The organism is Thalassovita litoralis (assembly GCF_900182725.1).
GTDB lineage: Bacteria > Pseudomonadota > Alphaproteobacteria > Rhodobacterales > Rhodobacteraceae > Thalassobius > Thalassobius litoralis.
Window position 1 is genome coordinate 113,928 of record NZ_FXTO01000002.1, and the last position, 57,671, is coordinate 171,598.

The following is a 57,671-nucleotide window of genomic DNA, read 5'->3' on the forward strand; positions in this document are numbered from 1 at the left end:
TGAATATGCCAGCGATCTGGACGGCGTGGTGTTGGATCTGGGTGTTAGCTCGATGCAGTTGGATATGGCCGAACGTGGCTTTTCCTTTATGAAAGACGGCCCGCTGGATATGCGGATGAGCCAGTCCGGCCCGTCGGCGGCTGATCTGGTGAATACCGCCAGCGAATCCGATCTGGCCGACATCCTGTTTGCCTATGGCGAAGAACGCGCCAGCCGCAAAATCGCCCGTGCCATCGTGAAGGATCGTGAAACCCAGCCCTTTACCACCACGTTGCAACTGGCCGGGTTGATTGAGCGTATCCTGCCGCGTGTCAAACCGGGGCAATCCCATCCGGCGACCCGCAGCTTTCAGGCGTTGCGCATTGCGGTGAACGATGAATATGGCGAATTGGTCGGTGGGCTGGAAGCGGCCGAACGGGCGCTGAAACCCGGCGGAAAACTGGCGGTTGTGACCTTCCATTCCATCGAAGATCGGATGGTGAAACGGTTTTTTCAGTCCCGCGCGGGGAAATCCGGCGGCAACCGTTATGCGCCCGAAGCGCACGATACACCCGCCCAGTTCGAACAGACCACGCGCAAGGCCATCGGTCCCGACGATCAGGAACTGGCCGAAAACCCGCGTGCCCGCAGCGCGAAGCTGCGCGTGGCAATCCGCACCGCCGCAGCGCCGGGGGAAACGGATCGTAAACAGCTTGGTATGCCGATGCTGAGCAAGGGGAAACGATAATGCGTAGCGTTTTTTATGTTCTGACTGCCCTTGGTGTGATTGGTCTGGCCTTCTGGGCGTATCGCGAAAATTACCAGACACAGGCGGCATTGGATCATGCCAGCAAGTTGCACCGGCAGATTGCGGAATCGCGCGCCCGTCTGGGTATGCTGCGGGCGGAATGGGCCTATCTGAACCGGCCTGAACGGCTGCGAGAACTGGCTGCGCTGAATTACGATCGGCTGGGTTTGATGCCCTTTGCCCCAGAACAGTTCGGGCGCGTTGATCAGGTGGCGTACCCGCCGCAACCGGGCCTGCCGGTCCTGACCGAAGGTGTCGAAGTGTCCTCGGCTGCGGGGGCGCGGCCATGATCCGCACCCCGCTGCGCCCGCTGGCCCGTATCCTTGAGGCCCGCAATAAGGGCGAAAACCCCGACGCAATCGAACGTGAAAATATCCGCCTGCGCCACGAAGCCATGCGTGACCGCGCCCGCCAACGCGCCGAAAGTCGCCTGTTGTTGCTGGCCGCTGTTTTTTGCGTGGCCTATGCGGTGATCGGGTTTCGCATGGGGGTTCTGGCCTCGACCGACCCGGCAGAACCACAGGTCTATGCGGCGGGGGCTTCGATCCGCGCGCAGCGCGCTGACATTGTGGATCGGCAGAACCGTATTTTGGCGACGAATATTGAAACTTATTCGCTATATGCCAAGCCGCCGATTATGATTGATCCGGCCCGCGCGGCCCGTGAATTGGCGGCGATGTTCCCTGAACTAAACGAAGACCGCCTGTTGCGCGACTTTACCGGCAAGCGCAAATTTATCTGGCTGCGCCGCAAGCTTAGCCCGGAACAAAAACAGGCTGTGCATGACATCGGCGAACCGGGTCTGCTGTTTGGGCCGCGCGAAATGCGGCTGTATCCGAATGGCCGATTGGCGGCGCATGTGCTGGGCGGGGCCAGCTTTGGTGTCGAGGATGTCAGCGCAGCCGAAGTTATCGGCGTTGCAGGGATCGAACGTATGTTTGACGAGCGGCTGCGCGATCCCGCCCGTGCAGATAAACCGCTGATGCTTTCGTTGGATTTGGCGGTGCAGGACGCGACCGAACAGGTGTTGGAAGGCGGAATGCGCCTGATGAACGCCAAGGGGGCCGCTGCTGTATTGATGGATGTCCACACCGGCGAGGTGATTTCGCTGGTGTCCCTGCCTGATTTCGACCCCAACGACCGCCCCCGTCCGGCTGTGCAGGGTCATGCTTCGGACAGTCCGTTGTTTAATCGGGCCGTGCAGGGCGTGTATGAACTGGGGTCCACCTTCAAGATCTTTGCCACGGCGCAGGCGATCGAACTGGGGCTTGTGAACGCTGAAACCGAAATTGACACGCGTGGCCCGCTGCGCTGGGGCAAATTCCGCATCCGCGATTTCCACAATTACGGCAATAAGCTGACCGTGACCAAGGTGATCGTGAAATCCTCGAATATCGGGACGGCCCGCATCGCCCAGATGATCGGCACGGTACGCCAGCAGGAGTTCATGAAAAAGCTGGGCTTTTTCGACCCCACCCCGTTGGAGATCACCGAGGCCGGAGGCGGGAAACCATTGCTGCCACCGAACTGGTCGGAACTGTCGACTATGACGATTTCTTATGGTCACGGCCTGTCTGCGACGCCGCTGCATCTGGCGACAGCCTATGCAATGATTGCCAATGGCGGCTACCGGATCAAACCTACGGTTTTGCGTCAGCCTGTTCCCCCAAAAGGTGAACGCGTCATGTCCGCCAAGGCCGCCGAGGCCTCGCGCATCATGCTGCGCAAAGTCGTGACCGAAGGTACGGCATCCTTTGGCGAGGTGGCAGGCTACGAAGTTGCGGGGAAAACCGGCACAGCCGACAAGCCAAAGGAAAACGGCGGGGGCTATTACGATGACAAGGTGATTGCCACTTTTGCATCCATGTTCCCGGCCAGTGATCCCAAATATGTGCTGGTGGTGACATTGGATGAACCCGTGGAAACCACCGGGCCGGAACCCCGCCGCACGGCGGGCTGGACGGCTGTGCCGGTGGCCGCCGAAATGATCCGCCGCGTTGCGCCGCTTTTGGGATTGCGACCCGCAATTGAACCCGGTGGTGCGGCTGGTATAACGCTGACATCAAACTAAGCCGAAAGGGCAGGGCATGTCAGCGCAAGTCAAAACACTCTCCGCACTTGGACTGACAGCGCAGGGGGGGCGTAATCCGCGTGTGGCCGGATTGGCCGTGGATAACCGTCTGGTCGCCCCCGGCTTCTTGTTTGCGGCCTTGCCGGGGACAAAAATCCACGGTGCGAATTTTGTCGCGTCTGCAATAGAACGGGGCGCGGTCGCCATTCTGACAGATGCGGAAGGCGCGAGGCTGGCCGCGGACGTGCTGGCCGCGGCCCCGGATGTGGCGCTGGTGATCGCAGAAGACCCGCGTCAAACTTTGGCCTATACCGCCGCGCTGTCGTTTGGGGCGCAGCCGCCGATCATGGTGGCGGTGACGGGGACCAATGGCAAAACCTCGGTGTCTACTTTCGCGCGGATGATCTGGACCGAACTGGGACATGACGCGGTGAACCTGGGGACCACGGGCGTTGAAGGCGCCTATCAGGCCCCGCTGAAACACACCACGCCCGAACCGATTACCCTGCACCGGCTGCTGGCCGAATGCGCCCACGCCGGTGTGACCCATGCCGCGATGGAGGCGTCCAGTCACGGGCTGGCCCAACGGCGGTTGGATGGGGTGAATTTACGCGCGGCGGGGTTCACCAATTTCACGCAGGACCATCTGGATTACCACGCCAGTTTTGATGCGTATTTCGATGCCAAGGCCGGGTTGTTTGATCGCGTGCTGTCCGAGGATGGTGTGGCCGTGATCAATATCGACGATCCCAAAGGCCCGTTGATGGCGCGTATCGCAGGTGCGCGCGGGCAGGCTGTGATTTCGGTGGGGCGCAGCCCCGAGGCCCGCTTGCGTCTGCTGGGGCAGCGGTTCGATGCCACGGGGCAGCAAATCCGCTTTTCCTATGAGGGGGAAACTTACCTGTCATCGTTGCCGCTGATCGGCGGGTTTCAGGCGGAAAACGTGCTGCTGGCTGCCGGGCTGGTGATCGGCTGCGGCGAAGAACCCGAAGCGGTGTTTGAAACCTTGCCGCGCCTGTCCACGGTGCGGGGGCGGATGCAACTGGCGGCCAGCCGGGGCAATGGTGCGTCTGTCTTTGTGGACTATGCCCACACGCCGGATGCGGTGGCGACGGCCTTAACGGCGCTGCGCCCGCATGTGATGGGCCGCCTGATTGCAATTGTCGGGGCGGGCGGCGACCGTGACACCACCAAGCGCCCGCTGATGGGGCAGGCGGCGGCGGAAAACGCCGATCTGGTGATCGTGACCGATGATAATCCCCGCTCCGAAGACCCTGCCGTGATCCGTCAGGCGGTGCTGATGGGCTGCCCCGACGCGCTGGAAATCGGCGATCGGGCCGAGGCCATCTTGCGCGGTGTCGATGCGCTGGGGCCGGGCGATGCGCTGCTGATTGCGGGCAAGGGGCATGAAACCGGGCAAACCGTGGGCGACGATGTGCTGCCCTTTGATGATGTGGAACAGGCCAGCGTGGCTGTGATGGCGCTGGATGGGGGATTGGCATGACGCTGTGGACTGCAAAAGACGCCGCCGCCGCCACTGGCGGGCGTGTCACCGCTGACTGGCAGGTCAATGGCGTGTCCATCGACACCCGCACGCTTCGGCCGGGGGATTTGTTCGTGGCGCTGACCGCAGCCCGTGACGGCCATGATTTCGTGGCGCAGGCATTGGCGAACGGGGCCGCTGCCGCGCTGGTCAGCCGCATTCCCGATGGGGTTGCCCCGGATGCGCCGCTGCTGGTCGTTCCCGATGTTCTGGCAGGGTTAGAGGATTTGGCCCGCGCCGCCCGTGCCCGCAGCAAGGCCCGCGTTGTGGCGGTGACTGGATCGGTCGGCAAAACCTCGACCAAGGAAATGCTGCGTGTGGTGCTGGGGGGGCAGGGCCGCACCCATGCCGCCGAGGCCAGCTACAACAACCATTGGGGTGTGCCGCTGACGCTGGCGCGGATGCCGCAGGATACGCAATATGCCGTGATCGAAATCGGTATGAACCATCCGGGGGAAATCGCCCCGCTGGCCCAACTGGCCCGCCCGCATGCGGCAATGATCACGACCGTTGCCGCTGCGCATCTGGAAGCCTTTGAAAACATTGACGGGATTGCCCATGAAAAGGCCGCGATCTTCACCGGGCTGGAACCGCGCGGGGTGGCTGTGGTCAACGGCGATCTGTCCACCAGCCCGATCCTGATCGACACCGCCAAACGCTATGCCAAACGGGTTCTGACCTTTGGCGAAGCGGCGCGAAACCACCATCGGTTGACCAATATCCAGCTTGTCGATGACGTGACCGTGGCGCAGGGCCGCGCATGGCGTAAACCCGTGTTGTTCAAGGTCATGGCCGCAGGCCGCCATTTCGCGGTGAACGCGATGGGTGTCATGGCTGTGGCGCAGGCATTGCGTCTGGATACCACGATGGCCGCCAATGACATTGCCCAATGGGTGCCACCCGCCGGGCGCGGTTTCCGCGAAAAGGTGCAACTGGACAAGCTACAGGAAGAACAGGCGCTGGACCTGATCGACGACGCGTTCAATGCCAACCCCACCTCAATGGCCGCCGCGCTGGAGGTGCTGGCCGCCGCCCGCCCCACGGATGGGCTGGGTCGTGTCGCTAAGGGGCGGCGCGTTGCTGTTTTGGGCGATATGCTGGAACTTGGTCCCGATGAAATCGCCCTGCATGAATCCGTGGCTAATTTGCCCTTTGTGCAGGCCATCGACATGATCCATTGCGTTGGTCCCCGAATGCATTCGCTGTGGAAAAATCTGCCCGCTGCAAAACGTGGCGACTGGACCGAAGACGCCGGACAAATGGCAAAACGCGCCCATCGGCTGATTGATGCCGGTGACGTTGTGTTGGTGAAGGGGTCGAAGGGCAGCAAAGTTTCGCTTGTTGTTGACGCCATCAAAAAACTGGGCCAAGGGGCGCGGCAACCCGAATAACCGAACGATCAAGGCCACACTGGAAGGACTGAATATATGCTCTATTGGCTGACCGAGCTGTCAGATGGTGGCGACATCTTTAACCTGTTTCGCTACATCACCTTCCGGTCTGGCGGGGCGTTTATGACGGCGTTGATTTTTGGCTTTATCTTTGGTCAGCCTTTGATCAACGTCTTGCGCCGCAAACAGGGCAAGGGCCAGCCGATCCGCGATGACGGCCCCGAAGGCCATTTTGCCAAGGCAGGAACCCCCACGATGGGCGGGCTGTTGATCCTGTCGGCGCTGGTGGTGTCGACGCTGCTTTGGGCGCGGCTGGATAATCCCTTTGTCTGGCTGGTTCTGTTTGTCACCATGTCCTTTGGGCTGATCGGGTTCGCCGATGATTATGCCAAAGTGTCCAAACAAAACACCAATGGCGTACCGGGCAAGGTACGTTTGGCGCTGGGGTTTCTGATTGCCGGGATTGCCGGGTTCTGGGCGGCGTCCTACCACCCCGAGGCGCTGCAATATCAACTGGCCCTGCCGATTTTCAAAAATACCCTGATCAATCTGGGCGTGTTGTTCATTCCGTTTTCCATGATCGTGATCGTCGGTGCGGCAAATGCTGTGAATCTGACCGATGGTCTGGACGGGCTGGCGATTATGCCGGTGATGATTGCCAGCGCCACGCTGGGGGTGATCGCCTATGCCGTGGGCCGGGTCGATTTCACCGAATACCTAGAGGTGCATTATGTCCCCGGCACGGGTGAAATCCTGATCTTCGTGGCCGGGCTGGTGGGCGGCGGTCTTGGCTTCCTGTGGTATAACGCGCCGCCTGCGGCTGTGTTCATGGGGGATACCGGATCACTGGCGTTGGGCGGTGCCTTGGGGGCGATTGCTGTTGCCACCAAACACGAAATCGTGCTGGCCATCGTTGGCGGGTTGTTCGTGGTCGAGGCATTGAGCGTGATCATTCAGGTGCTTTACTTCAAACGCACCGGCAAACGCGTGTTCCTGATGGCCCCGATCCACCACCACTACGAAAAAAAGGGCTGGGCCGAACCGCAGATCGTGATCCGTTTTTGGATTATTGCACTGATCCTTGCCATGATCGGGCTGGCCACGCTGAAGGTGCGCTGATCCATTGGCGCTTGCGCCCGTGGCGGTGCTGCGCAATGGATATTTGAACCAAGAAAGAACAGGCGGCGGCGTTCCGGTTTCGGACGCCCCGCGCGTGGAGAGATAGAATGATCCCGGTACAAGGTTTCGCTGGCGCAAAGGTTGCCGTTCTGGGGCTGGGGCGTTCGGGGTTGGCAACGGCCCGCGCCTTGCAGGCCGGTGGCGCGATCCCGGTGTGTTGGGACGACAACCCCGCCGCCCGCGAAAAGGCCGAGGCCGAAGGGTTCGTCACCGCTGATTTGCTGAAACATGGCGCGTTCGACGACATTGCCAGCCTGATCGTCAGCCCCGGCATCCCGCATCTGTACCCGGACCCTAACCGCGTGATTGCCGCCGCCTGGGCGGCCGGTGTGCCGGTGGACAATGATATTGGTCTGTTTTTCCGGTCTTTCGCCACAGCGGATTGGGCCGAACACGATACGCCCCCCCGTGTCATTGCCGTGACGGGATCGAATGGGAAATCCACCACCTCGGCGTTGATCCATCATATCCTGACCGAAGCGGGCAAACCCGCGCAACTGGCGGGGAATATCGGGCGCGGCGTGCTGGACATCGACCCGCCCGAAGATGGCGGCGTTGTTGTGTTGGAACTGTCCAGCTATCAAACCGATCTGGCCCGCGCCCTGACGCCGGATGTGGCGGTGTTTACCAACCTGTCGCCGGATCATCTGGACCGCCACGGCGGCATGGGGGGCTATTTCGCAGCCAAACGCCGCCTGTTCGCCGAAGGTGGGCCAGACCGTGCCGTGATCGGCGTGGATGAAAACGAAGGCCGCTATCTGGCGAACCAACTGTCCGAAGGGGCGGCTGACGATCGGGTGATCCGTGTTTCGGCTGATCAAAAGCTGACCGGGCCGGGCTGGCAGGTTTTTGCCCGCAAGGGGTTCTTGTCAGAATATCGCAAGGGACGGCAGGCCGCGTCTATTGATCTGCGCGGGGTGCAGGGCTTGCCGGGGGCGCATAACCATCAAAACGCCTGTGCCGCCTATGCTGCGTGCCGCACGCTGGGCCTGTCCCCGCGTGTGATCGAGGATGCGTTCCACAGCTTTGGCGGTCTGCCACACCGCAGCCAGACCATCGCGCAGGCGGGCGGGGTGCGTTATGTCAATGACAGCAAAGCCACCAATGTGGACAGCGCGGCCAAAGCCTTGTGTGCCTTTGATAACATCCGCTGGATTTGTGGCGGGCTGGAAAAAGAGGGCGGTCTGGGCGGCTTGTTGGATGCGCTGGGATCAGTGAAGAAGGCCTATGTGATCGGGCGCGAGGCGGCGCATTTCGCGCTGCAACTGACCGGGGTCGAGGCCGAGATTTGCACCGACATGGAAACCGCTGTGACCCATGCGATGGCTGAGGCCGAGGAGGGCGATACCGTTCTTCTGGCGCCTGCGGCGGCCAGTTTCGACCAATACGATAATTTTGAGCAACGCGGCGACGATTTCACGGCTCGCGTTCGCGCGGCGCTGGGGGGCGCCTGATCCCGGCGCGGGGTCAGGCCTGTGGTATCCCTCGCATCCGGGCCTTGATCGCGGTGCCTGCGGCCCAGCCCGATGACCATGCCCATTGGAAATTGAACCCGCCCAGCCAGCCGGTGACATCCACCGCTTCCCCGATGAAATAAAGCCCCTGAACGGTTTTGGCTTCCATCGTTGCGGAATTCAGCCCCGCCGTATCCACCCCGCCCAGTGTGACTTCGGCGGTGCGATAGCCTTCGGACCCTGCGGGCAGCAAATCCCAATCGTGCAAACGGTTTGCCAGATCGCGCAAAGCAGCATCGGACTGATCCGCCAGATTGCCGCTTAGCCCCCAGTCCTGAACGATGAAATCGGCCAGTCTGGCTGGCATCATCTGTGCCAGAACCGTACCCAAATTGCGCCGCCCCGCAGCTTGTCGCTGTGCTTTCAGTGCCGCGAACGCGTCGACTGAAGGCAGCAGATTGACTGTAATCCGCTCTCCCTCGTGCCAATAGGATGACGCTTGTAAAATCGCGGGGCCGGACAAGCCGCGATGGGTGAATAACAAGCCTTCGTCAAAGTTGGCGCCGCCCGCGGATACCTGCGCTGGCAATGACAGCCCGGCAAGCGCGGCAAAGCGTTTTTCGGCGAATGTCAGCGGCACCAGACCGGGGCGGGTTTCGGTGACGGACAGCCCGAATTGTTTCGCAATGTCATAGGCCAGCCCGGTCGCGCCCATTTTGGGGATGGATTTGCCGCCGGTGGCGATGACCAGATTTTGCGCGCGGACAGTGCGGCGTTTTCCGGCGCGTTCCGTGACCACGAGAAAGCCGATGTCGTCTTGGGCAACCTCGACAATCCCGGCCTCCAGCCAGACGGCGGCATCGGCTTTGGCGGCTTCGTCCATCAGCATCGCCACGATTTGCTTGGCCGAACCATCGCAGAACAACTGCCCCAGCGTCTTTTCATGCCATGCGATGCCGTGGCGGTTCACCAGATCCAGAAAATCCCACTGCGTATATCGCGCCAGCGCCGATTTTACGAAATGTGGATTGGCAGACAGGAAATTCCCCGGTTCGGCATACATATTGGTGAAATTGCAGCGCCCACCCCCGGAAATGCGGATTTTTTCGCCTGCGGCCTTGGCGTGATCCAGCACCAGACAGCGCCCGCCCGCATGGGCCGCGCACATCAAACCGGCCGCACCGGCCCCAAGGATCAGCGTATCATATTCCATATGCCGGGGGTGCCTGAGTTCCGCGCCATTGGCAAGGGCTTGCTGACACCTGTTTTTTAACGCTGGCACGATGCGGCATGTTTCGGTAAACTTCGGGCAACAGACCCCGCAAAAGGGGCAGGCAGAGGCAGAAACGGCGGTATCCCATGACGGAAATGGTCTATGGTTCGGTTCCCGTGCGGGAAAGCGAACCCGTACTTCCCAAATGGTGGAGGACAATCGACAAATGGTCGATGTCCTGCATCCTGATCCTGTTCGGGGTGGGGCTTTTGCTGGGGTTGGCCGCTTCGCCGCCACTGGCGGAAAAGAATGGTTTCCAGCCGTTCCATTATGTGCAGCGACAGGCGTTTTTCGGTGGTGTTGCTATGACGGTGATGCTGGTCACGTCGATGATGGGGCCGATCATGGTACGGCGTCTGGCGGTGATTGGATTCATCGCCACGTTCATCGCGCTGTTGGGATTGCCGTTCCTTGGCACCGATTTCGGAAAGGGCGCAACCCGTTGGTATAGTTTGGGGTTTGCCTCGGTTCAGCCGTCTGAATTTCTGAAGCCTGCCTTTGTGATCGTGGCGGCCTGGCTGATGGCCGCCGCACAGGAAATCAACGGCCCGCCGGGGCGGTTGTGGTCCTTTTTTCTGGCGATTGTGATCGTGACCATTCTGGCCTTGCAGCCGGATTTCGGGCAGGCATCGCTGGTGCTGTTTGGCTGGGGCGTGATGTATTTCGTGGCCGGTGCGCCGATTGTGCTGTTGGTGGGCATGGCGGGAATGGCGGTATTGGCCGGAACCTTCGCCTATAACAATTCCCAGCACTTCGCGCGCCGGATTGATGGCTTTCTGTCCCCGGACATCGACCCGCGCACGCAATTGGGCTATGCCACCAATGCCATTCAGGAAGGCGGGTTTTTCGGTGTCGGCGTGGGCGAGGGCGAAGTGAAATGGTCACTGCCCGATGCGCATACGGATTTCATCATCGCGGTGGCCGCCGAAGAATACGGGCTGATTTTGGTTCTGCTGATTCTGGTGTTGTATATGATCATCGTGGTGCGGTCGTTTTTCCGCCTGATGCGGGAACGTGATCCGTTCATCCGTTTGGCCGGAACCGGGCTGGCGGCGATGTTCGGGGTGCAGGCCATGATCAACATGGGCGTGGCTGTGCGCCTGCTGCCCGCCAAGGGTATGACGTTGCCCTTTGTCAGCTATGGTGGCTCGTCCCTGATTGCGGGGGGGATTGCCGTGGGCATGTTGCTGGCGTTCACCCGAACCCGCCCCCAAGGCGAAATCGGGGATATTCTGCGGGGACGTTTCAGATGACCAATCAGCCGTTGCTGATCATTGCCGCCGGGGGGACTGGCGGCCATATGTTCCCCGCGCAAGCCTTGGCCGAGGCGATGCTGCGCAAGGGCTGGCGGGTGAAGCTGTCCACCGATGCGCGCGGCGCGCGCTATACCGGCGGGTTTCCGCATACGGTAGAGATCGAACAGGTCTCCAGCGCGACCTTTGCCCGTGGGGGGGCGCTGGCAAAGCTGGCGGTGCCGTTCCGCGTACTGGGCGGCGTGTTGGGGATGACCCTGCGCATGACGCGGGACAAGCCCGTGGCCGTGGTGGGGTTTGGTGGCTATCCGTCAATCCCGGCCATCGGGGCGGCAACGCTGTTGCGACTGCCCCGGATGATCCATGAACAGAACGGTATTCTGGGCCGGGTGAACCAGATTTTTGCCAAGCGCGTAGATGTCGTGGCCTGTGGAACATGGCCGACCACCCTGCCCGAAGGGGTCGAGGGTGTGCATACCGGCAACCCCGTGCGCAAGGCCGTGCATGATCGTGCGGGGGCGGCCTATATCACGCCGGGGGAATACCCGATGTCGATCCTTGTGATGGGCGGATCGCAGGGGGCGCGCATCCTGTCGGATGTGGTGCCGGGCGCGATTGCGGCCCTGCCGCCGGATCTGTTGCAATATATCCGCGTTAGCCATCAGGCGCGGGACGAAGATCACGAACGTGTCACCCGGTTTTATGCAGATCACGGGATCGCGGCGGATGTGCAGCCGTTTTTCAATGATGTTCCCGCACGGATGAGCGAGGCGCAATTGGTGATCTCGCGGTCGGGCGCGTCCAGCGTGGCGGATATTTCGGTGATTGGGCGGCCTTCCATCCTTGTGCCGTTCGCGGCGGCGACGGGGGACCACCAGACCGCCAATGCCCGTGGGCTGGTTGACGCCGGGGCGGCGATCCTGATCCCGGAAAACCGGCTTGAGGTTTCTACGCTGGCAGAGCAAATAGCTGCGGTGCTGACCAATCCTCGGGGGGCGCAGATGATGGCCCATGCCGCGCTTAGCTGCGGTAAACCCGAAGCGACACAGGAACTGGTCAGCATGGTCGAGGCGCTGGCAAAGAAGGACTGACGACATGAACGCTGCAACCAAGCTGCCCACCGATGTAGGCCCGATTCATTTTGTGGGGATCGGTGGCATTGGCATGTCCGGCATCGCCGAAGTGCTGCTGAACCACGGTTACAGCGTGCAGGGCAGTGACCTGAAAACCAGCAAGATCACCGACCGTCTGGCCGGGATGGGGGCCACTGTCTTCGAGGGGCAGCGGGCTGAAAATCTGGCCGGGGCCGAAGTGATCGTGATTTCCAGCGCCATCAAGCCGGGCAATCCGGAACTGGACGAGGCCCGCCGTTTGGGCCTGCCCGTTGTGCGCCGGGCGGAAATGCTGGCCGAACTGATGCGCCTGAAATCCAATATCGCCGTGGCCGGAACGCATGGCAAGACGACCACCACGACGATGGTGGCGACGCTGCTGGATGCGGGCGGGGTGGACCCGACCGTGATCAATGGCGGGATCATTCATGCCTATGGGTCCAACGCCCGGATGGGCGAAGGCGAATGGATGGTGGTCGAAGCGGATGAAAGCGACGGCACCTTTAACCGGCTGCCTGCGACGATTGCGATTGTCACCAATATCGACCCCGAACACATGGAACATTGGGGGACGATTGAAAACCTGCGCAAGGGGTTTCTGGATTTCGTGTCCAACATCCCGTTCTACGGGCTGGCCGTGTGCTGCACTGACCACCCCGAAGTTCAGGCGCTGGTGGGAAAAATTACGGATCGCCGCGTTGTGACATTTGGGTTCAACGCGCAGGCGGATGTGCGCGCGGCCAACCTGACCTATAAAAAGGGTGTGGCGCATTTCGATATTCTGCTTCAGGCCGAAGGGATCAAGATCGAAGATTGCAGCCTGCCGATGCCGGGGGATCACAACGTCTCCAACGCGCTGGCGGCTGTTGCGGTGGCCCGCCATCTGGGCATGAAAGCCGAGGAAATCCGCGCCGCATTGGCGGCGTTCGGTGGGGTGAACCGGCGCTTTACCAAGGTGGGCGAAGTGAATGGTGTCACCATCATCGACGATTACGGCCACCACCCGGTAGAAATTGCTGCTGTGCTGAAAGCCGCCCGTCAGGCCAGCGAAGGCCGCGTGATCGCTGTACATCAGCCGCACCGCTATACCCGGTTGCATTCGCTGTTCGATGATTTCTGTGCCTGTTTCAACGATGCCGATGTTGTAGGCATTGCCGAAGTTTACGCCGCAGGTGAAGCCCCGATCGAGGGGGCTACCCGTGATGATCTGGTGGCCGGGCTGATCCGCCACGGTCATCGCCACGCCAGCGCCATCCTGACCGAGGACGATCTGGAACGGCTGGTGCGTGAGCAGGCCAAACCGGGCGATATTGTGGTATGTCTGGGGGCCGGGACGATCAGCGCATGGGCGCATAACCTGCCAGAGCGTCTGAAAACCGTCTGAGTGCTGCAAAAGGGCGCTTGCTGGGCGGTCCGGGCTTGATTTTGACCCTATGGCGGGCTGATCTGTTGGCGCAGATGAGTATTTTCGGCAAGATGAAAGGGGCGGGCGTGGCGCAGGAACTAAAACGCCGGATTGGTCTGGGACTGCTGACCGCCTATGGCGTGGGCGTCATGGTCGGCGCGGGGATTTATGTGCTGGTCGGGGCCGTCGCTGCCGAGGCCGGGGTTTGGGCGCCGGTATCCTTTTTGATTGCGGGTCTGGTCGCCGCGCCCACGGCGCTGAGCTACGCCGAATTTTCCGCCCGCATCCCCGAAGCCGCAGGCGAAGCGGCCTATGTTGCCCAAGGGCTGAAGCTGCCTTTTATCGCTGTGCTGGTAGGGCTGGCCATTGTCGCTGCCGGAACAATATCAGCGGCGGCGGTGCTGCGTGGGGGCATGGGCTATCTGACGGCGGCTGTCGATGTGCCGCTGGAGTGGGCCGTGGTTGCGGGCGGCGTGTTGCTGACGTTGGTTGCTGTTCTGGGGGTTCTGGAAAGCATGGCCTTGGCCGCGCTGTTCACCGTAGCTGAACTGGCAGGGTTGGGGTTGGTCGTTTTCGCCGGATCGGTGGCGCCGGTGTCACCGGATTTCACCATGCCCGATGTGCCGCTGTGGTCCGGGATCGGGGCGGGGGCGGTTCTGGCCTTTTTCGCTTTTATTGGGTTCGAGGACATCGTAAACATGGCCGAAGAGGTCGAGCGCCCCGAACGTGTCGTGCCGCGGGCCATCCTGTTGTCGCTGATCCTGACCAGCCTGATTTACGGGGCTGTCGCGGTGGCGGCGGTGCGTGCCGTCCCGTTGGAGGAATTGGCCGCTTCGGAGCAGCCCCTTGTATTGGTCTGGGATGCCGGGATCGGGGGGAACAGTTCTTTTTTCGTGCTGATTGCGGCGGTGGCGGCGTTGAACGGGGTTCTGGCGCAGATCGTCATGGCTAGCCGGGTGCTGTTTGGGCTGGGCAAACGATCCATCCTGTTGCGGGTGTTCCATCATGCGCATCCACGGTTCGGCACCCCGGTTCTGGCAACGCTGTTGCTGGGGGTGGCGGTGATCTATGGGGCGCTGGCCTTGCCTGTGGCGACATTGGCGGGGGCGACCTCGGCCCTGTTGCTGGGGGTGTTCGTGCTGGTGAATGCGGCGCTGATCATGGTGAAACGGGATCAGCCCAAGGCGGCCTTTACCGTTCCGATGGCGATGCCTGTGGTGGGGTTGGTTCTGGCGTTGGGGGCGCTGTTGATGACGACGGGGATATTGGGATGACGTGGCCATTGACCTTGGCCTGCGTTTGGTTCGTGGGGGCCAATCTGGGCGCGATGTTCCCCAGCCGCCGGAATCATTGGCCGTTTGCCTATGGGTTGATTGCTGTGGGGATTCCCATTCTGGGCGCGGTGGTTTATCAGCATGGGCCTTGGGTCGGGTTGCTGGTGATGGCGGCGGCGATGTCGGTGTTGCGCTGGCCCGTGATTTACCTGTTCCGTTGGATCAAACGCGGGGGAAAGGCGAAAGATGCAGATGCCTGAGGTGCGGGGGCGGCTGACGCCCCAAAGACCGCTGTCCGATCTGACGTGGTTGCGCGTGGGTGGCCCGGCGGATTGGCTGTTCCAGCCTGCCGATGTGCAGGATTTACAAGCGTTTCTGGCCGCGCTGGACCCGGATGTGACTGTGTTCCCGATGGGGGTTGGGTCTAACCTGATCGTGCGGGATGGGGGGCTGCGGGCGGTGGTGATCCGTCTGGGGCGTGGGTTCAATGCGATCACGGTTCAGGGCAACCGCGTGACGGCGGGGGCGGCGGCGCTGGATGCGCATGTAGCCCGCAAGGCGGCGGAAGCGGGTGTCGACCTGACATTTTTGCGCACCATCCCCGGCAGCATTGGCGGCGCGGTGCGGATGAATGCGGGGTGCTACGGGTCTTATACCGCTGATGTGTTCGTTGAGGCCAAGGCCGTGACGCGGGACGGGGCGCTGGTGACATTGAACGCCTCTGATCTGGGGTTTCAGTACCGCCAGACCGATTTACCCGAAGGCATGGTTTTGGTCGAAGCCACGTTCGAGGCCCCGGCTGGCGATCCGGCGGAACTGGCCGCGCGGATGGAAGATCAGCTTGCCAAGCGGGACGCGACCCAGCCCACGAAAGACCGCAGCGCGGGCAGCACGTTCCGCAATCCGGCGGGGTTTTCCAGCACAGGGCGCGCCGATGATGTGCATGATCTGAAGGCGTGGAAGGTGATTGACGACGCCGGGATGCGCGGGACGCGACGCGGTGGCGCACAGATGAGCGAAAAACACTCGAATTTCCTGATCAATACGGGGGCGGCAACGGCTGCCGATCTGGAAGGATTGGGAGAAGACGTGCGAAAAAAGGTTTACGATTCCTGCGGGATCACGCTACAGTGGGAAATCATGCGCGTCGGTGAACCGGCGCCGGAATAAAGGGGCGGAGCGCCCCATATCAGGCCCGCAAAAGATGGGCCATCAGAAGCAGAAACATGGGCCGTATCAACGGCTTGGAACATTGAGGCACAAAGTGGGTATGTCGAGCAGGACAACCCCGAAAGTGGCGGTGTTGATGGGCGGACCCTCGGCCGAGCGCGAGGTGTCGCTGTCAACCGGACGTGAATGCGCCGCCGCGCTGAGGGGAGAAGGATTCGAAGTGGTCGAGGTCGATGCTGGCCCCGATCTGCCCGCGCGGCTGACCGAAATCCAACCCGATGTGGTATTCAACGCCCTGCATGGCCGCTGGGGCGAGGATGGCTGTGTACAGGGTTTGTTGGAATGGCTGAAAATTCCCTACACCCATTCGGGGGTTTTGTCCTCGGCCCTGGCGATGGACAAGGAGCGCACGAAACAGGTGTATCGCGCCGCCGGGCTGCCGGTGGTCGATAGTGTTCTGGCAGCGAAATCTGACGTTCAGGCCCGCCATGTGATGCCGCCGCCCTATGTGGTGAAACCCTATAACGAAGGGTCATCGGTTGGGGTGTATATCGTGCAAGAGGCCGCGAACGGCCCGCCGCACCTGAATGAAAATATGCCCGACCTGCTGATGGTGGAAACCTATGCGCCGGGGCGGGAACTGACGACAACCGTGATGGGCGACCGGGCCTTGACGGTGACGGATATTGTGACCGACGGTTGGTATGATTATCACGCCAAATATGCCGAGGGCGGATCGTATCATGTGGTTCCGGCGGACATCCCGGCAGAGATTTTCGATGCCTGTATGGACTACGCCTTGCGGGCACATCAGGCGTTGGGCTGTCGTGGGCTGAGCCGGACCGATTTCCGTTGGGACGAAAGCCGGGGGCTGGATGGGCTGATCCTGTTGGAAACCAACACCCAGCCGGGCATGACGCCGACATCGCTTAGCCCCGAACAGGCCGCGAAAACCGGGATCAGTTTCGGTCAGCTTTGCCGCTGGATGGTGGAGGATGCCTCGTGCAACAGGTAAGCCGCAAAGCCGATCCCGCGCCATCGCGGCTGGCCTATCGGATGCAGCGCATGATGCTGACCCCGCTGGTGCGGGGGCTGGTGCGGATTGGTTTGCCGTTTGCCCTGGCCTTGGGCGGGGCAACGATTTACCTGTCGGATGAACAGCGGGTGGATAATATCCGGCTGGCTTTTTCCGACATTCGCAAACAGATCGAATCTCGCCCTGAATTCATGGTCAAGCTGATGGCGGTGGACGGGGCCGGGCCAACGATTGCGGACGACATTCGGGAAATCGTTTCGATTGATTTCCCGGTTAGTTCTTTTGATCTGTCGCTGGAGGAAATCCGCGAAACCATTCTGGAATTACCGGCTGTGGCGGATGCCTCGGTGCGGATCAGGCCGGGTGGGGTGCTTCAGGTCGATCTGAAGGAGCGCGTGCCGGTGGTGTTGTGGCGGTCCCCACAGGGTTTGGTTCTGCTGGATGCCGACGGCAATTACGTGGGCGAGGCGGAATCGCGTCTGGCGCATAAGGAACTGCCGGTTGTCGCAGGTGACGGGGCCGAACACGCGGTAAAGGAAGCGATGCAGCTTTTCCGCGCGGCTGGCCCTGTGGCGGGTCGGGTGCGCGGGCTTGTGCGCATGGGGGAACGGCGCTGGGATGTCGTTCTGGATCGCGGGCAGCGGATTTTATTGCCTGCGGATAACCCGGTGCAGGCATTGGAACGGGTGCTGGTTCTGAACCAGTCGCAGGACATGATGGCGCGTGATCTGGCACATGTAGATATGCGGATCGCGGCGCGGCCAACCATTCGGATGAACCCGGATGCGGTGGACCAATGGTGGCGGATCAAGAAGATCAGTGCAGGAGACTGACGGGACATGACCGAGCTTTACGAGTCGCAGCGTGCGATGCGGAACATGCGCAAGGCGGCAATGCAGCGTGGCGTGATTGCTATTCTGGATGTGGGCAGCTCGAAAATCGGCTGTCTTGTGCTGCGCTTTGATGGCAGTGATCGCCTGAAAGAAACCGAAGGCGTTGGCCCGATGGCGGGGCAGGCGGGGTTCCGGGTGATCGGCGCGGCAACAACCCGGTCGCGCGGCGTGCGTTTTGGCGAAATCGACGCCATGCAGGAAACCGAACGCGCCATTCGTACCGCTGTGCAGGCGGCGCAGAAAATGGCGAATATCCGGGTGGATCATGTGATTGCTTGCTTTGCCGGGGCCGAACCGCGTAGCTATGGCTTGGCTGGTTCTATTGATGTCGAGGGTAATCTGGTTTCCGAACAGGATATCAGCCGGGTTCTGTCGTCCTGTGATGTGCCTGATTATGGCATGGGCCGCGAAGTGCTGCACGCGCAGCCGGTGAATTTCGCGCTGGATCATCGTTCTGGTCTGTCAGACCCGCGTGGGCAAATCGGGCAGACGCTTTCAACCGATATGCACATGCTGACCGTCGAGGCGACTGCCGTCCACAATCTGGCCCATTGCGTGAAACGGTGTGATCTGGAATTGGCGGGCATAGCCTCGTCTGCCTATGTGGCGGGGGTTTCGGCACTGGTCGAGGACGAGCAAGAACTGGGGGCGGCCTGTATTGATATGGGCGGCGGCACCACCAGCCTGTCGATCTTTATGAAAAAGCATATGATCTATGCCGATACCGTTCGGATGGGCGGGGATCATGTGACGGGTGACATCTCGATGGGGTTGTCCGTGCCGTTCAATACGGCCGAGCGGATCAAGACGTTCTATGGCGGTGTCGTGGCAACCGGCATGGATGACCGTGAAATGATTGATCTGGAAGGCGATACTGGCGATTGGGAACACGACCGCCGCAGCGTCAGCCGGGCCGAACTGATCGGTATCATGCGCCCGCGTGTCGAAGAAGTTCTGGAAAAAGTCCGCGCCCGACTGGATGCGGCGGGGTTCGATCATCTGCCCAGCCAGCAAATCGTGCTGACGGGGGGAGGAAGCCAGATTCCGGGGCTGGATGGCTTGGCAAGCCGCATTCTGGGGCATCAGGTGCGGTTAGGGCGTCCCCTGCGGGTGCATGGGCTGCCGCAGGCCGCAACAGGGCCGGGTTTTGCGGGGGCGGTGGGGCTGTGCCTGTTCGCTGCGCATCCGCAGGACGAATGGTGGGACTTCGATCTGCCGGTCGAACGTTATCCCGCCCGGTCGCTGCGTCGTGCCGTCAAATGGTTCCGCGATAACTGGTAAGCCCCATATCTGGCCATTTCGGCGAAATCCCGCGTAGCTGCGCTGCAAAAAAGCCCATATTTTGTGGTTTTTTTGCGCTTTTTTACGTGACGATCCGGTGCGTTCTGGGTAACAATGGCCGGTAATAGGCAGAAAAATCACCTGCGCAAGGCAGGCTAAACATCAGGCGGACAGATCCATGACTTTGAACCTTTCGATGCCCGGACAAGATGAGCTGAAACCTCGTATCACCGTGTTTGGTGTCGGTGGGGCCGGGGGGAATGCGGTCAACAACATGATCCAGCAGGAATTGGCTGGGGTCGATTTTGTTGTGGCCAACACGGATGCGCAGGCGTTGCAGCAATCCCGCGCCGAAAATCGCATTCAACTGGGCGTGAAAGTCACCGAAGGTTTGGGTGCGGGGGCGCGTGCCTCGGTTGGGGCTGCTGCTGCCGAAGAAAGCATTGAACAAATCGTCGACCATCTGGCAGGCGCGCATATGTGTTTTATCACCGCCGGTATGGGCGGCGGGACCGGCACTGGTGCTGCCCCGATCATCGCGCAGGCTGCGCGTGAATTGGGTGTGCTGACCGTTGGTGTCGTGACCAAGCCGTTCCAGTTCGAAGGCGCAAAACGGATGCGTCAGGCCGAAGAAGGCGTGGAAACCCTGCAAAAGATGGTCGATACGCTGATCATCATTCCGAACCAGAACCTGTTCCGTCTGGCCAATGAAAAAACCACCTTTACCGAAGCTTTCGCAATGGCCGATGACGTGCTGTATCAGGGCGTCAAAGGTGTGACCGATCTGATGGTGAAACCGGGCCTGATCAACCTTGACTTTGCTGACGTGCGCTCGGTCATGGATGAAATGGGCAAGGCCATGATGGGAACCGGCGAAGCCAACGGCGAAGATCGCGCCATTCAGGCCGCCGAGAAAGCCATCGCCAACCCGCTGCTGGATGAAATCAGCCTGAAAGGCGCCAAAGGCGTGCTGATCAACATCACCGGCGGACATGACCTGACCCTGTTTGAACTGGACGAAGCCGCCAACCGTATCCGCGAAGAGGTGGACCCGGATGCCAACATCATCGTCGGTTCGACGCTGGACACGGATATGGATGGCATGATGCGCGTCTCGGTCGTGGCGACTGGCATTGACGCATCCGAAGTTGTGTTGGAAGTCCCGGTGCCGCGTCGTTCGATGGCCGCACCCTTGAAGCAGACCGTGGCCGCAGAAGATAACAAAGAAGCGGCGCCGGTCGCGGCGCAACCCGTTGCAGCAGAACAAGCCGCCGTTGCGGAACCTTCGCTGTTTCAGGAATTGGATGCTCCAAAGCCCGCGCCGGTAGCAGCGCAAGAAGTCTATGATGACGAATACGAGGTAGAGGACGATCTGCCTCCGCCCGCCTATCGCCCGCAGGTCGCGGAATTCCAGCCGCAGCATGAAGCCGTAGAAGCGCCCGCTGAATCCTTTGTTGCGCCGAAAGCGCCGATGGCTGGCACCCCGTCAGCCGAAGCGATGGCCCGCCTGCAAGCCGCCGTTCAGAAAGCCCCGGCGCGTCCGGCGCAATCGCCGGTGGCCCAGCGTCCTGCAACCCCGGCAACGCCCGCTGCGGCCCCCCGTGTCGAGGCGGAAAAAGCCCGGTTTGGTATCAATTCGTTGATTAACCGGATGACAGGACACGGCCACGATGCGGCCCCGCAAGCTGCCGCGCGTCAGCAGCCAGCCGTTCAGCCGCAAGAGCAAAAAGCGGCAGCGGACCCGGAACAGGACCGGATCGAAATCCCGGCTTTCCTGCGCCGCCAGGCGAATTGACCTAAGGTTACAAAGCAATCGAAAAGCCACCCTTTCGGGTGGCTTTTTCTTTTTAAAACAAGAGATTGAGCTGTGAATAGGCGGGTTTGCGCCAGTCCCTTTCCGGGATGTTTCAATGCGTTACAAAGATTGAATTGAGGCTTTTCCTTGTCGCATTTATCTATATGCCAGAGCAAAAAAGATCGCCGAAAAGGCATTGGGGAACATCTTGCAACATACCTTGAAATCTTCGGTCACGTTTACCGGCGTGGGTTTGCATTCCGGGAAACCTGTTCGCATGACGGTTCGACCGGCCTCGGCTGATTATGGAATTTGGTTCAAACGGACGGATGTGCTTTTTGCCGACACCCTGATCCCTGCGCGTTGGGATGTGGTGAACCAGTCGCCGCTATGTACCCGTCTGGAAAATGCTGCGGGCATCAGCGTTTCCACCGTTGAACATGTGATGGCAGCGCTGGCTGGGTGTGGAATTCACAACGCGCTTATCGAAATCGACGGCCCCGAAGTGCCAATCCTTGATGGCAGCGCAGCCCCGTTTGTTCGGGCGTTTCTGATCAAAGGTCTGACAGGACAGCGCATTCCGGTTCGGGTTATCGAAGTGTTGAAACCCGTCGAAGTGCGCAAAGGCGATGCTTGGGCGCGTTTGGAACCAGGGCGTGACCTGACGATTGATTTCCATATTGATTTCGAGGATGCCGCGATTGGCGTGCAGGATAAGACGCTGAAAATGGCGAACGGATCATTTGTGCGTGAACTGTGTGACAGCCGGACCTTCTGCCGCAAGGCGGATGTGGATTACATGCACGCCAATGGTCTGGCGCTTGGCGGCACGATGGAAAATGCCGTGGTTGTCGAAGGCGATAAGGTTCTAAGCCCCGGCGGGCTGCGTCATGTTGATGAACCCGTGCGGCATAAGATGTTGGACGCGCTGGGGGATTTGGCGCTGGCCGGTGCGCCCATTTTGGGCCGCTATATCGGTTATCGTGCGGGGCACGCGCTGACCAATGATCTGCTAAAGGCGCTTTTCGCTGATCCTACGGCCTTCCGTATGGTGTCTTGCGATACCGACATGATGGCGCGGTTGCCCGGCGTCGGGGTTCATCTGGGCGAGATGCCTGCGGTTGCCTGACGCGGTGGACATCTCCTTGTGCTGAAATCCACCAAAGACGTTTTGCACCGGAAATTTCTGTGCTAGGACCAGTCAGAGCAGCGGGGGAAATCGCCCCGTTCCAAGTGCAGACGAGGATAAATAACGGCATGACAGGCGGTGGATCCCGGAAATGGTTCTTCGGTTTGATTCTGGCATCGTCCGTTTTGGCGGGATGCAGCGGGAACAAAGTTGAAACCGGGCAGGTGCCCTTGGAAAATTATACGGCCGAGCAGATTTTTGGCCGTGGTGAATACGAGCTGGAGCGCCGCCAACCCGCACGCGCCGCGCATTACTTCTCGGAAATCGAACGGCTGTATCCCTATTCCGATTGGGCCAAACGGGCGCTGATCATGCAGGCTTTTGCCTATCATCGGGCCACGGATTACGAAAACAGCCGCGCCGCCGCACAGCGGTATATCGACTTCTACCCGACATCGGATGACGCGGCCTATGCGGCTTATCTGTTGGCGCTGTCCTACTATGATCAGATTGACGAAGTTGGCCGCGACCAAGGGCTGACCTTTCAGGCGTTGCAGGCGTTGCGGGCGGTGATTGAACGCTATCCCGACAGCGAATACGCCCGGTCGGCCATTCTGAAATTCGATCTGGCCTTTGACCATTTGGCAGGCAAGGAAATGGAGGTCGGTCGCTACTATCTGAAGCGCGATCACTATACCGCCGCGATCAACCGTTTCCGCGTTGTGGTGGAAGATTTCCAAACCACCAGCCACACCGCCGAAGCGCTACACCGTTTGGTCGAGTCTTATTTGTCGCTGGGGCTGACGGACGAAGCCCAGACCGCTGGCGCGATCTTGGGGCATAACTTCCAGTCAACCGAATGGTATCAGGACAGCTATAAATTGCTGGCTGGTCGCGGATTGGAAATGAAGCCCAAGGGCAACAACTGGCTGAGCAAGGTCTATCGTCAGATGATCAAGGGCCAATGGCTCTGATCTGATGGGGTTTCCCGATGCTGCGTAGCGTTGAAATCCGGGATATGCTGATTATTGACCGGCTGGATTTGGATTTCCAGCCGGGCCTGAACGTGCTGACCGGAGAAACCGGGGCCGGGAAATCCATTTTGCTGGATTCGCTGGGGTTCGTTCTGGGCTGGCGGGGACGCGCGGAATTGGTGCGCTCCGGTGCCGATCAGGGCGAGGTGGTGGCGGTGTTCGATTTGCCCGAAGGCCATGCCGCCCATCGGGTTCTGGCCGAGGCAGGGCTGCCGGACGGCGATGAACTGATCCTGCGTCGGGTCAATTCCCGCGATGGCCGCAAAACCGCATGGGTGAATGACCGGCGTTGCTCGGGCGAGGTGTTGCGGGCGCTGTCCGATACCTTGATCGAATTGCACGGTCAGCACGATGACCGGGGTTTGCTGGACCCCAAAGGCCACCGCGCGTTGTTGGATGCGTTCGGGGCCTATGCGCCGTTACAGGATCGGGTGCGGGATGCGTGGCGCGATATGTCCCGCCGCCGCAAGGCGCTGTCCGTAGCCGAGGCGGCCCTGATCGAGGTGCGCAAGGAAGAGGAATTCCTGCGCCACGCGGTCGAGGAGCTGGACAAGCTGGCGCCCGAACCGGGGGAAGAAACCGATCTGGATACGCGCCGCCGGATGATGCAGGGCGCGGAGCGGATACGCGATGACGTGGCCAAGGCGCTGAATGCGCTGGGAACAGACGGTGCCGAAGGTGCGATGGGCGATGCGCTGCGCTGGTTGGAAGGCGTGTCCGACAAGGCCGAGGGTGTGCTGGACGCGCCGATTGACGCGCTGGGGCGGGCCTTTGCCGAATTGTCGGATGCGATGTCTGGCGTGGAAAATGCGCTGGATGGGCTACAGTTCAACCCGCACGATCTGGAAGAAGTCGAAGAACGCCTGTTCGCAATTCGTGCGGTGGCCCGCAAACATGGCGTGTTGCCGGATGATCTGGGCGCATTGGCGGATGAATTGCGGACCAAGCTGCACGCTTTGGATCAGGGCGACGCGGATATTCACCGCTTGCAAAGCGAACTAAAGGCGACAGAGGCAGCTTTTGCCACTGCGGCAGAGGCGCTGACCGAGGCCCGGAAAGAAGCGGCCAAGCGGCTGGATTTGGCGGTCGCTGCGGAATTGGCCCCGTTGAAAATGGAACGCGCGGTGTTTCACACCCAGATCACGCCCACCGATGCAGGGACCGAAGGGGTTGATCTGGTTGCCTTTACCGTGGCTACGAATCCCGGTGCGCCCTCTGGCCCACTGGCGAAAATTGCATCTGGCGGGGAACTCAGCCGTTTTCTGTTGGCGTTGAAGGTCTGCCTGAGCCAACAACAAGACGGCGTGACCATGATCTTTGACGAGATTGATCGCGGTGTAGGCGGGGCAACTGCGGATGCTGTGGGGCGGCGTCTGGCCGCTTTGGCGGCTGACGGGCAGGTTCTGGTCGTGACCCATTCGCCGCAGGTGGCGGCGTTGGGGGCGCATCACTGGCGTGTGGAAAAACGGGTCGCGGATGGAATGACCACCTCGACCGTGGTGCCATTGTCTGCGGCAGAACGCATAGACGAAATCGCCCGTATGGTTGCGGGCGATACCATCACCGAAGAAGCGCGCGGCGCGGCCAAGGCGTTGCTGGCGGGATAACGCGTTTCGCAAAACCCTGATCGGTATTTTACGAAACGCTTTCGGTGGCGGGATTAGTTCCCGCGCACCATTTTGCCCGGATTCATGATGTTTTGCGGATCAAGGGCGCGTTTCATCTGCCCCATGACATCCCACGCGGCACCGTGTTCGGCATCCATATATTTCAGCTTGCCAATGCCAATGCCATGTTCGCCAGTGACGGTGCCCCCCAAGGCCAAGGAGCGTTCCACCATGCGATGCGCCAGATCCTCGGCTGCTTTTTCTTCTTCGGGTTTGGACGGGTCAAACAGCAGGATCGAGTGAAAATTCCCATCGCCCACATGGCCCAGAATTGGCCCGGAAATGGGGGATGCGGCGATATCGGCGGCGGTTTCGTTCACGGCTTCGGCCAGCTTTGAAATCGGCACACAAATATCGGTCACGATTGACCGTGCGCCGGGTTTCGATGCCATGCAGGCCCAATGCGCATGGTGGCGCATTGTCCACAGCGCGTTGCGGTCTTCGGGCTTCATGGCCCATTCAAACCCTTTGCCGCCGTGGTCGGCCACAATTGCGCCAAAGGTTTCGGCCTGTTCGGCCACCCCCTGTTCCGAGCCGTGAAATTCCACCATCAGATGCGGGCATTCCGGCATATCTGACCCGGAATAGGCGTTAAATGCGGCGGCGGTGGCGGCGTCGACAAATTCGATCCGTGCCATCGGGATGCCCATCTGGATGGTGTCGATCACAGCGGATACGGCATCTTCGATCCGGTCAAAGGCGCAAACGGCGGCGGTGATCGCCTCGGGCTGGCCGCGTAGGCGCAGGGTTAGTTCGGTGATCAGGCCCAGCGTTCCTTCGGCGCCAACAAACAGCCCGGTCAGATCATAGCCCGCGCTGGATTTGCGGGCGCGGGTGCCGGTGCGGATGATCCGGCCATCGGCCAGGACGACCTCTAGCCCCAGTACGTTATCGCGCATCGTGCCATAGCGTACCGCCGTGGTGCCGCTGGCGCGGGTGGACGCCATCCCCCCGATCGAGGCATTCGCCCCCGGATCGACCGGAAAGAACAGGCCGGTGGCCCGCAATTCGGTGTTCAGTTCTTCGCGGGTAATACCGGGTTGAACGGCCACATCCATATCTTCGGGCGACAGGCGCAGGATTTTGTTCATGTTGCGGAAATCAACCGAAATCCCGCCGGAAAACGCCTGTGCCTGTCCTTCGAGCGAGGTGCCAGCCCCCCAGCCGATGACGGGGCAGCCGTACCGTGCGCAGATTTTCACGATCTCGCTGACTTCTTCGGTCGTGTTGGGATACGCGACGGCATCAGGGGGCGTCAGTGGGAAATGGGTCTCTGATGCGCCATGTTGTTCCAGATCGGACTTGGACAGGCTCAGCCGTTGTCCTAGTAAGTTGGAAAGCTCAGCAAGCGCGGCCTGGATAGCCATTGTTTTCCTCCGGTTTGTGCTGTGGCACCCTAGGCCAAGCAGGCGGGCCGTAAAAGGGCATATCGCAGTCTGCGACAAGGATGGTTAATGGCTGTTCAGCTTGGAAAAGTTCTGGCCGGGGCGGGCGCTCAGGCGATGCAGGCGGTGGGCGATGCGTTCCGCATGATGCGGCGGCAGGGGCCAAGCCAATTCCAATTCTGGCTGATCGCCCTGTGTATCGGGGTTGGTGCCGGGTTTGCGGCGCTGTTTTTCCGCAAGGGCATTGATTGGCTGCAAGCCACCTTATACGGCACCAGTGATCCTGCACATTTGCACAGCTTTGCCGAAACCCTGCCGTGGTACTGGATTTTGACGATCCCCATTGTCGGCGGATTGGTGACGGGGGTCGTGTTGCATCTGTTCACCCCCGATGGGCGGGTGCGGGCGGTGGCTGACGTGATCGAAGGGGCCGCGCTGCATGATGGCCGCGTCGAAGGCAAGGCGGGGCTGGCATCTGCGGTGGCGTCATTGGTGACGCTGTCCACTGGCGGGTCCACCGGGCGCGAAGGGCCGGTGGTTCATATGGCCTCGGTCATTTCCAGTTGGGTCAGCGAAAAGATCCACGCTGACGGGATCACCGGGCGCGATTTGCTGGGCTGTGCCGTGGCGGCTGCCGTGTCGGCCAGTTTCAACGCGCCCATCGCCGGGGCGTTGTTCGCGCTAGAGGTGGTGCTGCGTCACTTTGCGGTTCATGCCTTTGCCCCGATCGTGATTGCCTCTGTCGCGGGAACCATCATCAACCGTTTGGAATTTGGCGGCGTCACTGAATTTGCCCTGCCCGAGGGCAATACGCTGGAATTTTACGTTGAATTGCCCGCGTTCCTGTTGCTGGGGCTGACCTGTGGGCTGGTGGCCTTTGTGCTGATGCGCACCGTTTTCATTGTCGAGGATGTGGCGAACCAAATTCACAACGGCACCGGACTGCCGCGCTGGCTGCGCCCGGCAGTGGCGGGGGCGTTGCTGGGGGGGCTGGCGATTGCGTTCCCGCATATCATCGGGGTTGGCTATGAAACCACATCCGCCGCGCTGACGGGCAAGCTGCTGTGGCACGAAGCCATCGTTTTCGCTATTTTGAAGGTGGTCGCCGTTTCAATCACAATGGCGGGGCGCATGGGCGGGGGCATGTTTTCGCCCGCGCTGATGGTGGGGGCGCTGACCGGGTTGGCCTTTGGCCTGATCGCAACCGGCATTTTCCCCGAGGTGTCAGGATCGCATACCCTATATGCCTTGGCGGGAATGGGGGCCGTGGCGGCGGCGGTGCTGGGGGCGCCGATTTCCACCACGATGATCGTGTTTGAACTGACCGGGGATTGGCAGACTGGGCTGGCGGTGATGGTGGCTGTGTCGCTGTCTACGGCGCTGGCGTCCCGACTGGTGGATCGGTCCTTTTTCCTGACGCAACTGGAACGCCGGGGCATTCATCTGGCCGCCGGGCCGCAGGCTTATTTGCTGTCGATGTTCCGGGCGGCCACATTGATGCGCAAACCGGACGATCCCGGCGCGGCGGACCCGGAACGCTGTGCCGAGATGGTCGAAGACGGCATTTATGTGGATGCGAATGCCACGCTGGAACAGGCGATGCCGATCTTTGACAAGGCCGGAACGCCGTTCTTGCCCGTGATTACACAGGGCAATAACGACGAAGCGCCCCAGATTTGGGGCGCTCTGTTCCATGTCGATGCGTTAAAGGCGTTTAACCGTGCCTTGGCCGCGACCGCCGCCGAAGAACACAGCTAGCGCGATTACACGCGTTCAACAGCCAGCTTGTCCGATTTATAGAAGGCCAGATGGTCCTTGATCCGGTCCACATTGGTCAGTGGGCTTTCATAGCTCCAGCCCGCGTTTTCCAGCGTCGTGCTTTTGGTCACGATGGAATAATGCGTTGCATCGCCTTTTTTCGGGCAATGCGTCACCTTTTCGGATTTGTCCAGAAACGCCATCGCGATGTCATCGCGCGGGAAATAGATAACGGGTGGCAGATCGCCCTCGGTCAGTTCCAGCGCATTCTGGGTTTCCCCCAGAACGGCGCCACCGGCCCGCACGACCCAGTTACCTTCGGCCTTGCGAATTGAAATGTCGTTCCCCATTTTCATACTCCCCAGAAAACTATTTGTTATCGTCCCTCGCTTATGTGACAGAGTGATGTCACAGCGGGTTTGTCGCATCGCGCAACCATATGCGAGCGCCTTCGGTTAACCTAGGGCTGATTTTGTCGCGGCAGTTTGCATGATACTGGTTGATCCAGTCAATTTCACCTTGCGCCAACATATCACGGCAGATCAGGCGGCGGTCAATCGGCACCCATGTCAGCGTATCGAACGCGAACATAGCGCGGTCATCGGCCCCTGCCAATGCTGGCGCGTCCTGTACCACGATCAGGTTTTCAATGCGGATGCCAAAAGCGCCTTCGCGGTAATAGCCGGGTTCGTTGGACAGGATCATGCCGGGTTTCAGCGGGACGGTCGACACCCGGCTAAGCCGCTGTGGCCCTTCGTGAACGCACAGGTAAACGCCCACACCATGCCCGGTGCCGTGGTTGTAATCCAATCCGGCCAGCCACAGCGGATAGCGCGCAATCGCGTCCAGATCGCGCCCGGCAAGACCTTGGGGGAACCGCAGGCGGGACACCCCGATCATGCCCTGTAGAACACGGGTAAAACAGGCTTTTTCCTCGTTCCCGACGGTGCCGATAGGCAGGGTGCGGGTGATGTCCGTGGTGCCGTTCAGATATTGCCCACCGCTGTCCACGACGATCAATTGGCCATCTTCCAGCACCTGATTTGTGCTTTCTGTGACGCGATAATGGATCACCGCGCCATTGGGGCCGGTTCCGGCGATGGTGTCAAAGCTGATGTCCAGCAGCGCATTGGTGGCCCTGCGATACCCTTCCAGTGTGCGCACCACGTCAATTTCTGTAACGGTGCCGGGTGATTGCGCATCGAACCACGCCAAAAATTCGCACATCGCGGCGGCATCGGTCACGTGGGCGTCCTTGGTGGCGGCAATCTCGGCCTTGGATTTGCAGGCTTTGGGTAAAATGCAGGGGTCTTGGCCCCAGACGATTGGCACGCCTGCTTCTTCTAATTCGACGGTGACTTGCAACGGTGCCGATCCGCGATCCACACGAACCGGGCCGGGCAGGGACCGCAACGCCGCCTCAAAGGCCGAAAGGGGGCGGATGGTGATGTCTGTGCCCAGATGGGCGCGGGCGGTATCATCCAGTTTCGCCGCGTCCACAAACAGCGATAAATGCCCATTGTCATGCAGGATGGCAAAGCAATGCGGCACCGGGTTTTTCGGGATGTCCGACCCACGGATGTTCAGCAGCCACGCAATCGAATCCGGCAGCGTCAGCACGGTTGCCCTTTGGTCAGTATCAGTCAGGACCTTGGCAATCTGCGCCCGCCTTTGTGCATGGGACGCCCCGGCCAGTTCATCGGGATAAACGGTAATGCGGCCCTGTGGCGGGGCGGGTTGGTCTGGCCAAACCCTGTCCACCAGATTGGCAACAGGCCGTAATCCAATGCCCGAGCCGTCCAGAATGCGCTGTAAATCTTCGATTTCTTCGGCAGTGTGCAGCCACGCGTCAAATCCAACGATACCGCCATCCGGCAGCGCCGTCAGCAGCCAATCCCCCAAACGTGTTTCCGGCCACGGCACGGGGGTAAAGTGATCCAGATCGACCTGCGCCTTGACCTGCGTGCGATACCGCCCATCAATGAATACGCCCGCCGTGTCCCGCAGCGCGGCGCAAAACCCGGCTGATCCGGTGAAGCCGGTCAACCAAGACAGGCGTTCGTCACAAGGGGCAACATATTCGCCCTGATAGGCATCGGAACGTGGCACCAGAAAACCCGCCAGCCCATCGCGTTGCAATTCAGCCCGCAACCGGGACAGCCGCGCTGGTCCCTGTGACGGGTCTGAACTTTCCTGAAAACTCTGAAACATGGCACATTCCCCTTTGCTTGCGTGCAGTTGCGCAAATTCAGGGGGGCTGCGCAAGGGGGCGCAAGGCCCCCGCTGCGTTAGCTGGCCTTCTTCATGCCGATCATGCGGGCGCGGGCGCGCGGGTCCTGATCGAACAGCGCGGCCAGTTGTTCTGTCATCGCGCCCGCCAATTGTTCCACATCCGTGATGGTGACGGCGTGCTGATAGTAGCGGGTCACGTCATGGCCGATCCCGATGGCGATCAATTCCACGAATTTCTTTTTCTCGACCATGGCGATCACGTCGCGCAGGTGTTTTTCCAGATAATTCGCGGGGTTCACGGACAGGGTGGAATCATCCACCGGCGCACCATCCGAAATCACCATCAGGATTTTCCGCGCTTCAGGGCGGGCCAGCATCCGGCGGTGCGCCCATTCCAGCGCCTCGCCGTCGATGTTTTCTTTCAGCAGCCCCTCTTTCATCATCAGACCCAGATTGGCACGGGTCCGGCGCATCGGGGAATCCGCCTTTTTGTAAATGATGTGGCGCAGGTCATTCAGGCGTCCGGGCTGTTGCGGGCGTCCTTCGGTCAGCCATTTTTCACGGCTTTGGCCGCCCTTCCACGCGCGGGTGGTAAAGCCCAGCACCTCGACCTTGACGTCGCAACGTTCCAGCGTGCGGGCCAGAACATCGGCGCAAATCGCGGCAATCGAAATCGGGCGGCCCCGCATCGACCCCGAATTATCCAGCAACAGCGTTACCACCGTGTCGCGGAATTCGGTGTCTTTTTCGACCTTGAAGGACAGCGGCGTGGTGGGGTTTGCCACCACGCGGGCCAGTCGCCCGGCGTCCAGAATGCCCTCTTCCATATCGAACAGCCACGAACGGTTCTGTTGCGCCTGCAAGCGGCGTTGCAGCTTGTTCGCCAGTCGCCCAACCGCGCCCTTCAGCGGTTCAAGCTGCTGATCCAGATAGGCCCGCAGCCGTTCCAGTTCCGCAGGTTCGGCCAGATCTTCGGCGGCGATTTCTTCGTCAAACTGGGTGTCATAGGCGGCATAATTCGGGTCCGCATCCGACAGCGGGGCAGGGGGCGGCGGTTCCAGCGGGGCATCGCCATCGGGCAGTTCTGCCTCGTCGGACATTTCGTCCTCGGCCATGTCGTCCATGGTCACCTGGGCTTCGGAACTGTCCTGCGTTTCGTCTTGCGACTGTTCTGGATCGGCCTCGGCGTCCTGATCGTCCTGATCATCCTGCCCCGAGGAATCAGGGTCTTCCTGTTCTTCGGCATCGTCCTGCGCGTCATCCTGATCTTCGTCGTCGGGCTGATCGGGATCGTCCCCCAGTTGATCGCCATATCCCAGATCGTCAATGATCTGACGCGCGAATTTGGCGAATGCCGTTTGGTCGGACAGTTTGGCCTGAAGCTCCTCCAGCGTGCCGCCTGCCTGATCTTCGATAAAGCCCTGCCACAGCTCCATGACATTACGGGCGGCAGGGGGCAGATCGCGCCCGGTGGCAAGGTGCCGGATCATGTAGCCCGCAGCTACGGACAGCGGCGCGTCTGCGGCCTGTTTGATCTGGTCATAGCCCAGTTTGCGGGCTTCGGTTTCAATCTTGGCGTCAATATTGCCTGCCGTGCCGGGCATGTCGCGGGCGCCCATTGCTTCGCAGCGGGCGGTTTCCATGGCCTCGTACAGGCTGCGCGCCATATCACCGGGGGGCGAGTAGCGGGCGTGAATCGCGTTGTCGTGATATTTGCGCTGCATCGCCAGCGCGTCGGCGGTGCCACGGGCCAGCAGCACCTCGTCTCGCGTCATGCGGCGGGTGACTTGCGGCAGGCGCATCGTGTCCCCGGCAATACCGGACGGATCGACCGAGTAATTAACGCTCAGATCAGGGTCATCCGCCAGCACCTTGGTCGCTTCGGCCAAAGCTTTCTTGAACGGATCGGCGGGGTTGTCGGTCTTCTTCATCGCGTCTGCCGGGCAATTTGCAATCTATGTTTCCCCGGCACCCTAATCCGCGCGAAAGCGATTGACCATAGGGCGCGGACAAGAGTTCATACCCAGATCGCCGCGTCAGGTTCCGGGGCGTCAGAAAATAGACAAAAGCTGTGGCGCAGAATGGAGGATAGGATGAAGGTGATTTATTGCGCTTATGGCAGGGCGAAATATGCCGCGCAACTGGAACAATCGGTGCGGTCTTTGCGGCTGCATCACCCTGATGCGCAAATTACGGTGTATACGACCGCCGCCTTCGCCGGATTGCTGGCAGGTCTGCCGGTTCAGGTGGTGGTTCTGGATACCACGGCGCAGGCGTCCGATTGGCATGATCCGTTCATGAAACTGCGGGCCATTCATGCCGCGGCGTGTGTGGGGCAGGCCTTTTTGTATCTGGATAATGATACCTATGTGGCCGGATCGCTGTCGGACGCGTGGCAATTGCTGGACCGCTTCGATTGCATGGGGGTGCATTCGCCCATCCCGGATCAGCGCGGTTTCCTGTCGCTGCCCCCAGCCCACAACACACCGAACCCTGCGATTTTCCCCGAATGGAACGGCGGGGTTTTGTTCTTTTCGGGCCGTCCCGCCGCGCAGGCGATTGCGGCTGATTGGTTGAACATTTTGGAACAAAGAATTCCCGGCGGTGGGGATCAATGGCCGTTGGGGCGGGCCTTGTGGCAATCCGGCGCACGGCTGCATGTTCTGCCCAATACCTATAACTGCCGCTTGCCCGCCTGTCCGTTGGTTTATGGTGCGGTGAAAATCCTGCATGACGATCACCCGGAACTGGCCGGGGTGGCGCAGGTGGTGAATGCCGATCCGGGATACCGGCAGATCATCCGCCACGGCGATGCCTATGCGCTATCCCCGGACCCGTCACAGGGGCGGCGCTGTTTCTGACGCGCTCCTCATTTTCATCTTGCCAAAAATACTCAAATCCCGACCCATCCAATGTGTGGGGCGGGTGCGGGAAAACAAAAACGGCGCCACCGGGGCGCCGTTTTCTGCGTTCGGAAGTTCCGAACCTTATTTCATAGCCATCGAGGCGGCGCTTTCCGGCAGTTCTTCGTCAAAGCAGCGCTGATAGAATTCAGCCACGGTCTGACGTTCCAGCTCATCGCATTTGTTCAGGAAGGACAGGCGGAACGCATAGCCGACATTGCGGAAGATTTCCGCGTTCTGCGCCCAGTTGATTACGGTCCGGGGCGACATGACGGTGGACAGATCGCCATTCATAAAGGCGGTCCGGGTCAGATCGGCCAGCGTGACCATCTGGGCAATCGTCTTGCGGCCTTTTTCAGTGTTGTAATGGGGGTTTTTCGCCAGAACGATGTTGGTTTCTGCGTCGTGCGACAGATAGTTCAGCGTCGCGACCAGCGACCAGCGGTCCATCTGGGCCTGGTTGATCTGCTGTACACCGTGATACAGGCCAGTGGTGTCGCCCAGACCCACAGTGTTCGCAGTGGCGAACAGGCGGAAATAGGGGTTCGGGGTGATCACTTCGTTCTGGTCCAGCAGGGTCAATTTACCGTCAGCTTCCAGAATACGCTGGATCACAAACATCACGTCTGCGCGGCCAGCGTCGTATTCGTCGAACACAATGGCGGTGGGGTTGCGCAGCGCCCAAGGCAGGATGCCTTCGTGGAATTCGGTGACTTGTTTGCCGTCCCGCAGTTTGATGGCGTCCTTGCCGATCAGGTCGATCCGGCTGATGTGGCTGTCAAGGTTCACACGCACACAGGGCCAGTTCAGACGTGCGGCGACCTGTTCGATATGGGTGGATTTCCCGGTGCCGTGGTAGCCCTGAATCATTACGCGGCGGTTGTTGCGGAAACCCGCCAGAATCGCCAGCGTGGTATCGGGATCGAATTTATAGGTCGGGTCCAGTTCCGGCACGCGGTCAGTGCGATCGGCAAAGCCCTTTACGGTCATGTCCGTGTCGATGCCGAATACATCGCGAACGGAAATCTCTTCGGTGGGTTTTGCGTTCATATCCATCATGCCGTCCGCCATATCTTTCGTCCTTTATTCCGGGCCGGATGCCCTCACTTTCAGTGTGGTGCAACATAAATGACGGAAGGGCAAGGGGAACTGAGCCATTCCGCCGCGTCTGCGGCGCGGGGTGATCACTGCAATGTGTGCGTTTGCGACCGCATGGCGGAATTACAGGCAGAAAATCTGCGATAGACTGTTTCGCAACCAAGAGGAGGATCAGATGAACCGACGCAATTTCACGCTGGCCGGTCTGGCCACGATGATTTTCCAACCCGCCCAAGCGGCCGAGCAGTTTGAGGTTACACGCACCGAGGCCGAATGGAAGGCAATGCTAAGCCCGCTGGAGTACAAGGTGATGCGGCGCGAAGGCACAGAGCGGGCGGGGACATCGCCGCTGGATAAACTATACCACGCGGGGCTGTACCACTGCCGGGGCTGCGATTTGCCGCTGTATTCGTCGCAGCATAAATTCGACAGTGGCACAGGCTGGCCCAGTTTTTGGAAAGCTCTGCCCGACGCCATTCGCACCAAACAGGACCGCAAGCTGTTGGTGACACGAACAGAATGCCACTGTCGCCGCTGTGGCAGCCATCTGGGGCATATTTTCAACGACGGGCCGAAACCGACCGGAAAACGACATTGCATCAATGGCGTGTCGCTGGTGTTTCGCGCGGCCTGATCCGGGGCGAAATCGGCAGGCAGAAAAAAGGCGGGGAAACCCCCGCCCGATTTCGTGGATTATTTGAAGTTGCGGCTTTCCTTGATCTGGTCCCACGCCCAGACCACTTCTTGCAACTGTTCTTCCTGACTGCGGTCGCCGCCGTTCATGTCGGGGTGCAGCACCTTGATCAGTTTCTTATAGGCTTTGCGCACCTCGGCCTTGGTCCAGTGGTCCTTGGCTTCCAGAATGTCGATGGCGCGGCGTTCGGTCGGCGGCAGGCGGCGTGTGCCGGTGGCGGCTTTTCCGGGGTTTCTGGTGGCATTGGCCCCCAGCACCTGATGCGGATCTTCGATACCCAAACGCGCCCAAGCGCGGGCTTCGGGGTCGCCCATCGGGCGGGTCTGGCGTTCCCAGACCTTGTCCTTGGACATTTGGGCGTTCATCTCGGCCTCGGTCGTGCCGTCGAAGAAGCTCCATTTCTGATTATATTCGCGGACGTGGTCTTTGCAGAACCAAAAATATTCATCCAGCACATCGGGCGCTTTGGGGGCACGATATTGGCCAGCTTCCTGGCACCCTTCATGTTCACAGACACGCTGCGAGGTTTCGAACGCCCCGGTCATGCCGCGGCGGCCTCGGGGGTTTTTCTTCTTGGAGGTCGACACGGACATGTCGAAACCGAAGGGGTCTGATTTTACCATGAGATCACCTATTCGACTCGGACGGTAGAGTTTAGACTTTTTGACGCCGAGTTGAAGGGGGCGGATGCGAAAAAATGGGCAATTCCCCGCCGTGGCGTCCGGGTTTATGGAATGTTTTTTGGGTAATGAATTGAATGTCGGACGTTAATTTGCGGTGTTGGGACCAGTGCCGGATTTTTCAGCGTTTTCGGGCGATGGCGGGGCTGATGGCGTGGCGTTCATCTGGCTGGCGCGGGCCTTAAGCAGCGCCGCAGCGGGGCTGTCCAGATCTTCGGCATCTTCGACACCGTTATCGGTTCCGCGATCAAAAAAGCCGTCTGGGGTATCCTGCTGCCCGGATGCGGCGGGTGCTGGCAACGGGGCCGGAGGGGCCGCAGGCGCGTCTAAAAGACGGGTGACAAAGGCATCATCCGTGCCTGCCACGGGACGACGGAACACCAGCACATTCCGATAGGTCGTCGTGACGCTGGTCAGGCCATGCCGTTCTTCGCTGGGCAGGGTTTCGGCACGCTGGTATTCCCAACCTTCGGCCCCCATGCGGTTCATCAAATCCTGAAGCGCATAGGCAAATCGGTTTTCGTGTCCGCGCACACCCTTGGCTTTCTGGCCCTTGGTGGGGGCGGGGACCACGCGATACTCGTAATGTGGCATATTTTCTATCCGTGCTCGAAATCCCGGTAACAATATCAGGGGATTGGCAAAACGCAAAAACAACCAGCCAAAAGCTGCCGGATGGCGTTGCATTTTGAAATATCGGGGGCTGATGATACAGGGGCGGCATGTGTTGCCCCTGTATCAGGCCCGTTTTGTGCGGGATTATGCGCGACGCAGCCCCATCGGCAGGCCCACGAAGTCGGGTTTCGGCAAATCCTTGTGCGCGTCCAGCACGGCCTGCATCTTTTCCGCCACATGGGGAAGATAGGGGGCCACGCGCGGGCCGCTCATGTCGATATGCAGCCCCACGCCTTCGGCGGTGGCGGACAGCCATCCGTCTTCGTGATATAGCCACTGGGCAAAATGAAAGGCGCGGTCGCTGCTGTCCAGCAATTGAAATGCGACGCGGACCTTGTTGCCGACATGCAGTTCGCGCAGATAGCGCACCCGAAAATCAGCGGTAAAGGTCGTGTGCTTATAGTCCTTGATATAGGTGGGACCGAAGCCCAAATGCACATATGCCTCGTCCACGCCAGTATCGAACAATACGTTGTAATAGGCCATGTTCAAATGGCCGTTATGGTCGATCCATTCGGGTTTCACCTCCATCAAAGAGGACATGAACGGGGTTGTCTGGGGCACGGTAATTCCCTCCCTTTTATATTGCTCCGCCAGAAGTCTAGAGGCACATGCCGGACATGACCAGAGGGGCGTGATCAGAAGCGGCGCAGGGATTTCAGGAAGAGTTTGCCGCGTTCCCTAAGGCTGAGGAACGGACGGATTTGCCGATCATTTTCCGGGTCCAGACTGGGCGACATCGGCATGTTTTCGGGTGGGGTCAGGTCAAAACCCAGCTTTTGGGCGACTTCGGCGCGTTTTTTTCCGTAGTCACGGATTTCATGCGGGCGCAGCCCTGCAATGCGGTATTTATCGCCGGGTAGGGCGCAGAGTTCTTGAATACGGCGGGGGGACCGTTGGCCCGATCCCAACGGCTTTTGCAGGTTGTACAGGTACATCGCCCGCACGGCGTTATCCGATAGGGATTCATTTTCGTGGGTTTCATCCAGCCCCAAAGCATCGAAATCCGGTAGGTCGAATTCCCGCAGCAGACTGTTGCACATGCCTTGTTTCACGGCGGTTTCGAACTTCAGAAAATGGCTGTGATCCTGTCCGAACACCTGTGCAATCCGCAGCGGAATGCGGTGAAGGCGCTGCATGGATGTGGCATAGGTGCTGGGCTGCCAAAACCGCCCGACCTTGGCCATTTGCTGACTGTTCGATGCGATCCACGGGATCAGTTCCCGGTAATAATACAGGCAGTCCACAATGCCGAACCGGGATAGCGCATCACGAATGCGGACGAATTCATCCACCGTCATTTTGCACAGAAATTCGCTGGACAGGATGGCCGTGCCATCCAGCCCGTCAAGGGCGGCAAACAGGTCTTCGCGGACCTGTGCATCGCGGGCACGAATATGCGTTTCCGAAAGGCCCGACAGCTTGTTACGGTAATTCTTCATGGGATGGGTCATGAAGGACGAATACAAATGTTTGTATGGTCCATCGCGGCCCAGAAAATGAATACCTTGCCCCGCCAAGGTATCCTTGTGGCGGAACAGGTTTTTCTGAAGCGAGGTTGACCCGGTTTTATGCGGGCCAACATGCAGGATAATTGTCAGGTTCCGGCTCATATTGCGCCGAAGCTCGGATCAGAGGCCCAGTTTTTGGCTGACCAACTGGTTTACAGCCGCAGGGTTGGCCTTTCCGCCGGTGGCTTTCATCACCTGACCCACGAACCAGCCCGCCAGTTTCGGGTTTTGCTTGGCCTTTTCAACCTGCGCGGGGTTGGCGGCGATGATCTCATCTACGGCGGCCTCGATCGCGCCGGTGTCCGTGACCTGTTTCATGCCACGCTCTTCCACGATCTGATCGGGGTCGCCGCCTTCGGTATAGACGATTTCAAACAGGTCTTTGGCGATTTTGCCGCTGATGGCGTCCGATTTGATCAACTTGATGATCCCGGCCAGTTGGGCGGGGGATACCGGGCTGTCGGTGATGTCGTGGTCTTCTTTTTTCAGACGACCGAACAGTTCGTTTATCACCCAGTTTGCTGCCAGTTTCCCATCGCCAGCGGCACCGGCGACCTCTTCAAAGAAAACCGCGTTGGGGACTTCGGCGGTCAGAACGCTGGCGTCATATTCGGACAGGCCGAAATCGGCGATGAACCGCGCCTTTTTGGCGTCCGGCAGTTCCGGCAGCGAGGCGGCAATGTCATCCACCCATGCCTGTTCGATTTCCAGCGGCAGCAGGTCGGGATCGGGGAAGTAGCGGTAATCATGTGCTTCTTCCTTGGACCGCATGGACCGGGTTTCGTTCTTGTCCGGGTCGTACAGGCGGGTTTCCTGCACCACTTCGCCACCGGCTTCGACGATGGCAATCTGGCGGCGGGCTTCGACCTCGATCGCGGCTTGGATAAACCGCATAGAGTTCATGTTCTTGATTTCGCAGCGCGTGCCCAGATGGCTGAAATCCTGCGTTTCCTGATACTTTTCATATGCACCGGGGCGGCAGATGGATACGTTCACATCCGCGCGCAGGTTGCCGTTTTGCATGTTGCCGTCACAGGTGCCCAGATAGCGCAGGATCTGGCGCAGCTTGGTGACATAAGCGGCGGCTTCTTCGGGGCCGCGAATATCTGGGCGGCTGACGATTTCCATCAGCGCCACGCCGGTCCGGTTTAGGTCCACAAAGGACATGTTCGGGTCCATGTCATGCACGGATTTGCCCGCGTCTTGTTCCAGATGGATACGTTCCACCCGCACCAGACGCGCCACGCCCGGCCCCATATCGACCAGAATTTCGCCTTCGCCCACGATGGGGTGGTAAAGCTGGCTGATCTGATAGCCCTGCGGCAAGTCGGGGTAGAAATAGTTTTTCCGGTCAAACGCTGACCACAGGTTGATTTCCGCCTTCAGGCCCAACCCGGTGCGCACGGCCTGTTCCACGCAAAATTCGTTGATCACCGGCAACATGCCGGGCATCGCGGCATCCACGAAAGCCACGTTCGAGTTCGGCTCTGCCCCGAATTTGGTGGATGCGCCAGAAAATAGCTTTGCGTTTGAACTGACCTGGGCATGAACCTCCATGCCGATGACCAGTTCCCAGTCATGCTTTGCGCCAGCAATCACTTTGGGTTTCGGGGTCTCATAGGTCAGGTCCAGCATCACATCCGCCCTTTGTCACAGGAATTGACCTGCGTTCTAGGGCAGGGGTGCGACCGGGGCAAGAGGCAGAGAGCCTACAGCATCACGCCCGAGGCAGGATTTGCGGGCCTTTTTCGCCAAAAACCACGCAGCCGCCATTTCGGATGTCGGTTTCAAAATGCCGGGCGATACGGCGAAAGGCGCTGCCGCGGCCTTTTTCGGCCAGCTTTTCATTATAGGTCAGGTCGTGTTCGCGCATCGAATCCTTTTCTGCCAGCGCCCAGATCAGGGGATGCACCTCGCGCAGGTGGTGGGTCAGAACCCAGTCAAAAGCCCCGCGCAGGGCTGTCAGTTGTGGCTGATGGGGGGATGCTTTCATTCGGGCGGCGCAAAGCGTGACCGAACAGAAGGCGGCAAAAATATTCGCGGTGTGCTGATCGGGGCGGCGGTGCAGAATGTTCTGCATTCCTTCGATGAAAAGCTCTGCTTCCAGCAGTTCCAGCACGCCACCATCCAGCCGAAGGGCGTCCAGATAGGTCCAAGTATATCCCCCCGCGCCCCATATATCACGGGTCAAGGCAGCCATACGCCGGGCCTGTACCTCTAGCTGTTGGTATGATCCGAACCAGCGGGGCAGCATGTAATGCCCAAAATCGCGCATATGGCCGGGGTTTTGCGGGTCCAGTTCAATCAGGTCTTCGTAATCATCCACCACACGCGATTGCGGATTGGACTGTCCGGGCAACAGGGCGCAGCGTGCCGCGGCCAAAGCGGGGCTGTTTTCCTCGAACGGGTCGAAACGGTCCAGAATATCGGCGGCGCTGGTCATGCAGGCGTGAAAGGCGCGGGCGCGGGGGCGGTCGGGCTGGGCTGTGGGTTCGATGCCGTGAAACGCCCATGCCACATCCAGCAGCGCATGTAGCACGACAAGCGCCACGCCGTAATCATCGGGGGTGTCGTCCAGCGCGTGTTCCAAATGGGTCAGTGCGGGCAGGTTTTCCACATCGGCGGGGTCAATCCGTCCGGCGCGGATTTGGGTGGACAGCGGCCCGGCAACATCTGCCCGCGCCCCGTAAGACAACAGATCGGCCAGCGGCATATCTGCTGTGGTTCGGGATCGGTTCTGATCGTGATGGCGCAGTTCGCTTCCCAGTTCTTCCCACATGTCCTGACGGGCCAGAAACTGACCGCGCGCCACCACGTATTCCCGTCGGGACTGTTCGGGGCTGGTGTTGAGAACCGGAATATCCAGCGCCCGTTGCAGCCGGATCGGCATGGGGCCGGGGGGCGGCGGACCAGAAGCGCGCAGGCTATGGGGCTGTTCCACAATGGGGGCCGGAGGTTGACGGCGCAGAAAGCGCTTTGGGTCCAGACGGAATTGGGGGGTATGTTTTAAAAGCTGTTTCATCTGACCTTTGGGTGCGTTCCGAAGAATCTTCCCCGTTATTCAGCCGGACGTTTGAGGCCGAAAGATGGCCAAGACAGGTAGGATTTCAGGAAAAGTTGATCGCGTTATGCGTGAATTGTGGCAAAATTATATTCCAAAAAACGAGTATTTGGGCCGAGTGAGGTGTGTAAAGACGGAATGCAGGCGCAAAGCAGCCCCCGCCCTGATTGCTTTGTCAGGGAAGTAGGGAAGCCAGAAAAGGGGCGTCAGGTCATCGTGATCTTGGCGTCAATCTTGATCGGCTTGCCGGTGAACCAGCGTCGCAATTCCGGTGCTGCGGGCAGACATGTCAGCGGCAACTGCACCCTGCGCCCGCTGGCCAGTTCCAGATGCGGGGCGCGGGTGTAGAATGGGGCAGATCGTGCGCCAATTGCACGGATACCCGTCAGCGGAAAAGCCCAGTGCTTGTTGCCGTAATACACATTCAGATGGGTTTCCGTCATCCAAGAGCCAGAGCGTTTGCGGCTGGTGGCTTGCCGGTAAAAGGCGGCGGTCATCAGCGCAACCGCACCGATCAGCAGCATCATCTGCCAAGCGGGCAATAGCGTCACCAAGGCATAAAGCCCACCCCACGCCAGCAGGATTGCAAGCCCCCCCGCCAGTTGCAGGGCATCCAGCCCGCGCCAATGATATTCCTGTAGCCGATTCATGACACCAGTATGACGTAGGAAGGGGACTAAAATAGGGTTAAATTAGTCCTTCCTGTTGCTCATTCGATAGAATTTCAGCCAGATGTGGCGCAATGGTTTCAGTTCGATTGCGTATGGTTTTCCGTAACTTACGCCTTGCGGATGCGATCCACCATTTCGCGGGTGTCACGGCTTAGCCCCGGTTGCGCCAATATCCGGTCCAGTTGCGTGGCAATCAGCGCCTGCCGGTCGGGATCGTAGCGTTTCCATGTTTCAAAGGATGAACACATCCGGGCCGTGGTTTGCGGGTTCAGCGGGTCCAACTGGATCAGCCAATCTGCCAACACCGCATAGCCCGCGCCGCTGGCGTGGTGGAACCCGGCGGGGTTCATCGCCAAGGCTCCCAGCGTGGCGCGGAAACGGTTGGGGTTCTTCATGCTGAAATCTGGGTGCGCGGTCAGCGTGCGGGTGATTGCGGCGGCCTGATCGGGATCAGCCTGCACGATTTGCATGGTGAACCATTTGTCGATCACCAGCCGGTCATGTTTCCACTGGTCATAGAAATCCGCAGTTGCAGCATCGCCATTTCCGGCAGACAGCAGGCAGGCAAAGGCGGCCAATTGCTGCGTCATGTTATCGGCTGCATCATACTGTTTTTGCGCCTGCGCACCGCCATCCAGACGGGTCAACAGCCCCAGCGCCGCATTGGCCAGCGCCCGTGCGCCGGATTGTGCGGCATCGGGGGCATACTCCCCGTCCACCTGATATTGGGCGTAAATCCGGGGCAGAAGATCCTGCATATGCTGGGCTGTGGCCTGTTTCAGGGTTTCCAGCGCTTGCCAGATTGCCTGTGGGTCGGGCGTGTTGCCCATATCAAACAGGGTTTGCGCCAGATCGTCCTGGCTGGGCAGGCCCAATGCCAGCGCCCGGAAGGCCGGGTCCAGCGTATCGTCCCGCACAACGGCGGTCAGCGAGTCCAGATAGGATGTATCCGGCGCATCCCCGTTGCGGATCATGCGGATCAGCCCATCGCGGGCCAGTGCGCGGCCTGCTTCCCATTTGTTGAAGGGGTCGGTGTCATGCGCCAGCAGAAACGCGCGTTCTTCGTTGGTGCTGTCGCGGTGCAGGATCACCGGCGCGGAAAAACCGCGCAGGATGGACGGCACGGGCCGCGTGGCCAGCCCCTCGAAGGTAAAGCTTTGCTCGACCTCGGTCATTTCCAGAATGGTTGTGGGCAGAACCTCGTCCCCGTTGGGGTTCAGTAGCCCCACGGCAATCGGGATCACGCGCGGGTCTTTCACGTCCTGCCCCGGTGTGGGGGGCGTATCCTGCCGGAAGGTCACGGTATAGGTGCCGTCCGTGAAAGCCTCGGACACTGACAGGCGTGGGGTGCCTGCCTGTGAATACCAGCGTTTGAACTGGGTCAGATCGCGGCCCGTGGCATCCTCGAACACTTTCAGCCAGTCTTCGATTGTGGCGGCATCGCCATCGTGGCGGGTGAAATACAGGTCCAGTGCCTTATAATATGCGTCATCCCCGACTAGCGTTTTCAGCATCCCGATCAGTTCCGCGCCTTTTTCGTAAACCGTGGCAGTGTAGAAATTGTTAATCTCGACAAAGCTTTCGGGGCGGACCGGATGGGCCAGCGGGCCGTTATCTTCGCGGAACTGGCGGGCGCGAAGCTGAATCACGTCGGAAATCCGTTTCACGGGTTCCGAGCGCATATCGGCGGTAAACTGGGAATCGCGGTAAACGGTCAGCCCTTCTTTCAGGCACAGTTGGAACCAGTCGCGGCAGGTGATGCGGTTGCCGGTCCAGTTGTGGAAATATTCATGGGCGATAATTGCCTCGATCCGTTCAAAATTCAGATCGGTGGACGTATCGGGCGAGGCCAGAACACAGGACGAATTAAAGACATTCAGCCCCTTGTTTTCCATCGCCCCCATGTTGAAATCATCCACGGCGACGATGTTGAAAATATCCAGATCGTATTCCCGGCCATAAACATCTTCATCCCATTTCATAGATTTTTTCAGGGCTTCCATGCCAAAGGCGCATTTGTCCTGATCGCCGGGGCGGACCCAGATGTTCAGTTCCACATCCCTGCCGGATTGGGTGGTGAACCGATCCGGGTGGTTGATCAGGTCGCCCGCAACCAGCGCGAACAGATAGGCCGGTTTGGGCCACGGATCATGCCATTCGGCCCAGCCATCGCCCTGTGCGATGGGGTTGCCGTTGGACAAAAGAACGGGTTCGGCCCCTTCGATGCGCACGGTAAACGTGGCCATGACATCGGGACGGTCGGGGTAAAAAGTGATTTTGCGAAAACCCTCAGCCTCGCATTGGGTGCAATACATGCCGTTGGACATATAAAGCCCTTCCAGCGCGGTATTGGTGGCGGGGCTGATTTCAACCTCGGCTTCCCAGTCGAACGCGGTATCGGGGACATCGCAGGTCAGCCCGGTATCGGTGAATGTGGGGGTAATCTGTTGCCCGTCAATCGTGCAGCGGATGGGGGTCAGGGCTTCGCCGTGCAGAAAGAACGCCTGTTTCGGGGCGTTTGGGGTGGGTGTAAAGCGGATTTTGGAAATCACCCGCGTCGCTGTGGGGGCCAGCCGAAAGGTCAGATGCACAGATTCCACGGTCCAGCCAAAGGGCGTGTAATCGGACAGATAGATCGTCTGCGGTGCGGCATCTTTCATCGCGGTATCCTTTCAGGGTGTCGGCGTTGGCCTGACCCTAGGCTTCGGGGCAGGGGGCTTCAATGGGGGCTTATGGAAAATCCGTCAGGCAATCCTGCCCAACCATCCAGCACTTAAAACCGGGTTTGGATTATTTGGGGATTTTTGAAGCACCTTGGTAAGAATTGGTAAAAAAATATGACCACGATTGTTGCCTATAGGAAACTTCCGTTCTATTGAGAAACCAATTCAGCGCATTTCAGGGAGATTGGCATGTCTAACCGGATCGAAAAATACGGGCTTCAGGTGGCACCGGAGCTGGTGAACTTCATCGAGGGCGAGGCCCTGCCCGGAACCGGGGTAGTGGCGGACGCGTTTTGGGCTGGCCTGTCGGCGCTGGCACATGACTTGGGACCGAAAAACCGCGCCCTGCTGGAAAAGCGCGAAGAAATCCAACAAAAGTTGGATGGCTGGCACATTTCCCATCGCGGACAGCCGCATGACGCTGCGGCCTATCAGGCGTTCCTGAAAGAAATCGGGTATCTGGTGCCGGAAGGTGCGGATTTCCAGATTGAAACCACTGGCGTTGATCCTGAAATCGCCACGGTGCCGGGGCCGCAATTGGTGGTGCCGATTATGAATGCCCGTTTTGCCCTGAACGCGGCGAATGCTCGCTGGGGCAGCCTGTATGACGCGCTGTATGGCACGGATGCGCTGGGCGATTTGCCTGCGGGCAAGGGATATGACGCCGCGCGTGGGGCGCGGGTGATCGCATGGGGTCGCGATTTTCTGGATAAGGCGGTGCCGCTGGCCGCAGGATCATGGGTGGATGTTGCGCCGCTGGCGGTGGCCGGTGGGGCGCTGACTGTGGCGCTGGCCGATCCGGCCTGTTTTGTGGGCTATCAGGGGGCGGCTGACGCGCCCACGGCCATTGTGCTGCGGCATAACGGGTTGCACATCATCATTGATATTGATGGCAGCAGCCCGATTGGTAGCAGCGATGCCGCCGGAATTTCCGATATCCGTCTGGAATCGGCCATGTCGACCATCATGGATTGCGAAGATTCCGTGGCTGCCGTGGATGCCGAAGATAAGACGCTGGCCTATCGTAACTGGCTGGGCCTGATGAAGGGCGATCTGGCCGAAACCTTTGAAAAGGGCGGTCAGACGATGACCCGCCGCATGAACCCCGATCTGGAATTTACCAACCCGAACGGCGAGGCGTTTACGCTCAAGGGCCGTTCGCTGATGCTGGTGCGCAACGTGGGGCATTTGATGACCAACCCCGCCGTGCTGGATCGTGACGGGTACGAGATTGGCGAAGGGCTGATGGACGCGCTGTGTACCACGCTGATTGCCATGCACGACCTGCGCAAAACCGACGGTGCGCGCAATTCGCTGCACGGGTCGGTCTATGTGGTGAAACCCAAGATGCACGGGCCGGAAGAAGTGGCCTTTGCCGACGAGATCTTCACCAAGGTCGAGGATATTCTGGGTCTGCCGCAATACACCGTCAAGCTGGGTATCATGGACGAGGAACGCCGCACTTCGGTCAACCTCAAGGAATGTATCCGCGCCGCGAAAAACCGTGTGGCCTTTATCAATACGGGGTTCCTTGACCGGACAGGGGACGAGATTCACAGCAGTATGGAAGCAGGCCCGTTCCTGCCCAAGGGCGAGATGAAAACGACGCCGTGGATTTTGTCTTACGAGGATCGCAACGTCGATATTGGATTGGCCTGCGGGTTGCAGGGCAAGGCGCAGATCGGCAAGGGCATGTGGGCCATGCCCGACATGATGGCCGCGATGCTGGAGGCCAAGATCGGACATCCGCAATCGGGTGCGAATTGTGCCTGGGTGCCGTCGCCCACCGCCGCTACGCTGCACGCGACCCATTATCATCAGGTCGATGTGAAAGCGCGGCAGGATCAGATCAAGGCAGGCGGCCCGCGTGGGACGCTGACCGATCTGCTGACCATCCCGGTCGCCACCGGGCGCAACTTCAGCGACGAGGAAATCACCCGCGAGATCGAAAACAACGCGCAGGGTATTCTGGGCTATGTGGTGCGCTGGGTGGATCAGGGCGTGGGCTGTTCCAAGGTGCCGGACATTCATGATGTAGGCCTGATGGAGGACCGCGCGACCTGCCGGATTTCCAGTCAGGCTTTGGCGAACTGGCTGCATCATGGCGTGGTGTCCGAGGCCCGCGTGATGGAAGCCATGCAGAAAATGGCCGCTGTGGTGGATCGTCAGAACGCGGGCGATGCGGCGTATCGGCCAATGGCGCCGGGGTTTGACGGGATTGCGTTTCAGGCGGCCTGTGATCTGGTGTTCAAGGGACGGGTGCAGCCCAGCGGCTATACCGAACCCGTGCTGCATCAACGGCGGTTGGAACTGAAAGCGGCGGGCTGATTTCGATTGGAAAGGCTGGGGGTTTTGCACCCCCAGACCCCCGCAGAGTATTTTAAGCAAGATGAAAAGGGGATGGGGATGTCCGGGATTTCATTGAAAAAGGCGCGGATCATTATCCGAAAGGCGATGGACGCGGGAAACGCGGCGGGGATGAAACCGTTGAGCGTGGTTGTGTTGGATGCCGGTGGGCATGTCATCGCATTTGAGCGCAGCGACGGGGCCGCGCCGGGCCGGTTCGCGATTGCGCAGGGCAAGGCCTATGGCACGGTCATGCTGGGCATGGCCGGGAAGGCGCAGATGGCACGGGCCGAAGCGCAGGCCTATTTCATGGCGGCGGTAAACGGGGTTTACGGCGGTCAGGTTATCCCGGTGCCGGGTGGCGTTCTGGTGCGTGATAAACGCGGCACGGTGCTGGGCGCTGTCGGCGTGACGGGCGATACATCTGACAACGATGCGGCGGCAGCCCTGGCCGGGATCGAAGCGGCGGGATTGTTGGGCGAGGCCTGATCCCCTGCCGAAATCGCAGGCATCTGCGCGGGCGCTGTGCGTTTTCGCGCAGGTTTCTTGTTTTGTAACTTGTTCGGGGCATATACTCTGGCAGGGAAAGACAGGAAAAGGCGCGACATGACCCGACCCATCGTAGGCATCATCGGCAACCATCATCTGATCAACGAAACCTATCAGGTTCACGCGGGCGGTGTGATGAACACCGAAGCGGTGTCTTGTGTGTCGGGATGTTTGCCGGTGCTGATCGCCGCCGATCCGCGATTTGTCAGCGTCGATGAATTGCTGGAAACCTGTGACGGGTTCGTGCTGACTGGCGGGCGGCCCAATGTCCACCCCGAAGAATACGGCGAACCGGCCACCGCCGCGCATGGGGATTTTGATCGTAACCGCGATGCGATTACCTTGCCGCTGGTGCGGGCCTGCGTGGACCGTGGGCAGCCGTTTTTGGGGATTTGCCGGGGCTTCCAAGAGGTGAACGTAGCGATGGGCGGGTCTTTGTACCCTGAAATCCGCGATTTGCCGGGGCGGATGAACCACCGGATGCCCCCGGATGGCACGCTGGAAGAAAAATTTGCCCTGCGCCATAAGGTGACATTCACCGAAGGCGGGCCGTTTCATCACCTGATGGGCGCGCCCGAAGTGATGACCAATACGCTGCATGGGCAGGGGATCAAGACCGCAGGCAAGCGGATCGTGATCGACGGTTACGCCCCCGATGGCACGCCCGAGGCGATTTATGTCGAAGGGGCCAAAGGATTTACCATGTCCGTGCAATGGCACCCCGAATGGGACGCGGCGAACGATCCGGTGTCACGCCCGCTGTTCAGCGCTTTTGGCGATGCGGTGCGGGATTGGGCGGCACAGAAAACCGGCCGTTTGTTGAAAACCGCCTGATTTCCTGCCGCGCTTCAGGCCGGGGTTAGCAGCCGTGCCTCGTATTCGCGCAGGCAGGGGCGGGCCGTGTCACCAAAACTGTCGGGATCGCTGCGCAATTCCGGGAACAGGGCGAATAATTCCTCGCGCGCGCTGCCCATAACCCCGTTCAGCCCATGCCGTCCGGGGTGGAAGCTTTCGCTGGCGGCCCCTTCGGCAAAGATGATTTCGTGCCGGTCAAACAGGATATGGACATAGTCGATCTGGTCTTTTTCGACTTGCCGGATCGTTTTGCCGTTGACCAGATGCCGGGCCGCGACCAGCACCTCGGTGGAGTTGAACAGCAAGGTTGCCGCTGGGGAATGGTGCAATATCCGGTGCTGCGGCGATACGATCAGGGCACGATGATTGCCCACGGTTCCGGGGGCGAAACGGATTGGGGCAAATTCACCCTGACCGGGGACGCGCCGCCGCCCGGCCCAGCGGACGGGTTGCACGCCATTGTCGCGGGTAATGACCGGGTCGCCGGGGCGTAAATCCTCGATCCGGCGGGGTCCGTGTGGGGTTTCGATACGGGTGCCTGCCTTGAAGCAGATGACCACGGATTCAATGTTTGAAAAGGTAACGACTGTGCCATCGGCCAATGTGACGCTGCCCGCCAGATCGCTGGGGACGGTGTTGGTATAGGTGATCGACCCCCAGTCGATCTGTCCGCCAAAGTCGATTGTGTCGCCGGACCCTTCGCCGCCTTCGCCGCCATCAATGGTGATTGTGCCGCCGCCGCCCTGAATGGTGAAGGTATCGTCGCCTGCGCCGCCTGTAGCGGTATCGCCACTGCCAACGGTGATCTGATCGTTACCCGTGCCACCCGACAGGATGTCAGCCCCGCCCCCGCCCGACAGGATGTCGTCACCGTCGCCGCCGATCAGCGTGTCGTTGCCATCGCCTCCAAGCAACGAGTCATTGCCGATGCCGCCGTCAACCAGATCGTTCCCGGTGCCGCCAAGGATGGTGTCGTCGCCTTCTTCGCCATAAAGGAAGTCATCGGCCCCGGCGCCATCTATGTAATCGTTGCCGCCCCCGCCGTAGAACACGTTGGTCCAGGCGGTGCCATTGTCGATCCCCTGCATATCATAGCCGGTCAGGGTGTCGTCCCAGTCAGAGCCGATAATCCCGTCCAGACCGCCCGCCAATGTGTCGCCTTCGGCATCGCCGCCGCTGGCGGTGCCAAGGCCAAGGTTGACGTCGACCCCGGCAGAAGACCCGGAATAATCCAGATAGTCCATGCCAGCGCCAGAGCTAAGGCTGTCGCCCCCCGCGCCACCGGCCAACGTGTCATTGCCGACGCCGCCGATCAGCGTATCGCTGCCATCGCCCCCGCCCAGCCAGTCATCGCCGTCTTCGCCATAGATCAGATCGTCGCCCGCGCCGCCCAGAATGGTGTCGTCGCCCGGCGTCAGCGGGATGGTTTCAAAATGCACATCCGAAACAATCAGGATTTGGCCATTCGCAAATCCGTTGTCGTAATCAATGCTGATGGATTGAACCGGGCCGGGGATCGTGACTAGCACGGACCCATCTGCATCGGTATAGCTGTCGCGGGTCAGATCGGCGGTTACGGTGTTGCCGGAAACGACATCCTCGCCATTATCCCCCAGCAGAACTGTAACAGTGTTCCCGTTGGCATCCACGGCGGTGATGGTGATCACGTCCTGCCAGCCGTCCTGTAAACCGTCCACATCGTTCAGGCGAAAGCTGACGTTTTCCACGTTGTCGGAGAAAGAATCCGGCTGGTTCGTTGTGAAATCAAGCGTGACCGTTCCGGCGTCGCCGGTGTTCTGGCTGCCGATCTCTAGCGCAGAGGTGCTGTTGAACCCCTCGCCGCTGCCGACATAGGACGTGGTGGTGGATTCAACGGTGAAAGTCGTGTTTGGGTTGCCATCCGTCGAAAAGCTGACATTGACATCCATGACGCCCGTGGTTTGGGTAAACCCGCCAGAGATGTCTTGTTCATCGCTGCCCGCAGAGGACCAGTTCATCGATTCCGCAGTAGAGGCGGCGGAGGTAACATCATCGCCGTAAATAACGTCATTGCCATCGCCGCCGTCGATGTAATCACTGCCGCCGCCGCCAGTGATGGTGTCATCCCCTGAGCCTGCATATACGGTGTCATCGCCGCCTGCGGCCTCGATGGAATCGCCCATGCCGCCGGTGCCTGTGCCGATCCCGTCATCCACATGGTCACCATCCGGATCGCCACCGTAGCTGGCATCAATCAGATCGTCCGCGCCGGTGCCTTCGACCGTGTCGTCCAGTGTCGTATAGCTGGGGACCGTGCTGGCCGAGGCGGATTGTACCAGATTGAGCGTTGAACTGGGAACGAAATACACGTTCCCATTCGTTGCTTCGTAATAGGTGCCGGTGATGGTCCGATAGGACGAGGATTGATACCAATATTGTCGTCCATAATAGCTCATGCTGCCCGATCCGATGACGGATGCGCTGCTGAAGCTATAGGTGGAGGTGCCGATGGTATCGCCACTATTTAACGAATAATTACCAAGTGTAACCAGATACCCGGTGGGCATTATACTGCTCCTGCCTTTGGGGATTTCTGGCGAAACCCCCTGCCTTTTGCCTTTATTTACCTTCTTTCGAGGTATTTTTACGCAAAAGATACTTCAGACAGGGCCTTGCGGCAAGTGAAGCGGCGCGCGAAGTCGCCGCTTGTGTCAAGTCAGCAACGGGAATTGCCCAGCCAGCGGCAATGTGCGGGCGCGTTTTCCCGTCAGGTCGAACAGTGCATTGGCCAGTGCCGGTTTCGACGGCGGCGTTCCCGGTTCGCCAATCCCGGAAATATGCGGCTTGTTTTGCAGGATACGGGTTTCGATCCGTGGGGTGTTGTGCAGCCGCAGGGCATCGTAGTCGGGGAAATTCTGCTGTTCTGCCGCCCCGTTCTCAAAGGTGATCTGCCCATGAACCGCGGCGGACAATCCGTAAATCAGTGCGCTTTCCATCTGGGCCTGAATAATCGCGGGGTCCAGCGCCACGCCAACATCCGCCGCGATCCATGCGTTCGCGATACGGATCGTGCCGTTTTCATCCAAGACCTCGATGACTTCCGCCACGGGCGTGCCGAAGGACCATGTATAGGCCACGCCGCGCCCCACACCATCAGGGGTTTTTCCCGTCCAGCCAGACATGTCGCGCACTGCTTCCAGCGTGGCGGCGGAATGAGGATCTTCGTCACGCATCATATCCAGCCGGAATTCCAGCGGATCGCGCCCGGCGGCATGGGCCAGTTCGTCGATGAAACTGTCATGCAGGAAGCCGTTGTAGGACGCCCCGACCGAGCGCCAGAACCCCACGGGCAAATCCAGATCGGCTACATAGCCCCGAATGCGGTAATTGGGGATGCGGTAGGGTTGATCGAACGCCCCTTCGACCAGCGCCTTGTCCGGGCCACCCATCGGCAGGCCCAGCATCCGCCCCCCGGCCTGCACGGTTGTGGATTGGGTGGCAATCTGCCCGTCCAGCAGCACAGCCTTGCCGTCCTTGACCGCGCCACGGAACCGCGCCACCGCGCCGGGGCGATAGAAATCGTGGGTCATGTCCTGTTCGCGTGACCAGGTTAGCTGCACCGGGGTTCCCTTCATCTGAACCGCCAGACGGGTGGTATATTGGGCATAGTCCACCTCGCCCCGCCGCCCGAAACCGCCGCCCAAAAGCGTGGTGTGGACGGTCACGGCATCCGGCGACAGCCCGGCGATTTTGGCGCATTTTTTCTGTAGAACGATGGGGGATTGATTGCCCGCCCAGACGGTCAGGCTGTTGTCCTCGTACAGGGCGGTGGCGTTCATTGGCTCCATCGTGGCGTGGGCCAGATAGGGCAGGCGATATTCGGCGGTGATTTCTGTGGCCCCGGCAGGCAGGGTTTCGGCATCGCCATCGTCGCGCATGGTGGAATTGGCCCCGGCGTCAAAGGCGCGGTCCAGTGCGGCGTCAATTGCGGCCATGCTGGCGGGGTGGGGGGATGGTCCCCAATCCACCTGTACCGCATCGGCGGCCTGCATCGCCAGCCATGTGTTGCGGGCAACCACGGCAATGCCGTCACCCAGATCATAAACCGCTTCGACCCCCGGCATGGTTTTGGCTGCGCCGGCGTCAAAGCCCCGCATTGCGCCGCCCAAATAGGGATTCAGCCGCAGGGCGGCGAATTTCATGCCCGGCACGCGAATGTCGATCCCGAATGTCGCGGTCCCGGTGGATTTTTCCACCATGTCCACGCGCGGCACGGAACGGCCCAGTTGTTTCCACGCGGACCGGGGGCGCAGCGCCACCTGCGGCGGATCAAATTGCGCGGCTTCCGGGGCCAGATCGACATAGCTGATCCGCGTCCCGTCCGGGGCGATCACATGGCCGCTTTCCGTGCGCAGGCGATCCGGCGCAATGCCCAGACGTGCCGCGGCCGCCAGTTTCAGCGCCTCGCGGGCGCTGGCCCCGGCGTGGCGCATTTTTTCATACGCATCAACAACCGAGGTGGACCCGCCCGTGATCTGCACCGACAGCAATTTGCCCGCCTGACCAATGGCCCCGGCCAGATCATGCTGGAAATCGCTCATGGCGTATTCCTTGAAGGGCAGTGCGCTGGCCAGAACGGCCTGATTGAAATAGGCCTGAGCGGGCGGGCCGTGGCGGGTGGTGATGTCCGCCATGTCGATATCCAGTTCTTCGGCCACCAGTGCCGCCAGCGTGGTATGAACGCCCTGACCCATTTCGGCGCGGGGGGTGATGATGCTGACCCCATTGCCGTCAATCAGCACATAAGGGTTCAAAACCGCCTGACCTGTGCCGGGTTTCAGCGGGTTGGGCGGGGTTTCACGGATTTTATAGACGCCAAAAGCCACCCCGCCGACGATCGCGGCGGACCCGATCAGAAAGCTGCGGCGGGCAATTTTTTTGAGGCTGGTCATGGGTTAACCCTCTATCATTTTGGCAGCGTCATGGATGGCGGCGCGGATACGGGGATAGGTGCCGCAGCGGCACAGGTTACCCTGCATGGCCTCGTCAATTTCGGTATCCGACGGGGCAGGGTTCGCAGCCAGAAGCGCCGCCGCCTGTATGATCTGCCCGGACTGGCAATAGCCGCATTGGGCGACCTGATGTTTCACCCACGCTGTTTGCAGGGCGTGCATCTGGGCCGGGGTTCCCAACCCTTCGATCGTGGTGATGCCCCCCCAGACATCGGACAGGGCGACTTGGCAGGATCGTACCGCTTCGCCGTCAATCTGGACGGTGCAAGCCCCACAGGCGGCGACGCCGCAGCCGTATTTGGTGCCGGTCAGGCCCAGTTCGTCACGCAGTACCCACAGCAGGGGAACATCGTCGGGCAAATCGACGCTGTGGGTGGTTCCATTCACGTTTAACAGGGCTGGCATGGGGGCCTCCGGCTCTTAATAAGGTTTCTGACAAAATGGGCGAAATGTGTCAGTGTGTCAATTGACATTTTGATTAAATTCTGTCAGGTCGTCAGGAATGCAGGCAAATACACACCCCATCTCATGCGACGATCCAAAGCAGCAGGCCATTCTGGCCTCGGCTTTTGACGCGTTTCGCCAATATGGTTTCAAGCGCACCTCGATGGAGGATATTGCCAAGGGGGCGGGCATGTCCCGTGCCGCGCTGTATCTGCATTACCGCAATAAAGAGGATATTTTTAGGTCGCTGACCGAGGGGTATTACGATCTGGCGGTGGCGCAGGTGTCCGAGGCGCTGAGCCGCGATCTGCCCCCGGCAATGGCGCTGCAACTGGCGTTTGAAACGCAGGCTGGCCCTGTGTTCGAGGCGCTGTTGTCATCGCCCCACGGACAGGAATTGCTGGATACGAAAATTGCCCACGGTGCAGATCAGGCCGCCTTGGGCGAGGCCCGGCTGTCGGCGGTTTATGCGACATGGCTGGAACGTCAGGCCGGGGCTGGGGCGGTGTCGCTGGCGGCATCGGATGGCGATGCACAGGCGCTGGCCGCCACTATGTTGGCGGCCCTGCATGGGGTGAAAACCAACCTGACCGATATGCGCGATTATCGCGGCGCGGTGGTGCGATTGGCCCGGCTGTTTGGCCGGGCGCTTGGGAGATAGCCCCTACAGCCCGGTTCGCAGGTGCCATAGTTCGGGGAACAGTTCGACCTGTAGCATCCGCGACAGGTAGCTGGTGCCGCTGGTGCCGCCGGTGCCGCGCTTGAACCCGATCACGCGTTCGACGGTGGTCAGGTGATTAAAGCGCCAGCGTCGGAAATAATCCTCCAGGTCCACCAGCTTTTCGGCGAGTTCGTACAGTTCCCAATGGGTTTCAGGCGATTGGTAAACCGTGGTCCATGCCGCCATGACCTGTGGGTTGGCCTGATAGACGTCACCCAACGGGCGGGACAGAACGGTTTCGGGCAGGGGTGCGACCTGTGCCAGATGATGCAGTGCGGTATCGTAAAGCGAGGGGCGGGCCAGTTCCTGTTCCAGTTGGCTCAGCAGATCCGGGCGGTGGGCGTGGGGGCGTAACATGGCGGTGTTGCGGTTGCCCAGCATGAATTCAATCATCCGGTATTGCCACGATTGAAACCCGGAACTTTGCCCAAGGCTTTCGCGGAACCGCGTGTAATCCGAGGGCGTCATGGTGCGCAGCACGTCCCATGCGTTGTTCAACTGCTCGAAAATGCGGGCGACGCGGGACAGCATTTTAAACGCGGGGCGGAAATCGCCCTGTTGCAGGGTGGCGCGGGCGGCGGTCAATTCGTGGATCGCCAGCCGCATCCACAGTTCCGAGGTCTGGTGCTGGATGATGAACAGCATTTCATCATGGGCATCTGACAGCGGGTGTTGCGCGGTCAGGATCGCGTCCAGCCCAAGGTAATCGGTATAGCTCATGCGGCCATCAAAGGCCATTTGAGCGCCGTCTTTGGCGGGGTCATATGCGGAATTGGTCATCGGTGGTCCTGTCTGATCAGCGGTGCACAGGTGGTAAGGCCTGCGCAATGAGTATTTATAGCAAGATGAAAGCGAGGGTGTTTTCGCTGCTCTGGCTTAGCTGTTCAGGCAAGAGGTCTGCGCATGGCGGCGCCAATAGGCTGCCCAGCCCGAAGGCTGGCACAGCGGGATATGGTCAGTATCAGGGTGCATCAGGTGACAGCCTGACGGGTCATGTAATCGGGGTGATCCCACAATTTGTTGTCCATCACGTCCTGTAGGATTTCGGCGGCGCGGATCACGTCCTGATCGTCGATATAGAGCGGGGTAAAGCCAAAGCGCATGATGTCCGGGGCGCGGAAATCGCCGATCACGCCGCGGGCAATCAGGGCTTGCATGGCGGCGTATCCGTTTTCAAAGCGGAACGACACCTGACTGCCGCGTTCGCGAGGGTCGCGCGGGGTGGCCAGTTCCAGCATCGGGCAACGGCGCTCGACCTGTTCAATGAACAGCGCGGTCAGTTGCTGCGACCGGGCGCGGATCGTGGCCATGTCGGTTTCGTCCCAGACATCCAGCGCCGATTCCAGCGCGGCCAAGGCCAGCACGGGCGGGGTGCCCACGCGCATCCGTTCAATCCCCGCGCCGGGGCGATAGCTTTGTTCAAACGCGAAAGGTGCATCATGCCCCAGCCAGCCGGACAGGGCCGGGCGCACGCGGTCCGCGTGGCGGGGGGCGACATAGATAAAGGCGGGCGCGCCGGGGCCACCGTTCAGGTATTTATAGGTACATCCCACCGCGAAATCGGCCTGACAGGCGGCCAGTTCCACCTGCGTGGCCCCGGCGGTATGGGCCAGATCCCAGACCGTAACCACGCCATGCGCATGGGCCTTGGCGGTCAGGCGGTTCATGTCATGCAGGCGGCCGGTGCGATAATCCACCTCGGTGATCAGGGTCACGGCGATGTCGTCGGTGATGTTGGCTTCGATGTCTTCGGGGGTGACTACGCGCAGTTCATAGCCGCGATCCAGCGATCTGATCAGCCCTTCGGCCATATACAGGTCCGACGGAAAATTGCCGCTGTCGGACAGGATCACCTTGCGGTCTGTGACGGCCAGATCCAGCGCCGAGGCCAGTGCTTGATAGACTTTGATCGACAGGGTGTCGCCCATGACAACGCTGCCGGGTTCGGCCCCGATCAGCCGGGCAATACGGTCGCCCACGCGGGCGGGCTGGGCCATCCATCCGGCCTTGTTCCAGCCGGTGATCAGCAGTTCGCCCCATTCGTCACGCATCACCCGATCCATCCGGGCGGGGGCGTCCTTGGGCAGGGGGCCAAGCGAGTTCCCATCCAGATAGATCACCCCATCGGGAAGGTGGAACCGGGTTTTGGTGGCGGCGAAATCGGTCATGGCGTGTCTCCTGTTGCAAGACACGCCATAACGGGTAAGGCAGTTCAGCGCCAACGATGGTTTTTGATCAACCCATCAGCGATTGTGATGGTGTGTATCAAATCTGCCCGCCAGCGATTTTGATTTCTTGCCCGTTGGTGCTTTCGCAAATGGGATCACACAGCCATAGCGCGGCGGCGGCCACCTCTTCGGGGGAGATCAGGCGCTTGTGGCGGTTCAGATCGACCATCATGGCGCGGGCTGCGTCATCGGAAACGCCGGTGCGGGCGGCGATGGCATCGGTGTTGCGGGTCACGATAGGGGTGTCCACATAGCCGGGGCAGATCGAATTGAAGGTATAAGGCCCGCCCATGAAATCCTCGGCGAAGGACCGGATCATGCCAATGACACCGTGTTTCGATGCGGCATAAGCCCCGGCCCCTGCGGACCCGCGCACACCTGCGATGGACGAAATCGCAATCACGCGGCCCCAATCGGTAGTCAGCATGGACCGCATGGATTCGCGGACGGTGTAGAAACAGCCATCCAGATTGGTCGCCATGATTTTGCGCCAGAATTCGGTGTCGGTTTTGTGCAGTTTGCGGCCTTCGGCAATCCCGGCATTGGCGACACAAATCTGGATCGGGCCGCGTTCGGCCACGGCCTGATTGATCACCTGCGCCACGGCTTTATCGTCGGTCACATCCATGACGGCGGGGAACATGTTGTCTTCGGCGACGTCTTCCAGAACGGCCATGCGGCGGCCTGTGATCGTGACTTTCGCGCCTTTGGATGCCAGAGCGCGGGCGATGGCCAGACCGATGCCGGTGCCGCCGCCGGTGACAAGCGCGTGTTTGCCGTTCAAATCCATTGGGTGTCCTCCTCGTTATCTCCCTGTTGGCACGATATGCGGGGGGCGGCAGATAGCAAGCCCCGCCGTCAGGTTATTTCAGGCGGGGGGTATTCAGCCGTATACAGGTGTCTTTACAAAGGTATTCATATCTGTGAATTTGTGTCCTGACTTTTAGGGAGGAGTTCCATGTACCGTTTTCTGTGTGCCACCGCGCTTTGCGCTTTTGCGACTGTCAGTTTCGCCAGCGAAGATATTGCCGATCAATATCCCCAGTCTGAACTGTATTCCAAACCCGTCGAGGTGATCCCGCATATCTTTTCCGCGATCGGGGCGACTGCGCCGCCGACCTATGAAAACAGCGGTCACAACAACAATCTGTCCTTTGTCGTAACGGGTGACGGGGTTGTGGTGGTCAATGGCGGGGCCTCGGCGCGGCTGGCAAAGGCGCTGCACGATGAAATCAAGGCGGTTACAGATCAGCCAGTGAAGCTGGTGATCAATGAAAACGGTCAGGGCCACGCGATTCTGGGCAATTCCTATTGGGCGGATCAGGGGGTTGATATCCTGATGCACGTCGATGCCGCGCATGAAGTGGCCGAAAATGGCGATTTCATCCTGCGCGGGATG

The 57,671-nt window shown here is 60.2% G+C and carries 48 protein-coding genes (2 of these 48 cut by a window edge); 28 read left to right on the plus strand and 20 right to left on the minus strand.

Translation table 11 applies throughout. From position 1 onward, the window contains the following. The 7 genes from rsmH to murD all read left to right on the plus strand — a co-directional run. A protein-coding gene (gene rsmH, locus FN828_RS02825; RefSeq protein WP_142491876.1) for a 16S rRNA (cytosine(1402)-N(4))-methyltransferase RsmH crosses the window boundary here: on the plus strand, positions 1 to 727 show its 3' portion. 257 nt of this gene lie to the left of the window's left edge; 727 of the gene's 984 nt are visible here — the last part of the coding sequence; its start codon lies beyond the left edge, outside the window; it ends in the stop codon at positions 725 to 727. Beyond that, entirely contained in the window at positions 727 to 1,077 is a 351-nt protein-coding gene (gene ftsL / locus FN828_RS02830; RefSeq protein ID WP_142491877.1) for a cell division protein FtsL, read from the plus strand. The genes rsmH and ftsL overlap by 1 nt, the downstream gene beginning before the upstream one ends. Continuing rightward, the gene (locus FN828_RS02835) at positions 1,074 to 2,858 is read left to right on the plus strand and encodes a peptidoglycan D,D-transpeptidase FtsI family protein (RefSeq protein ID WP_142491878.1); all 1,785 of its coding nucleotides are present in this window, start codon (positions 1,074 to 1,076) and stop codon (positions 2,856 to 2,858) included. The genes ftsL and FN828_RS02835 overlap by 4 nt, the downstream gene beginning before the upstream one ends. Before the next feature lie 16 nt (positions 2,859 to 2,874). Next, a complete protein-coding gene (locus FN828_RS02840; protein WP_142491879.1) occupies positions 2,875 to 4,362 on the plus strand; it encodes a UDP-N-acetylmuramoyl-L-alanyl-D-glutamate--2,6-diaminopimelate ligase in 1,488 nt (495 codons plus the stop codon). After that, entirely contained in the window at positions 4,359 to 5,792 is a 1,434-nt protein-coding gene (locus FN828_RS02845) for a UDP-N-acetylmuramoyl-tripeptide--D-alanyl-D-alanine ligase (RefSeq protein ID WP_142491880.1), read from the plus strand. The genes FN828_RS02840 and FN828_RS02845 overlap by 4 nt, the downstream gene beginning before the upstream one ends. Positions 5,793 to 5,828: 36 nt before the next feature. Further along, positions 5,829 to 6,911 carry a phospho-N-acetylmuramoyl-pentapeptide-transferase gene (mraY, locus tag FN828_RS02850; protein ID WP_142491881.1) on the plus strand — a complete coding sequence of 361 codons (1,083 nt, stop codon included), beginning with the start codon at positions 5,829 to 5,831 and terminating at the stop codon, positions 6,909 to 6,911. Between the two features lie 107 nt (positions 6,912 to 7,018). After that, a complete protein-coding gene (gene murD, locus FN828_RS02855) occupies positions 7,019 to 8,425 on the plus strand; it encodes a UDP-N-acetylmuramoyl-L-alanine--D-glutamate ligase (RefSeq protein ID WP_142491882.1) in 1,407 nt (468 codons plus the stop codon). Between the two features lie 13 nt (positions 8,426 to 8,438). Here the strand turns inward: murD and FN828_RS02860 are convergent, their stop codons facing one another. Further along, on the minus strand, positions 8,439 to 9,638 hold the full coding sequence (locus FN828_RS02860) for a BaiN/RdsA family NAD(P)/FAD-dependent oxidoreductase (RefSeq protein WP_142491883.1): 1,200 nt from the start codon (positions 9,636 to 9,638) through the stop codon (positions 8,439 to 8,441). 146 nt (positions 9,639 to 9,784) lie between these two features. Here FN828_RS02860 and ftsW point away from each other — a divergent pair, with 146 nt between their 5' ends. The 13 genes from ftsW (at position 9,785) to recN (ending at position 24,687) form a co-directional block, all read left to right on the plus strand. Beyond that, the gene (gene ftsW, locus FN828_RS02865) at positions 9,785 to 10,951 is read left to right on the plus strand and encodes a putative lipid II flippase FtsW (RefSeq protein WP_142491884.1); all 1,167 of its coding nucleotides are present in this window, start codon (positions 9,785 to 9,787) and stop codon (positions 10,949 to 10,951) included. Further along, on the plus strand, positions 10,948 to 12,042 hold the full coding sequence (locus FN828_RS02870; protein ID WP_142491885.1) for a UDP-N-acetylglucosamine--N-acetylmuramyl-(pentapeptide) pyrophosphoryl-undecaprenol N-acetylglucosamine transferase: 1,095 nt from the start codon (positions 10,948 to 10,950) through the stop codon (positions 12,040 to 12,042). Before ftsW ends, FN828_RS02870 begins: the two co-directional genes overlap by 4 nt. A gap of 4 nt (positions 12,043 to 12,046) precedes the next feature. Continuing rightward, complete coding sequence (gene murC / locus FN828_RS02875) at positions 12,047 to 13,447, plus strand: UDP-N-acetylmuramate--L-alanine ligase (RefSeq protein WP_142491886.1); 1,401 nt, start codon at positions 12,047 to 12,049, stop codon at positions 13,445 to 13,447. A gap of 35 nt (positions 13,448 to 13,482) precedes the next feature. Then, a complete protein-coding gene (locus FN828_RS02880) occupies positions 13,483 to 14,742 on the plus strand; it encodes an APC family permease (protein WP_328592200.1) in 1,260 nt (419 codons plus the stop codon). Next, a complete protein-coding gene (locus tag FN828_RS02885; RefSeq protein ID WP_142491887.1) occupies positions 14,739 to 15,002 on the plus strand; it encodes a DUF2484 family protein in 264 nt (87 codons plus the stop codon). Before FN828_RS02880 ends, FN828_RS02885 begins: the two co-directional genes overlap by 4 nt. Beyond that, positions 14,989 to 15,912 (plus strand): UDP-N-acetylmuramate dehydrogenase, encoded by a 924-nt coding sequence (gene murB / locus FN828_RS02890; protein WP_142491888.1) that lies wholly within the window; start codon positions 14,989 to 14,991, stop codon positions 15,910 to 15,912. The genes FN828_RS02885 and murB overlap by 14 nt, the downstream gene beginning before the upstream one ends. Before the next feature lie 100 nt (positions 15,913 to 16,012). After that, positions 16,013 to 16,927: a D-alanine--D-alanine ligase gene (locus FN828_RS02895; protein ID WP_185958914.1), complete on the plus strand. Its 915-nt coding sequence runs from the start codon at positions 16,013 to 16,015 to the stop codon at positions 16,925 to 16,927. Next, on the plus strand, positions 16,915 to 17,781 hold the full coding sequence (locus tag FN828_RS02900; RefSeq protein ID WP_235891382.1) for a cell division protein FtsQ/DivIB: 867 nt from the start codon (positions 16,915 to 16,917) through the stop codon (positions 17,779 to 17,781). The genes FN828_RS02895 and FN828_RS02900 overlap by 13 nt, the downstream gene beginning before the upstream one ends. A gap of 6 nt (positions 17,782 to 17,787) precedes the next feature. Next, a complete protein-coding gene (gene ftsA, locus FN828_RS02905) occupies positions 17,788 to 19,122 on the plus strand; it encodes a cell division protein FtsA (RefSeq protein WP_142491889.1) in 1,335 nt (444 codons plus the stop codon). 178 nt (positions 19,123 to 19,300) lie between these two features. Beyond that, positions 19,301 to 20,917 carry a cell division protein FtsZ gene (gene ftsZ / locus FN828_RS02910; RefSeq protein ID WP_142491890.1) on the plus strand — a complete coding sequence of 539 codons (1,617 nt, stop codon included), beginning with the start codon at positions 19,301 to 19,303 and terminating at the stop codon, positions 20,915 to 20,917. Between the two features lie 208 nt (positions 20,918 to 21,125). After that, entirely contained in the window at positions 21,126 to 22,046 is a 921-nt protein-coding gene (lpxC, locus tag FN828_RS02915; protein ID WP_142491891.1) for a UDP-3-O-acyl-N-acetylglucosamine deacetylase, read from the plus strand. Positions 22,047 to 22,174: 128 nt separating this feature from the next. Next, positions 22,175 to 23,020 carry an outer membrane protein assembly factor BamD gene (locus tag FN828_RS02920; protein WP_142491892.1) on the plus strand — a complete coding sequence of 282 codons (846 nt, stop codon included), beginning with the start codon at positions 22,175 to 22,177 and terminating at the stop codon, positions 23,018 to 23,020. A gap of 17 nt (positions 23,021 to 23,037) precedes the next feature. Then, entirely contained in the window at positions 23,038 to 24,687 is a 1,650-nt protein-coding gene (gene recN, locus FN828_RS02925; RefSeq protein ID WP_142491893.1) for a DNA repair protein RecN, read from the plus strand. Between the two features lie 53 nt (positions 24,688 to 24,740). On the opposite strand, the gene FN828_RS02930 is transcribed toward recN, so the two are convergent. Next, a complete protein-coding gene (locus FN828_RS02930; RefSeq protein WP_142491894.1) occupies positions 24,741 to 26,114 on the minus strand; it encodes an FAD-binding oxidoreductase in 1,374 nt (457 codons plus the stop codon). Positions 26,115 to 26,201: 87 nt separating this feature from the next. Here FN828_RS02930 and FN828_RS02935 point away from each other — a divergent pair, with 87 nt between their 5' ends. Next, positions 26,202 to 27,890, plus strand: a complete 1,689-nt coding sequence (locus tag FN828_RS02935) for a chloride channel protein (RefSeq protein WP_408033791.1) — start codon at positions 26,202 to 26,204, stop codon at positions 27,888 to 27,890. Between the two features lie 5 nt (positions 27,891 to 27,895). Here FN828_RS02935 and FN828_RS02940 read toward each other — a convergent pair whose 3' ends face one another. The 3 genes from FN828_RS02940 to cobT all read right to left on the minus strand — a co-directional run bounded on the left by FN828_RS02940 (position 27,896) and on the right by cobT (position 32,053). After that, positions 27,896 to 28,240 carry a DUF427 domain-containing protein gene (locus tag FN828_RS02940; protein ID WP_142491895.1) on the minus strand — a complete coding sequence of 115 codons (345 nt, stop codon included), beginning with the start codon at positions 28,238 to 28,240 and terminating at the stop codon, positions 27,896 to 27,898. Between the two features lie 58 nt (positions 28,241 to 28,298). Then, a complete protein-coding gene (locus FN828_RS02945) occupies positions 28,299 to 30,101 on the minus strand; it encodes an aminopeptidase P family protein (protein WP_142491896.1) in 1,803 nt (600 codons plus the stop codon). Between the two features lie 77 nt (positions 30,102 to 30,178). Then, positions 30,179 to 32,053, minus strand: a complete 1,875-nt coding sequence (gene cobT, locus FN828_RS02950) for a cobaltochelatase subunit CobT (protein WP_142491897.1) — start codon at positions 32,051 to 32,053, stop codon at positions 30,179 to 30,181. A 162-nt stretch (positions 32,054 to 32,215) separates the two neighbouring features. Here cobT and FN828_RS02955 point away from each other — a divergent pair, with 162 nt between their 5' ends. Next, positions 32,216 to 32,983 (plus strand): hypothetical protein, encoded by a 768-nt coding sequence (locus FN828_RS02955; RefSeq protein WP_142491898.1) that lies wholly within the window; start codon positions 32,216 to 32,218, stop codon positions 32,981 to 32,983. Between the two features lie 126 nt (positions 32,984 to 33,109). Here FN828_RS02955 and cobS read toward each other — a convergent pair whose 3' ends face one another. Continuing rightward, entirely contained in the window at positions 33,110 to 34,096 is a 987-nt protein-coding gene (gene cobS, locus FN828_RS02960; RefSeq protein WP_142491899.1) for a cobaltochelatase subunit CobS, read from the minus strand. A 202-nt stretch (positions 34,097 to 34,298) separates the two neighbouring features. Here cobS and msrB point away from each other — a divergent pair, with 202 nt between their 5' ends. Further along, on the plus strand, positions 34,299 to 34,757 hold the full coding sequence (msrB, locus tag FN828_RS02965) for a peptide-methionine (R)-S-oxide reductase MsrB (RefSeq protein WP_142491900.1): 459 nt from the start codon (positions 34,299 to 34,301) through the stop codon (positions 34,755 to 34,757). A gap of 59 nt (positions 34,758 to 34,816) precedes the next feature. Here msrB and FN828_RS02970 read toward each other — a convergent pair whose 3' ends face one another. The 8 genes from FN828_RS02970 to pepN form a co-directional block, all read right to left on the minus strand. Further along, complete coding sequence (locus FN828_RS02970; RefSeq protein ID WP_142491901.1) at positions 34,817 to 35,440, minus strand: DnaJ domain-containing protein; 624 nt, start codon at positions 35,438 to 35,440, stop codon at positions 34,817 to 34,819. A 144-nt stretch (positions 35,441 to 35,584) separates the two neighbouring features. After that, positions 35,585 to 36,091, minus strand: coding sequence for a DUF4177 domain-containing protein (locus tag FN828_RS20440; RefSeq protein ID WP_185958915.1), 507 nt, complete (start codon positions 36,089 to 36,091; stop codon positions 35,585 to 35,587). 165 nt (positions 36,092 to 36,256) lie between these two features. Beyond that, on the minus strand, positions 36,257 to 36,736 hold the full coding sequence (locus FN828_RS02980; RefSeq protein ID WP_185958916.1) for a thioesterase family protein: 480 nt from the start codon (positions 36,734 to 36,736) through the stop codon (positions 36,257 to 36,259). Positions 36,737 to 36,810: 74 nt separating this feature from the next. Then, entirely contained in the window at positions 36,811 to 37,785 is a 975-nt protein-coding gene (locus FN828_RS02985) for a hypothetical protein (protein WP_142491902.1), read from the minus strand. An 18-nt stretch (positions 37,786 to 37,803) separates the two neighbouring features. Next, on the minus strand, positions 37,804 to 39,318 hold the full coding sequence (gene gatB, locus FN828_RS02990; protein WP_142491903.1) for an Asp-tRNA(Asn)/Glu-tRNA(Gln) amidotransferase subunit GatB: 1,515 nt from the start codon (positions 39,316 to 39,318) through the stop codon (positions 37,804 to 37,806). Between the two features lie 82 nt (positions 39,319 to 39,400). Then, positions 39,401 to 40,705, minus strand: coding sequence for a hypothetical protein (locus FN828_RS02995; RefSeq protein ID WP_142491904.1), 1,305 nt, complete (start codon positions 40,703 to 40,705; stop codon positions 39,401 to 39,403). Positions 40,706 to 40,950: 245 nt separating this feature from the next. Then, positions 40,951 to 41,394: a hypothetical protein gene (locus FN828_RS03000; protein WP_142491905.1), complete on the minus strand. Its 444-nt coding sequence runs from the start codon at positions 41,392 to 41,394 to the stop codon at positions 40,951 to 40,953. 128 nt (positions 41,395 to 41,522) lie between these two features. Beyond that, positions 41,523 to 44,075 carry an aminopeptidase N gene (gene pepN, locus FN828_RS03005; RefSeq protein WP_142491906.1) on the minus strand — a complete coding sequence of 851 codons (2,553 nt, stop codon included), beginning with the start codon at positions 44,073 to 44,075 and terminating at the stop codon, positions 41,523 to 41,525. Positions 44,076 to 44,327: 252 nt separating this feature from the next. Here pepN and FN828_RS03010 point away from each other — a divergent pair, with 252 nt between their 5' ends. The 3 genes from FN828_RS03010 (at position 44,328) to FN828_RS03020 (ending at position 47,867) form a co-directional block, all read left to right on the plus strand. Beyond that, positions 44,328 to 46,466: a malate synthase G gene (locus FN828_RS03010; protein ID WP_142491907.1), complete on the plus strand. Its 2,139-nt coding sequence runs from the start codon at positions 44,328 to 44,330 to the stop codon at positions 46,464 to 46,466. A 78-nt stretch (positions 46,467 to 46,544) separates the two neighbouring features. Beyond that, positions 46,545 to 46,973: a GlcG/HbpS family heme-binding protein gene (locus tag FN828_RS03015; protein WP_142491908.1), complete on the plus strand. Its 429-nt coding sequence runs from the start codon at positions 46,545 to 46,547 to the stop codon at positions 46,971 to 46,973. Between the two features lie 117 nt (positions 46,974 to 47,090). Continuing rightward, positions 47,091 to 47,867 carry a gamma-glutamyl-gamma-aminobutyrate hydrolase family protein gene (locus FN828_RS03020; protein ID WP_142491909.1) on the plus strand — a complete coding sequence of 259 codons (777 nt, stop codon included), beginning with the start codon at positions 47,091 to 47,093 and terminating at the stop codon, positions 47,865 to 47,867. 14 nt (positions 47,868 to 47,881) lie between these two features. Here FN828_RS03020 and FN828_RS03025 read toward each other — a convergent pair whose 3' ends face one another. The 3 genes from FN828_RS03025 to FN828_RS03035 all read right to left on the minus strand — a co-directional run bounded on the left by FN828_RS03025 (position 47,882) and on the right by FN828_RS03035 (position 53,284). Continuing rightward, positions 47,882 to 50,434, minus strand: coding sequence for a Hint domain-containing protein (locus FN828_RS03025; RefSeq protein ID WP_142491910.1), 2,553 nt, complete (start codon positions 50,432 to 50,434; stop codon positions 47,882 to 47,884). A gap of 144 nt (positions 50,435 to 50,578) precedes the next feature. Then, entirely contained in the window at positions 50,579 to 52,819 is a 2,241-nt protein-coding gene (locus FN828_RS03030) for a xanthine dehydrogenase family protein molybdopterin-binding subunit (RefSeq protein ID WP_142491911.1), read from the minus strand. Between the two features lie 3 nt (positions 52,820 to 52,822). Further along, positions 52,823 to 53,284: a (2Fe-2S)-binding protein gene (locus FN828_RS03035; RefSeq protein WP_142491912.1), complete on the minus strand. Its 462-nt coding sequence runs from the start codon at positions 53,282 to 53,284 to the stop codon at positions 52,823 to 52,825. 97 nt (positions 53,285 to 53,381) lie between these two features. Between FN828_RS03035 and FN828_RS03040 the strand changes: the two genes are divergently transcribed. Continuing rightward, positions 53,382 to 53,984 (plus strand): TetR/AcrR family transcriptional regulator, encoded by a 603-nt coding sequence (locus FN828_RS03040; protein ID WP_142491913.1) that lies wholly within the window; start codon positions 53,382 to 53,384, stop codon positions 53,982 to 53,984. 3 nt (positions 53,985 to 53,987) lie between these two features. Here FN828_RS03040 and kynA read toward each other — a convergent pair whose 3' ends face one another. The 3 genes from kynA to FN828_RS03055 all read right to left on the minus strand — a co-directional run bounded on the left by kynA (position 53,988) and on the right by FN828_RS03055 (position 57,062). Continuing rightward, entirely contained in the window at positions 53,988 to 54,824 is an 837-nt protein-coding gene (gene kynA, locus FN828_RS03045) for a tryptophan 2,3-dioxygenase (protein ID WP_142491914.1), read from the minus strand. Positions 54,825 to 55,015: 191 nt separating this feature from the next. Beyond that, a complete protein-coding gene (gene kynU, locus FN828_RS03050; RefSeq protein ID WP_142491915.1) occupies positions 55,016 to 56,212 on the minus strand; it encodes a kynureninase in 1,197 nt (398 codons plus the stop codon). 97 nt (positions 56,213 to 56,309) lie between these two features. Then, positions 56,310 to 57,062, minus strand: coding sequence for an SDR family NAD(P)-dependent oxidoreductase (locus FN828_RS03055; protein ID WP_142491916.1), 753 nt, complete (start codon positions 57,060 to 57,062; stop codon positions 56,310 to 56,312). Positions 57,063 to 57,230: 168 nt separating this feature from the next. Between FN828_RS03055 and FN828_RS03060 the strand changes: the two genes are divergently transcribed. After that, positions 57,231 to 57,671: the start of an MBL fold metallo-hydrolase gene (locus tag FN828_RS03060; RefSeq protein ID WP_142491917.1), read on the plus strand. It continues 510 nt past the right edge of the window; only the first 441 of its 951 coding nucleotides appear in the window; its start codon is at positions 57,231 to 57,233; its stop codon lies beyond the right edge, outside the window.

Excerpts from the sequence above, each read along its gene's own strand:
- kynA (WP_142491914.1), bottom strand. The coding sequence starts at position 54,824 with ATGACCAATTCCGCATATGACCCCGCCAAAGACGGCGCTCAAATGGCC.
- pepN (WP_142491906.1), bottom strand. The coding sequence starts at position 44,075 with ATGAAAGATGCCGCACCGCAGACGATCTATCTGTCCGATTACACGCCC.
- cobT (WP_142491897.1), bottom strand. The coding sequence starts at position 32,053 with ATGAAGAAGACCGACAACCCCGCCGATCCGTTCAAGAAAGCTTTGGCC.
- FN828_RS02860 (WP_142491883.1), bottom strand. The coding sequence starts at position 9,638 with ATGGAATATGATACGCTGATCCTTGGGGCCGGTGCGGCCGGTTTGATG.
- FN828_RS02945 (WP_142491896.1), bottom strand. The coding sequence starts at position 30,101 with ATGTTTCAGAGTTTTCAGGAAAGTTCAGACCCGTCACAGGGACCAGCG.
- FN828_RS02985 (WP_142491902.1), bottom strand. The coding sequence starts at position 37,785 with ATGAGCCGGAACCTGACAATTATCCTGCATGTTGGCCCGCATAAAACC.
- kynU (WP_142491915.1), bottom strand. The coding sequence starts at position 56,212 with ATGACCGATTTCGCCGCCACCAAAACCCGGTTCCACCTTCCCGATGGG.
- FN828_RS02840 (WP_142491879.1), top strand. The coding sequence starts at position 2,875 with ATGTCAGCGCAAGTCAAAACACTCTCCGCACTTGGACTGACAGCGCAG.
- ftsW (WP_142491884.1), top strand. The coding sequence starts at position 9,785 with ATGACGGAAATGGTCTATGGTTCGGTTCCCGTGCGGGAAAGCGAACCC.
- FN828_RS02835 (WP_142491878.1), top strand. The coding sequence starts at position 1,074 with ATGATCCGCACCCCGCTGCGCCCGCTGGCCCGTATCCTTGAGGCCCGC.
- recN (WP_142491893.1), top strand. The coding sequence starts at position 23,038 with ATGCTGCGTAGCGTTGAAATCCGGGATATGCTGATTATTGACCGGCTG.
- FN828_RS03000 (WP_142491905.1), bottom strand. The coding sequence starts at position 41,394 with ATGAATCGGCTACAGGAATATCATTGGCGCGGGCTGGATGCCCTGCAA.
- gatB (WP_142491903.1), bottom strand. The coding sequence starts at position 39,318 with ATGCTGGACCTGACCTATGAGACCCCGAAACCCAAAGTGATTGCTGGC.
- FN828_RS03030 (WP_142491911.1), bottom strand. The coding sequence starts at position 52,819 with ATGACCAGCCTCAAAAAAATTGCCCGCCGCAGCTTTCTGATCGGGTCC.
- ftsZ (WP_142491890.1), top strand. The coding sequence starts at position 19,301 with ATGACTTTGAACCTTTCGATGCCCGGACAAGATGAGCTGAAACCTCGT.
- FN828_RS03040 (WP_142491913.1), top strand. The coding sequence starts at position 53,382 with ATGCAGGCAAATACACACCCCATCTCATGCGACGATCCAAAGCAGCAG.
- murC (WP_142491886.1), top strand. The coding sequence starts at position 12,047 with ATGAACGCTGCAACCAAGCTGCCCACCGATGTAGGCCCGATTCATTTT.
- FN828_RS03055 (WP_142491916.1), bottom strand. The coding sequence starts at position 57,062 with ATGGATTTGAACGGCAAACACGCGCTTGTCACCGGCGGCGGCACCGGC.
- FN828_RS02870 (WP_142491885.1), top strand. The coding sequence starts at position 10,948 with ATGACCAATCAGCCGTTGCTGATCATTGCCGCCGGGGGGACTGGCGGC.
- FN828_RS02885 (WP_142491887.1), top strand. The coding sequence starts at position 14,739 with ATGACGTGGCCATTGACCTTGGCCTGCGTTTGGTTCGTGGGGGCCAAT.
- msrB (WP_142491900.1), top strand. The coding sequence starts at position 34,299 with ATGAACCGACGCAATTTCACGCTGGCCGGTCTGGCCACGATGATTTTC.
- FN828_RS03020 (WP_142491909.1), top strand. The coding sequence starts at position 47,091 with ATGACCCGACCCATCGTAGGCATCATCGGCAACCATCATCTGATCAAC.
- FN828_RS03015 (WP_142491908.1), top strand. The coding sequence starts at position 46,545 with ATGTCCGGGATTTCATTGAAAAAGGCGCGGATCATTATCCGAAAGGCG.
- FN828_RS02930 (WP_142491894.1), bottom strand. The coding sequence starts at position 26,114 with ATGGCTATCCAGGCCGCGCTTGCTGAGCTTTCCAACTTACTAGGACAA.
- FN828_RS02845 (WP_142491880.1), top strand. The coding sequence starts at position 4,359 with ATGACGCTGTGGACTGCAAAAGACGCCGCCGCCGCCACTGGCGGGCGT.
- FN828_RS02955 (WP_142491898.1), top strand. The coding sequence starts at position 32,216 with ATGAAGGTGATTTATTGCGCTTATGGCAGGGCGAAATATGCCGCGCAA.
- ftsA (WP_142491889.1), top strand. The coding sequence starts at position 17,788 with ATGACCGAGCTTTACGAGTCGCAGCGTGCGATGCGGAACATGCGCAAG.
- FN828_RS02970 (WP_142491901.1), bottom strand. The coding sequence starts at position 35,440 with ATGGTAAAATCAGACCCCTTCGGTTTCGACATGTCCGTGTCGACCTCC.
- FN828_RS02920 (WP_142491892.1), top strand. The coding sequence starts at position 22,175 with ATGACAGGCGGTGGATCCCGGAAATGGTTCTTCGGTTTGATTCTGGCA.
- FN828_RS02995 (WP_142491904.1), bottom strand. The coding sequence starts at position 40,705 with ATGAAACAGCTTTTAAAACATACCCCCCAATTCCGTCTGGACCCAAAG.
- murD (WP_142491882.1), top strand. The coding sequence starts at position 7,019 with ATGATCCCGGTACAAGGTTTCGCTGGCGCAAAGGTTGCCGTTCTGGGG.
- cobS (WP_142491899.1), bottom strand. The coding sequence starts at position 34,096 with ATGGCGGACGGCATGATGGATATGAACGCAAAACCCACCGAAGAGATT.
- FN828_RS03025 (WP_142491910.1), bottom strand. The coding sequence starts at position 50,434 with ATGCCCACCGGGTATCTGGTTACACTTGGTAATTATTCGTTAAATAGT.
- FN828_RS20440 (WP_185958915.1), bottom strand. The coding sequence starts at position 36,091 with ATGCCACATTACGAGTATCGCGTGGTCCCCGCCCCCACCAAGGGCCAG.
- FN828_RS02935 (WP_408033791.1), top strand. The coding sequence starts at position 26,202 with ATGGCTGTTCAGCTTGGAAAAGTTCTGGCCGGGGCGGGCGCTCAGGCG.
- FN828_RS02895 (WP_185958914.1), top strand. The coding sequence starts at position 16,013 with ATGTCGAGCAGGACAACCCCGAAAGTGGCGGTGTTGATGGGCGGACCC.
- mraY (WP_142491881.1), top strand. The coding sequence starts at position 5,829 with ATGCTCTATTGGCTGACCGAGCTGTCAGATGGTGGCGACATCTTTAAC.
- FN828_RS03035 (WP_142491912.1), bottom strand. The coding sequence starts at position 53,284 with ATGCCAGCCCTGTTAAACGTGAATGGAACCACCCACAGCGTCGATTTG.
- murB (WP_142491888.1), top strand. The coding sequence starts at position 14,989 with ATGCAGATGCCTGAGGTGCGGGGGCGGCTGACGCCCCAAAGACCGCTG.
- ftsL (WP_142491877.1), top strand. The coding sequence starts at position 727 with ATGCGTAGCGTTTTTTATGTTCTGACTGCCCTTGGTGTGATTGGTCTG.
- FN828_RS03010 (WP_142491907.1), top strand. The coding sequence starts at position 44,328 with ATGTCTAACCGGATCGAAAAATACGGGCTTCAGGTGGCACCGGAGCTG.
- FN828_RS02940 (WP_142491895.1), bottom strand. The coding sequence starts at position 28,240 with ATGGGGAACGACATTTCAATTCGCAAGGCCGAAGGTAACTGGGTCGTG.